The following is a 57,671-nucleotide window of genomic DNA, read 5'->3' on the forward strand; positions in this document are numbered from 1 at the left end:
CGGTTGCATCTTTGAGTGCCACAATGCTTTTAAGTTCCGCCAAACGTGCAACCGTTTCTGGATGCAGGTCAACCGCCGTGCGGCCGGGTACGTTGTAAAGGATCACAGGGATGTCGGTTTCTTGCGAAATCGCTTTGTAGTGCTGGAACAAACCTTCTTGTGTCGGCTTGTTGTAGTAAGGCGTCACGCTGAGGTAACCAGCGATACCTGTGTTGTTCAGCAGACGGCTGAACGTCACGGATTCATGAGTCGCATTGGCGCCGGTACCGGCGATCACAGGAATACGGCCGTCCGAAAATTCAAGCGTCTTTTCAACGACTTTGACATGCTCTTCGATAGTGAGTGTGGATGACTCACCGGTTGTTCCTACCGAAACAATGGCGTCAGTACCGGCTTCGATGTGGTAGTCTACCAGCTTCTTCAGGCTAAGATAGTCAACCTCACCGTCATGGTTGAAAGGTGTAATTAACGCGACGATACTTCCTGAAAACATGTCTATCTCCCTAGATTGATAACTTTTGCATGGTACTGCATGGGGCTTGAAAAACACAAGGGGGGAAATTCGCTTAAACAGCCCTTATGAGTGAATATTTATCAGATGTTAGACGTTAGGCCTACTCTGCCTTTTCTCACTGGGTTATACACCCCTGTCAAATCCCCTTGTCAACAATACGTGATTTTGTGAAAACACAGGCATAAAAAGACGTTTTCTCGCGCTTTCTCTATACTTCAACTGTGTTAACATGCCGAAAAACACTAAGCGAAGCGACTCTATGACTCAACATTTGGTGATCACCGCCGTGGGTACTGACCGGCCAGGGATTTGCAATCAGGTTGTCAAACTGGTGACGCAAGCAGGCTGTAATATCATCGACAGCCGTATTGCGCTATTTGGAAATGAATTCACGCTGATCATGCTGGTCTCTGGCAATGCCAACAGCATCACCCGCGTGGAAACGCTGCTGCCACTCTTGGGGCAAGAGCAAGATCTGATCACCATGATGAAGCGCACGTCCCCACACGCTCAACAAGCCAACGCCTATACCGTGGAAGTGTATGTCGAATCGGATGACAAACCGGGCCTGACCGAAAAGTTCACCCAGTTCTTTGCCGCTCGCAACATCGGCATGGCCTCCCTCAGCGCGCAAACCATCGACAAGCAAAAACTGGAGCGGGAAACCAACCAGTTCCAAATCGCGATCACCGCACACGTCGATGGCGATTACAATCTGATGCAGCTGCAAGAAGAGTTTGATGCGATGTGTCAGGAGCACGACGTACATGGGTCGCTTAACTTCATTAAAAACAGTCAATAAAACAGAAAGGAAGGACCATGAATACACTCAAGGCAGGTTCGCCAGCTCCGGCATTTTCTCTTCTCGATCAAGACGGCAAGACCGTGTCTCTGTCTGATTTCGCCGGCAAAAAAATCCTGTTTTACTTTTACCCCAAAGCGATGACGCCGGGCTGCACTGTGCAAGCCCAAGGCATGCGCGACGTGAAAGGTGAATTGGATGCGCACAACGTGGTGGTCTTGGGCGTGAGCATCGACCCGGTCAAACGTTTGGGCAAATTCATTGAACGGGACAACCTGAACTTTACCCTGCTGTCAGACGAAGACCACGCGGTCGCTGAACAGTTTGGTGTGTGGGGCGAGAAAAAGTTCATGGGTAAAGTGTACGATGGCCTGCACCGCATCAGTTTCCTGATTAACGAAAACGGGGTGATTGAACACGTCTTCGATAAATTCAAAACCAAAGATCACCACGAAGTGGTGCTGGATTACCTCAACAGCAAGTGATCATGGCCGCGAGAATCGGCGAGATGGCTGGCCTGATTCATTTGCATTCCATGATTAATTTGCATAAATAGTCAAAAAGGCCAGTCGCAATGACTGGCCTTTTTTGTTACAAGCTCACCGAATTAGACCACGAATTTGTTGAGAATCGCATCTTGCTCACGCACGTTTTCTGTTTGAACTTGCATCGCAATGTTGGCTTCTTCCGCAGATTCTGACACCTGAGTCGACAGATCTTTGATCTTCACCGTGTTGTTGTTGATCTCTTCTGCCACCAAGCTTTGCTCTTCCGCCGCCGAGGCAATCTGCATATTCATATCACTGATTTGTTGAATTGCATTGCGGATCCGTTGCAGCGCGGCATCCGCCAGTTGCGATTTCTCAACCGCATCTTCGGCAGTCGATTTACTTTCGTTCATCGCGACCGACACCGAGCTTGCGCCCGCTTGCAGTTGCTCAATCATGTTACGAATTTCGGTGGTCGATTGTTGCGTGCGCTGGGCCAGCGTGCGCACTTCATCGGCTACCACAGCAAAGCCACGACCCGATTCGCCCGCACGTGCCGCTTCAATCGCCGCATTCAGTGCCAGCAAGTTGGTTTGGTCGGCGATGTCGTTGATCACTTTCAAAATGGTTTCGATGTTGGCGGTGGCCAATTCCAAGCCACGCACTTCTTCGACGGCCATTTCGATGTGTGCCGACAAACGGTCAATCGACGCCGTGGTGTCACTCACCACGCGTGACCCTTCGACGGTGGCATCATCTGCCTCTTTAGCCGCCGACGCCGCGCCTTGGGCATTGTTCGCTACTTCTGTCGCCGTCACCGACATTTCGTGCATCGCCGTTGCCAGTTGTTCCAGCTCTTGCAACTGCGCGCGCATCGCTTCGGCAGAGCCGTGCACGGTGCCCATGGTTTGCTCAGCGCCACGCATGATCTCTTCACCGATGGCTTTCGACTGTTTGATCTGATGCTGCAAGGTTTCCGTGAAACTGTTAAACCCTTTTGCCAATTCAGCAAACTCTTTGTCGGTATTGGTGTTGAGTCGCTTGGTCAAATCGCCCTGACCAGACGCCACATCTTGAATCGCTTCATTCAGCGCGCCCAGTGGGCGCATCAGCACTTTGATCAGCACGCTCAAGCCAATCACACTCAGTACCAACCCAATCACGGTGTAGAGAATCGAGCTGTTGCGCAAGTCAGACACCGCAGCAAACGCAATCGACTCATCGATGATGGCGCCGATGTACCAGTTCTCACTCGGCACTAGCGTAAAGTTGACCATAAACGGACTGCCATCGATGTCGATGCGCTGTGTGCCCTCTTTGAGTTGTACTTGGGGCAGATAGGTCGCGAGCTTCTGACCGTTGTTTTTGGTATCTGGGTGCGCGATGGTGGTGCCATCGGCAGTCACGATAAACAGATAACCAGCATCAAACAGGTTGATGGAGTTCACCAACTCCGCCAATTTGGTCAGCTCCAAGTCGTAGAACATCGCCGCTTTGAATTGGCCATTTTCATACACGGGCGTACCAATCGAAATGATGGTTTTCTTGGTTGAAACGTCCACGTACGGGTCGGTCACAGTCAGCTTGCCGACGCGTTTCGCATCCACAAACCAAGGTCGTTTACGCGGGTCGTAATCGGCGCCCGGCTCCCAACCGTCATCATTTTCGACCACGGTGCCATTTGAGTCATACCCTAACCCCACCGCAAGGAAACTGCTTTTGAGCTTGGGTTTCTCAAGCACGTTTTTCACGTAGGTGCGGTTTTCCGGATCCAGCTCCAGCACCTCAGTCATCGACTGAGCCAGTGCTTTCTTACTGGTCATTTCGGATGTGATGGTATTTTTCACCCCGGCCACCATCTCTTTCAGACTACTGTTGACCAGAGATTCCACTTCCGAGCGCACGGTGCTCAGTTGTTGAATAGATAATAGTAAAATCACAATTAGTAGTAGCGCAGATGATGCAGCCACAATCTTTTGGCTAAATCTCATAATTTCCCTCGACTCGCAAACTCTCAGCACATTTGATTTTTTTATACTTATTCCTTGTTGTATCGACTAGCCAGATTGGAACTTGAGAGGTCTTAGCCCCTAAACTACATTTTAATCAATAATTTTGAACTCGCTTCATAAATGCACAAAAAAAAGCCCCATCACAACGTGACAGGGCAATTCGATTCAATTTTTGTGCGCTCACGCGCTGGTTTGTGGCGGCTCTTCGTCAATGCTCGGTAGTGCTTTCCACACGGCTTTGACCAAAGTGGCCAACGGAATGGCAAAGAACACGCCCCAAAATCCCCACAGGCCACCAAACACCAGCACCGCCACGATGATCGCCACGGGGTGAAGGTTCACCGCTTCCGAGAACAGCACCGGCACCAACACGTTACCATCTAGTGCCTGAATGATGCCGTACGCAATCAGCAAGTAGTAAAACTCGGGCGTCACGCCCCATTGGAACAGCGCCACAATGGCCACAGGCACCGTCACCACGGCCGCCCCAATGTATGGAATCAAGACAGAGAAGCCGACCGCAACAGCCAGCAGCACCGAGTAACGTAACTCCAGCACAGCGAAAGTGACGTAACTCACGCCCCCGACAATTAAAATCTCCAACACTTTGCCGCGAATGTAATTCGAGATTTGCTGATTCATTTCATGCCACACTTCGGTCGCCAGTTTGCGATTGCGTGGCAATACACCGCGTACAATGCGCAGCATCTCCTGCTTATCTTTAAGCAAGAAGAACACCAGCAGCGGCACCAGAATCAGATACACCGCTAAGGTCGCAATGCTCACCAGTGAGGCCAACGACCCTTTCACCACCGATTCCCCCATACTCAGCGCCTTGTTCTTGGCATTGTTCATGATGGGTTCCACGATTTCGAGGCTTGCCAATTCCGGGTAGCGATCGGGCAAGGTTGCGATGAATTTTTGCAATCCGGTGTACATGTTGGGAATGTCGTTAATCAAGTTGACGATTTGCTGCCAAATGGTCGGCACCAACCCAAACACCGCAAACAGCATCACGCCGATAAACGCCACAATGACCAAAATCACCGCGAAGGTCCGAGAAATTTTCCAACGGCACAGTTGCACCACTGGCCATTCCAGCAGGTATGCCAACACAATGGCCACCAGCAACGGGGCAATTAGGTGACCGAAAAAGTAGATGGTAATGAAACCAAAAAACAGAATAGCGACAAGGCTGACTGCATGGGGATCGGAGAAACGTCGTTTATACCAACGACTCACCATTTCAAACATGGGGCGATGTCTCCTTTAAGACATGAAGAGAGAAATGATCATTGAACGTCTTACACTGAAAGGCAAACTGCTTTCGCAGCAAATAAGACTCGATATCGCGCATGGCACTGGGATCGACAATCAAAATGGTCATGGATTCGCCATTCTGCAACCGCTCGGTGTGACGTTTCGCAAGTAATAACGCCATCGGGCAACGCTGCTGACGCAAATCGAGAATATTCGGTTCCATTCTGCGGCTCAATCCTTAATATAGGTGGAACATTGTATCGCCTTTTCCGCTGGGTGCCAGTATTTGGCTTCGGCTAAAAATCGTTACAATTCATTGCTTACTTATACCTGGGCGTCTGTTCGGTGATCGGGAAACCAATCCAGTCAGGTAATGTCTTATACCTTAACAGTCGAACGGATGCGTTGACCAATCAAAGTTGATGGCCTCGCCAATCACGCTCGATTACAAGGTAAAGTAGAAGATGATTTTGGAGTCTCACCTCAAACCATGATAATTAAACGTACTCGTTCATTCGTGAGCCTTTGTTTGGCTGCGGTACTTGCGACCCCGCCCTTGGCTTACGCCGACAACAGCATCGAGTTGCCCAGCATTGGTACCGTCGCAGGTTCCACACTGACCATCGATCAGGAACTCATCTATGGCGATGCGTACATGCGCATGCTGCGCAACAGTCGCCCTGTTATCAATGACCCGGTACTCAACGAATACATCGATTCTTTGGGGCATCGTTTGGTGGCTTATGCCGACGATGTCAAAACCCCGTTTACCTTCTTTATGATTCGCGACCGCGACATCAACGCCTTTGCCTTCTTTGGCGGATATGTCGCGCTGCACTCCGGGCTGTTTTTGCATGCGCAATCGGAAAGTGAACTGGCCTCGGTTCTGGCGCACGAAATCGCGCACGTGACCCAGCGCCACCTCGCGCGCAGTATGGAAGATCAAGCGCGTCGCTCACCAGCGACGATCGCAGCGCTGGCCGGGTCACTGTTGCTGGCTATTGCCGCCCCGGAAGCGGGGATTGCCGCCATTACCGCCACCACCGCGGGGAACATTCAAAGCCAAATCAACTACACGCGTGCCAATGAAAAAGAAGCCGACCGATTTGGGATTGCCACGCTGGCCAAAGCGGGATTTGACGTCAACGCCATGCCGCGCTTTTTTGGCCGCTTGGCCGATGAATACCGTTACGCCAGTAAGCCGCCACCGATGTTGCTGACGCACCCATTGCCCGAAGATCGCATCACCGACAGTCGCCAGCGCGCGCAGCAGTACACGCCCGTTCGTTTGCAACCGTCGCTCAACTACCATTTGGCACGCGCACGCATCGTGGCGCGTTATGCGGGCATCGACAGCGATGCAGCGCTTGACTGGTTCAACCGCACGCAGAAAAAAGCCGAACCGTCACTGCATCCAGCGTTTGAATATGGCAAAGCCTTGGTCTACATCGACAGCAAACAGTACGATAAAGCTGAGCCACTGTTGAATGCGCTGCTCAAAAGCGATCCGGTCAACGGCTTCTATCTCGATGCGGTGTCTGACCTTTATTTGGCCACCGACCGTCCACAAAAAGCGCAAGCGCTGTTGAGCGCAGCGCTGAAACAGAAACCCAATAACGCGGTACTGACCATCAACTACGCCAACGCGATGATGAAGGAAGAAAAGTACAGCGACGCGATTCGTATTCTGCAACGCTACACCCACGATAACCCCAACGACACCAACGGCTGGCAGCTCTTATCTGAAGCCAACATTCGTTTGGGGAACAGCGCGGAAGATTTGGCGGCGCGCGCCGAAATTTTTGCGCTACGGGCCAACTGGAACAAAGCCATTCAGTTTTACACCCAAGCCAGCGAGTTAGCTAAACTGGGCAGTTTAGAACAGGCACGTTATGACGCTCGCATCGACCAATTGATGGTGCAGCGTGAACGTTTCCTATCACTCCAATAACAAAATAATGATGAAGGAAGAATTATGTCAGTCGTGATTTATCACAACCCTCGATGCTCAAAAAGCCGCGAAACGCTGGCCTTACTGGAAGAGAAAAACATTCAACCACAGGTCGTCAAATACCTTGAAGAGCCGCTGAGCGTGGCGCAACTGAAAGAACTCTATGCACAGTTGGGTCTAACGCAAGTGCGCGACATGATGCGCACCAAAGAAGACATCTACAAAACGCTCAACCTGGCGGATATCAGCCTGTCTGACGATGCGCTGTTTGAAGCCATGGTGGCCAATCCAAAACTGATTGAACGCCCTATCGTTGTGGCAAACGGCAAAGCGCGTCACGGCCGTCCACCGGAGCAAGTGCTGGATATTCTATGAGTTGTCGTTTGGTGGTGCTGTATTACAGTCGCCATGGTGGCACCCAAGCCTTGGCGCGTCAAATTGCGCGCGGCATTGAGTCGGTACCGGGTTGCGAAGCGTTGCTGCGCACCGTGCCGGAATTGACCGAACAGGCAGGATTGGCCGACGACCCCCTGCTGACGCTGACAGAACTGCGTCAGTGTGATGGGTTAGCAATGGGCAGTCCGGTGTGGTTTGGCAATATGGCCGCGCCGTTGAAACACTTTTGGGATCAAACCACGCCGTTGTGGCTCAGTGGCGATCTGATCGATAAACCCGCATGTGTATTTACCACCTCATCCACACTGCACGGCGGTCAGGAAACCACACAGCAAACCATGATGATGCCGCTGTTACACCACGGCATGCTGGTGCTGGGGATCCCCTACTCGGAACCGGCGTTACACACCACCACCTCAGGCGGCACGCCGTATGGGGCCAGTCATGTGTCTGGACACAACGATCGCATCACCGGTGACGAAAGCACACTGGCACAAAGTTTAGGAAAACGACTTGCCCGCGTGGCAAGCCAATTGAAGGAAAAATCATGAGCGTCGATATGTCGCCGCGCACCACGCTGTTTCGTTGGCTTGCGCTGGGCGGGAACTTGTCTCTCTTGGGCTGGATTGCCCTGTGGCAACTGGAACTGTCACCCCATCCACACATTAACCCACTCACGTTGACCATTGCGTGGCTCATTCCGCTGCTGCTCCCGCTGCCGGGAATTTTAGCTGGCAAACCGTATACGCATGCATGGGCCAATTTCATTTTGATGTTCTATTTTCTTCACGCCTTGACCCTCTTGTACATTGATGATGGTGAGCGCGTGTTGGCCGCGGTTGAGCTATTGCTGACACTGGCGGCATTTATGGGCAACATTCTTTATGCTCGTCATCGCGGGAAAGAGCTGGGATTGAAACTGACCAAGTTGTCGGAAGTGGAAAAGCAGGAACGCGCTCGGTTTGACAACAAGTTGTAACCGCGTTTTCTCGCCACTCACTCGTACAAAAAAAGCGCCATAACGGCGCTTTTTTCATGTTGCAGGGTTTATGTTGCAAGAATCGATTTACCCTTGCCACTGAAAGTAGAGCGTGTTGATCGCGGGTTCAGCAGGCATCACCGGCTGCGCATCAACGCTTGGCTCGGTAGCCAACACCGGTTGCACATCAATCGCCGACGTCGATGACGCGGCATCCGCTTGTGCAGGAACAGCGGCAGCCCCTTCGCTATCAATGGCATTCGTTTCGACACCATCTGTCTCTACACCGTCCGTTTCAACGCCATCCACGCCAACAGCATGCGTTTCCGCCGCGGGCATCAGCGATGGTTCTCGTTGTAACTGCGGCGCTGGCGCTTCGCGAGTCACCACGCGGCCCATGCGCAGCACTTCTTGCTGAAACTGGCTTTCGCTCGCCAGCAAGTGCACTTTGAAAATCACTTCATTGCCTTGAATTTTAAGAATATCCAACGATGCAACCGAGCTTAACCGTTTGAGGCGATCTTCCAGCGTAAAGAATGACACCGCGCCGTTGACCGGCGTAAACGACGCCAGCACCGCTTCCGAGGATTCGCTGTTGACCATCACCGCGCCTTTCTGCGCGTAGTAATCACTCAGTTCATCCACCATGTCTGCAGCCGCATTTTGCCCCGACGCCTTACCGCTCATCGGCGTTTTAGGCGCCGAAATCATGTTGCCAGCATTTTGATCGTACAGTGTCCAGCGCAGATTCGAGCCTTGCGCACGCACCACTAACACCGCATCGGTTGGGTAACGTTGGCTGGCCAAACTGATCGGCTGCGCAAAGCCGCCCCACAGATCGGAAATTTGCACCCCAGTGATGTCATCAAAATCACCGACAGGCACAATAAGCGGCAGACCACGTAATTGAGCGCTGGCTTTGAGCTGGCGCAGTAGGGGCGTATTGGCGTGCTCCCACGTGATGCTGCGATCATAATTGGACTCTTCCACCAGCCAAACCAACAGGTTGGCGCGGTTTTCAGGCCAAAATGGCAACTGTGCCTGAGTCAGCAGCGAACGGATATGTTGGCCACTAAATCCCATTCGCAGGGTTTTCGCATCGCCTTGCTGCGCATAGCTGATCTGATTCAAGTACTGCGAATTCTGACGCAGCGCTTTTTGAATGACCTCGTTGTTGACCGACTCTCTATCGCCGGTCGCTCGCACAATCACTTGTTGCATCCCCGCAATGCGGGCCGCGGCGTCAGCATTGTCCTGCTGCTCATCGATCACGACTTCTGTTTGGTACAAATTGACTTTCGTCAGCGCAAGCGCCGGCAGACTCATCAGCCCGGCCATCAACAATGCTAAATAACGCATAGTGTTCCTAGGTCCTCAATTGTGAAGGTTGATGATAAGCAACTATCCGATTTCGGGCAAGAAAACGCCGCCAGTATCGCGTCAAAAAATCCCCAATTCGTGGCTGGCTATTTCGTCCCTGTAAACTAAAAATAATCCATTTTTTGATCCAGTTTAAATGGCAAACGTTTGCAAAAGTGATAGAATCCCGCGAATTTTGTTCAGTATCAGGGAAAATACAATGAAAAATGCCATTCAAGGCGCACAGATGCTTTTCGTCGCATTTGGTGCTCTGGTTCTTGTACCGTTGTTAACCGGTCTTGATCCCAACGTCGCACTTTTCGGTGCTGGTGCCGGCACCCTCCTCTTCCAAATCATCACCCGTCGCTCCGTTCCAATCTTTCTTGCTTCTTCTTTCGCTTTCATCGCTCCCATTATGTACGGTATCCAAGCTTGGGGTATTCCGGCAACCATGGGTGGTTTGATGGCAGCCGGTGCGGTTTACATCCTTATGGGTGCGGTGATTAAAGTGCGCGGTGTGGAAATCATCCACAAACTGCTGCCGCCTGTGGTGGTAGGGCCGGTGATCATGGTGATCGGCTTGGGCCTTGCGCCAGCCGCAGTCAACATGGCACTGGGTAAAACCGGTGACGGTTCGGTGCAACTGGTCGCGGGCGATGCGGCCCTGTGGATTTCATGCGTTTCACTGCTGGTCACCATCGTGATGAGTGTGTTCTCCAAAGGCTTCTTTAAGCTGGTTCCCATTTGTGGTGGGATTGCATCGGGCTACGCTTTGTCGCTTTACTTTGGTGTGGTGAGCTTTGCGCCAGTACAACAAGCGGCATGGTTTGCACTGCCAAACTTTACTTTCCCAGAATTCAACATCAACGCCATTCTGTTCATGATTCCGGTTGCCATTGCACCCGCTGTTGAACACGTGGGCGATATGCTGGCGATCTCGAATGTGACCGGCAAAGACTACATCAAAAAACCAGGCCTGCACCGCACCATCACCGGTGACGGGGTTGCCACCATGGCGGCAACATTCCTTGGCGCGCCACCAAACACCACCTACAGTGAAGTGACCGGTGCCGTCATGCTGACCAAAGCATTCAACCCAGCAATCATGACATGGGCGGCAGTGACTGCCATTGTGCTGGCACTGGTGGGTAAACTGGGCGCGCTGCTACAAACCATTCCTGTGCCTGTCATGGGCGGCATCATGATTCTGCTGTTTGGTTCGATTGCAACCGTGGGCCTTAACACACTGATCAAAAACAACGTCGACCTACACAAATCACGTAACCTCGTGATCGTGGCAGTGACGCTGGTATTTGGTATCGGCGGCATGGCTTTCGGTATTGGCGAATTCAGCCTGCAAGGCGTGAGCCTATGCGGTATTGTCGCGATTATTCTTAACCTGGTCTTGCCAAATGATTTGGGCGAAAACCACATCGTGGATAACGCGCAGATGGAAGAAGGCAAACACTGATTCGTTCGCGAATAACGGATTCGTTCTTGAAGATCAAAACGGCCTCTGATGAGGCCGTTTTTTTATGTGGGGTGTTTGCGCCTGCGCGTTAGGCGTCTTGGCACAAATCGACAAACTGCGCGCGCGTGAGCATGGCTAAATCCTTGGGTGCCAGCTCGATTTCCAGCCCGCGTTTACCGGCGCTCACACACAGCGTTGGCAGTTCCAACGCACTAAGGTGAATGAAGGTTGGCAGCGCTTTTTTCTGCCCCAGTGGGCTGATGCCACCCACCACATACCCCGTGGTTTTCTGCGCGATCTCAGGGTTTGCCATGTCTGCCTTTTTGGCATGCGCCGCTTTGGCTGCCAGTTTCAAATTCAATTTGTGATCCACCGGAATCACCGCGACCGCCAGATTCTTCTCTTCTCCATTGAGGCAAAACAGCAAGGTTTTGAATACGGTTTTCGGATCTTGGCCGAGTGCCTGAGCGGCTTCTAAGCCGTAGCTGCTGTGGCTCGGATCGTGTTCGTATTGATGGATGGTGTGGGAAACTTTCTTTTTCTTCGCAAGGTTAATCGCTGGAGTCATGGTGAATCGGTCCTTTATACCAATCAGGATAAACCCGGGCGGGCTTATAGTGATTCGTACCATTGAGATAAAAAAAACAGGCGATGCGCCATCGCGCATCGCCTGATAGTTAAAGGGATTCAACCTATTGAGTCAATCCTTTCCTGTCCTCATTCCTGATAAACGATTTCACCCGATGGCGCGAAACGGTTCACATCCACCGGACTGTTCGCTTCCAGATAATCTTTCAGCACTTCAGCGTCGACAAAACCGGTGTTGACGTAACCTGCGTGATCAGAAATCTTCGGATAACCGTCACCGCCCGCCGCGTTAAAGCTTGGCACGGTAAAGCGGTAATTCTCATCCAGACGCAGCTGTTTACCTCCAATGAAGACGTTCGACACTTTGCCGTTGGCGACCGTCATGGTAATCCCCGCAAATTGCGCGTAAGCACCGGAATCAATCGGCTTGGTTGCCACCACGTTGAGGTAATCCAACACTTCCTGACCATTCATGTCGACGTAGCTCACGATGTTGCCAAATGGCTGCACTTGCAGCACATCTTTATAGGTCACATCACCGGCAGGAATGGAGTCACGCACGCCGCCTGAGTTCATCACACCAAAGTCGGCTTTCGCGCGCTGCATGTGCGCGGTCGCAATCAAACGACCCAGATTGGTTTGTTGGTAGCGCACCACATCGCGGTCACCTTCCAATTTACCGTTGGTTTCGGCGATCTTAACGTTCAGCTGCGCTGCACCTTTTTCCTGATACGGACGCAGGAAATCGAGCATCGCTGGGTCTTCTTTAATTTCGGTGGTGGCAAACACACGTTGGCTTTCGCCGTTCACCTTCACTTTTTTCTTCAAGTTCACCGGAATGAGGTTGTAGCTGACCATGTTCAGCTCACCGTTACGGAATTCGTAATCCGCACGACCGACATATTTCCCCCATTCGTACGCTTGAACGATGTACGTTCCATTTTGAATGTCCGGTTTGCACTCATCGCCCGGTACAAAGTTTTTCTTCACCAGATTCGGGCCTTCCATACAAACCGGCTCTTGGGAGTGACCACCGACGATCATGTCGAGTTCACCTTTCGGCAGGAAGCGCGCCAGTGCCACATCGCCCGGCGCGTTAATGCCGTGCTGACCATTCTGGTAGTGGCCCATGTGTGTCACAGCGATGATCAGATCCGGGTGTTCGGTTTTTTTCAGTTCTTGGATCACCTGTTTCGCTTCCGCTTTGGGATCGCGAAAATCAATGCCACCGATGTATTCCGGATTACCAATCTTGGCGGTGTCTTCTGTGGTTAGGCCGATCACCGCAATCTTAATGCCCTGCTTGTCGAAGATGTGGTACGGCTGGAACAGACGTTTGCCAGTCGCTTTGTCATAAATGTTGGCCGACAGCATCGGGAAGTTGGCCCACTCTTCCTGTTGGAACAGCACTTCGAGCGGGTTATCGAATTCGTGGTTGCCAATGGCCATCGCATCATAACCAATGTGGCTCATGCCTTTGAAATCCGGTTCAGCATTCTGCAAATCAGATTCTGGTACCCCGGTGTTGATGTCACCGCCAGACAACAACAGCACGCTGCCGCCCTGCGCTTCTACATCCGCACGGATCTGGTCAATCAGCGTTTTGCGCGCGGCCATGCCGTATTCACCATAGTTATTCTGCCAAAAACGGCCGTGATGGTCGTTGGTGTGCAAAATGGTCAACTTGTAGGTGGTGTCTTGTTGCCATTCGTGTGCGGGTTGCGAAGCACAGCCAGCCAGCGACGCAATAATTGCGGCGCTTAACACGGATTTGAGGAGTAAGCCTTGTTTCATTGTCGTACCTTTCAACTGATGGGGGTCCACTACTTTTCTTTTCAAAGTGTAGTCAGTCAATGCGCTCTTCTTTGAGAGTGATCGCGCCAACTGACTGATAAAACATGAACTAATTTAAAATAAGCCAAATGATGTAACAGCTTTGTTGCATCACTCTGTGAAATTCATCACTAAAAATAGCCACAGGGCGTGGCGAAGCGTATCGAGAAATGGCAAATGGTGTTGTGAAGCGCCGAGACTATTTCACCCGTTATCCGCACGCCATCTGCAAAAATGCGTGCGCAAGCGTTTACGTCACCGCCGAAGCACAGCGACAAAAAAGCCGCCCGAAGGCGGCTTCTGCAATCGATTAGCGAATGTCGATCGGCGCGAAGCTTTTCACCAAATCGTCCAGCGCTTTCATTTGCGCCAAGAACGGCTCCAGCTTGTCGAGCGGCAGTGCCGATGGGCCATCGCATCGCGCTTGATCTGGATTCGGGTGCGCTTCAATGAACAAGCCCGCGATGCCCGTTGCCAGACCCGCTTTCGCCAGTTCCACAGTTTGCTCACGACGACCGCCCGAGGCAGCGCCCGATGGGTCACGCATTTGCAGGGAGTGCGTCACGTCAAAAATGATAGGGCTGCCGTTCGACGCTTTCTTCATCACGCCAAATCCCAGCATATCAACAACCAAGTTGTCGTAACCATGGCATGAGCCGCGCTCACACAGGATCACTTTCTCATTGCCACACTCTGCGAATTTTTCCACGATGTTGCCCACTTGACCTGGGCTCATGAATTGCGGTTTTTTCACGTTGATCACCGCGCCTGTCTTCGCCATGGCTTCAACAAGGTCGGTTTGACGCGCCAAAAACGCGGGCAACTGAATTACATCCACCACATCCGCAACCGGCTGTGCTTGTGCTTCGGTGTGCACGTCAGTGATGATTTTCACGCCGAACGTGTCTTTCAGTTCTTGGAAGATTTTCATGCCCTCTTCCAAACCAGGACCACGGTACGAGTGCACTGAGCTGCGGTTCGCTTTATCAAACGAAGCTTTGAATACGTAAGGGATGCCTAATTTGTCAGTCACTTTGACGTAGTGCTCACAGATTTGCATCGCCATATCGCGCGACTCCAGAACGTTCATGCCTGCAAACAGGGTAAACGGCTTGTCGTTGGCAACCGGAATATCACCGACGTGAACAATTTTCTGTTCCATTCTCTTTTCTCTTCGTTGTGATTAATGCAGCGTCACGTGGTTGTGACTGAGTGCATTGAGTTGAGTTTTCAATAATTCTGCGGCCGGATCGTCCGGGCACTGCTCAATAAAATATTGATAATCCGTCAGCGCCACCTGATGGCAATCCAACTGTTGATAGATAAAGCCGCGATCGCGAATTTCATACGGATCATCAGGCACAAACGTCAGTGCCAGATCAGTGCATCTCAGCGCTAGAGTATAGCGCTCTTCACGCAGCAGAGCACTTTTCAGCAAGGCCAACCAACGCCCAATGATGGTTGGGTGATCGGCAGGCTTCAAATGGTCGGCTTTGAGTTTGGTCAACGGGCCTTTGTGGCCAATCAGCCACGCTTGCAAGGTATGACGCGACACATATTCACCGGAAAACGGGTTCAGGTACAAAGGCGCTTCTCCCGGCCAGCGCAGTTCTAACAAGAACTGCGTCGGAAAGGTGATGCCTTGCAGCGGAAAGCCCAATTGGCGACCAAAAAACAGCAGCAACGCGCCCAAACTGACAGGAATACCTTTGCGGCGTTCCAGCACTTTATCGATGAACGCGTTGTGGGAATCGTAGTAGGCCTCGTGGTCACCACAAAATCCCCACTCAAAATAGAATAAGCGTAGAAACGATTCAAAACGCTGCTTTTCATCGCGTTCATGGACCAGACTTTGCTCAGCGTCGTCCAGTAATCGTTTCAATTCGATGCGCGCCCAGTCGACCTGGGTGTCCGGATTGATGGCTTTATTCAGCGCAAGGGCACCTTCCACCAGCTCCATCGCATCGAAATCTTCATCAAACAAATCCAGCATCACACTACTCTATCTGTGAATCTAATACGGACAGCAACAGCCAGTGCGGCTTAGCCAAAGAACATCGGGATTTTGGTTACGGCAATTTTGCCGGCAATCGCCAGCCAGCCCAGCGCGCCAAAAAACGCGAATGTGCGCAGCAGCTTGTTGCGACCCAATTTCAGGGCAAAGAAACCCAGTGCGATGTAAGCCAGCACGCTGGTCAGTTTGTCGGTCATCCAAGGCGCGGCTGCGGTAAATGGCACAAATCCGGTGACAAAAATCAGGCCGATCCCGGAGAGCAGCAGGCAGGTGTCCACAATATGAGGAAACACTTTGAGGAATTTATGTTGGCGCAGTTCTGAATCCATCATCATCAGTACGTAACGTACCGAGAGCAGCAGCGCGCTCAGCCCGATGGTCAGCAAGTGAAAATGTTTTAATCCTTCGTACATTGTCTTCCTCGTTCGTCGTTATATTGGCCCAGCGTCACGCGATCATGACCGGCATAATCCTGCTCGGTGATCACGTGCTGATAGCCCAGCGCTTGCATGATGGTTCTCACGCTCGCACCCTGATCGTAACCGTGTTCAAACGCCAACCAGCCGCCGCTTTGCAGATAATCACGGCCAGCGTCGCTGATATATTTGATGTCGGCTAACCCGTTATCGGCGGCAACCAGCGCACTTTTCGGTTCAAAGCGCACATCGCCCTGAGCCAAATGCGGATCGTTTTCTTCGATGTATGGCGGGTTGGAGACTATCAAAGCAAACTTTGTACCGTGTGATAAGGGTTCAAACCAACTGCCCTGCAAAAACGTGACATTGGTTAAGTGCAAACGGTTTGCATTGTCGCTGGCCAATTGCTGCGCTTCGTCACGCAGGTCGATCCCAACCACGCGACGTTGTGGCAGTTCAGAGGCAAGCGCCAAGGCAATCGCACCTGTGCCCGTCCCCAAATCGAGAATATCACCATCCAGCGTCTGCGCTTTCTCCAGCGCCACTTCCACCAAGCGTTCCGTGTCGGGACGCGGAATTAAGGTGGATGGCGAGACTTTCAGCGGCAGCGACCAGAATTCACGCTCCCCGATGATGTACGCAACCGGCTCGCCAGTCAGGCGACGGGCAAGCAATGCATCAAATGCTGCGTGCGTGGTGTCATCGAGAATTTTATCGGGCCAAGTCAGCAAGTAGGAGCGCGGTTTATCCAGTGCATGGCAAAGCAGCACGGCGGCATCGAGTGACGGCGAATCACTGCCGCTGTGCGTTAATTGCAAAGTCGCCGCCTTGAGGGCGGCTTCTATGGTCAGTGGCGAAGTCATTGACATCAAATCAGTTGAGCTCAGCAAGCGCGGCCAGCTGATCCGCTTGGTGCTCTTGAATCACGGGATCCACCAGCGATTGCAGATCGCCTTCCATCACTTCACTCAAACGGTAAACCGTCAGGTTAATGCGGTGATCAGACACGCGGCCTTGCGGGTAGTTGTAAGTCCGAATGCGGTCACTGCGATCGCCCGAACCCAGCAGGTTACGACGCGTGTCGGAGATTGCCGCCGCACGTTTTTCTTCTTCCGCTTTGGCAATGCGCGCGGCCAGTACCGACATCGCTTTGGCTTTGTTTTTGTGTTGTGAACGCTCGTCCTGACACTCCACCACAATGCCAGTTGGCAAGTGGGTAATACGAATTGCAGAATCGGTGGTGTTGACGTGCTGACCACCCGCACCAGACGAGCGGAAGGTATCAATTTTCAGATCCGCAGTGCGGATTTCTGGAATTTCGGCTTCTGGCACTTCAGCCATGACCGCCACGGTACACGCAGAGGTGTGCACACGGCCTTGCGATTCGGTCGCAGGAACACGTTGCACGCGGTGGCCGCCGGATTCAAATTTCAGAACACCGTACGCGCCATCGCCGCTCACTTTGGCAATCATTTCTTTGTAGCCGCCATGCTCTGCTTCGTTGGATGACATCACTTCGATGCGCCAACCGCGTTTTTCAGCAAAACGGCTGTACATGCGGAACAGGTCGCCGGCAAAAATGCCCGCTTCATCACCGCCCGCACCAGCGCGGATTTCCAAGAAACAGTTGCGGTCATCGTTGGGATCTTTAGGCAGCAGCAAAATTTGCAGCTCGTCGCTCAGGCGCTCAATCTCGGCTTTCGCGACCTTGATTTCGTCTTGCGCCATTTCACGCATCTCTGCGTCGTCTTCTTTGGCCATCTCTTCCGCCGCGCTCAGATCGTCCTGCGCTTGCTGATAAGCCTGAAAACAGTGAGTGATCTCCTCAAGCTGTGAGTACTCTTTTGACAGAGCACGGAACTTGTCCTGATCTCCGATAACTGCGGGGTCGCCCAGCAGGTGTTGAACCTCTTCATAACGCTCAACCAGGGATTCAAGCTTTACTAAAATCGACGCTTTCATAGTTTCTTCTTTAAACGAATAAGGAGTAAGTGTTTATTGTGGGTCATCAAGACCCAGACTTTGTCTGATAATGGCCAGTTTGGCTGGCTCTCCCTGCTCCGCGGCGGTTTGCAACGCACGCGTCGGGGTGTGGATCAGTTTGTTGGTGAGTTTGTTGCTCAGTTCAATCAGCAGTTTTTCCGGATCGCCGCCAGCCGCCAACGCTTGCAAGCTTTTGCTCAGCAAATCCTCACGAATGTCATTGGCCGCTTTGCGGTAGTCGCGAATACTGTCGACCGCTTGTAGCGAGCGCATCCAAGTCATGAACGCGGCACTTTCTTCGCTGACAATCGCTTCGGCCTGAATCGCTTCGACCTTACGCTGCTCAATATTACTATCGACGATAGACTGCAAATCATCCACTGAATAGAGGTACGCGTCGTTCAAATCGCCAACTTGTGATTCAATGTCGCGCGGCACCGCGATATCCACCAGCAACATCGGCTGATAACGACGCGCTTTCAGAGCGGTTTCGACCATGCCTTTACCAATGATTGGCAGCGGACTGGCGGTTGAACTGATGACGATATCGGCATGCGCCAGATAATCGGGAATTTCATTCAGTGCAATCACTTCGGCGTTGAACTGCTCGGCCAAATTCATGGCACGCTCACGTGTGCGGTTGGCCACGATCATGCGTTTACAGTTGTGGCTGGCCAAGTGCTTGGCCACCAACTCGATGGTTTCACCGGCCCCAACCAAGAGCACCGTCGCATCCGAAAGTGATTCAAAAATGTGTTTTGCCAGTGTGCAAGCGGCATACGCCACCGACACTGCACTGCCGCCGATTTCGGTTTCAGTACGAACCCGTTTGGCCACAGAAAACGCTTTTTGGAATAACTTTTCCATCGACGAATCGACTGAACGACTTTCGCGAGAATCGGCGTAGGCCTGTTTGACCTGTCCCAGAATTTGCGGCTCCCCCAACACCAGAGAATCCAAGCCACATGAAACGCGCATCAAGTGGCGAATCGCCGCCTGCTCTTCATGCACATAAAGGCTCGGTTTGAGATCTTCAGCATTCACCTGATGGAACTGCGACAACCATTCGATCACCTTGTTCTTGCACGATGACTTCACATCACAGTAAATCTCGGTGCGGTTACACGTCGACAGGATCACGCTCCCGTTGACAAATGAACTGTCCGATAGCTGCGCCAAGGCGTCAGACAACTTGTCTGGACCAAACGCAACTTTTTCTCGCAATTCAACCGAAGCCGTATTGTGATTGATTCCAATAGCAAGCAAGGACATCTATCGAGGGTTCTCTGGTAAGAAATGGGCTAGGCGCAGAATTTTACTTGATGACCCTGTTTATTGAAAGGGTCAACGGGATTTGTTTTCCCGAGTTCGTGATATCAATGATATAGTGAAAGCCGTTTGACCGTTTTGACTGGATAAATAACGAGCACTTTTTATGACTCATAAGCCACGTATTTACCTGATCGTGATGCTGCTGATGACCCTATTTGGCTGTAGCAGCGTGCCGGAACCCATTACCGATGTGCAATGGCAATCCCATCAAGCTCGACTGACGAGCATCGCGCAATTTAAACTGGCCGGAAAAATCGGTTACATCTCACCTGAGCAGCGCCAATCTCTCAACTTTCAATGGCAAAAATCCAACCAAAATAGTCAGTTACGCCTGACTAACTTTCTCGGCCAGACGGTGCTCAACCTGACCATGACCGCGCAAGGCGCGCGCGTGGAAACGTATGATAACCAAGTTTATACCGCCCCCAACGCACAGCTTTTGGTACGCCAACTGACCGGGCTCGATATCCCGGTGGATCTGCTGCAAGACTGGATCCTCGGCCTGCCGTCCCAAGCCGATGCGTACGCGCTGAACGAGAACAACACCCTCGCGACCTTAGACAAGCGCGCGGGCAGCACCAACTGGCATGTGGATTACGGCCGCTATCGTGAATACCCATGGCAACAAACCCAACTGCCATTGCCGGATAAGCTCAAACTGACTCAAAACCAAACCTCGATTAACCTCGTGATTTCCAATTGGACACTGACGCCATGATTCCAGGCCCGATACTGAATACGCCGACCACTTGGCCTTCTCCGGCCAAACTCAATCTGTTTCTGTACATCACTGGTCGCCGCGCCGATGGCTACCATGAACTGCAAACCCTGTTTCAGTTCCTTGACCACAGCGACACACTCACCATCACCGCCCACACCAACAGCGAGATTGTGCTGACGCCGCAATTGCCGGGCGTGGCCACCGAAGACAATTTGATCTGGAAAGCGGCCACCGCGCTGCAACGCGCCAGCGGTTGTTCGCTTGGTGCCAAGATTGAACTCAACAAAGTGCTGCCGATGGGCGGCGGGATTGGCGGCGGATCATCCAATGCGGCCACCGTACTGGTAGCGCTCAATCACCTGTGGCAAACCCATCTCAGTGATGATGAACTGGCCCAAATTGGACTCGCGCTTGGCGCCGACGTGCCGGTGTTTGTGCGTGGATTTGCCGCATTTGCCGAAGGCGTGGGTGAACGCCTGTCGCACGTCGACGTGGATGAAAAATGGTATTTGGTGGTACGCCCGAACGTGGCGATTGCGACCAAAGATATCTTCACCCATCCGCAACTGACAAGAAGCACAGCGAAGCGAGATCTGGCAACGCTTCTTGACACTTGTTACGAAAACGATTGCGAAAAAATTGTCCGAATGCTTTACCCAGAGGTTGATAAGCAACTTTCTTGGCTGCTACAATACGCGCCGTCAAGATTGACCGGGACGGGATCTTGCGTTTTTGCTGAATTTTTGAGCAAGAAAGAAGCGGAAGCTGTCCTTGCCGAACTCCCTGACAACGTCTCTGCGTTTGTCGCCCATGGGCGCAATGTTTCACCGCTCAAAGAGACGCTGGCTGATTACCAATCGGCCCACACCCAATCTATTTAAAAACTGGACGCAACCCTGAGGTTTCCACCGTGCCTGATATGAAGCTATTTGCTGGTAACGCCACACCCGAACTAGCCCAACGTATTGCTGAACGTCTCTACATTTCTCTTGGTGATGCGACTGTTTCCCGTTTCTCTGACGGCGAAGTCGCAGTACAAATCAATGAAAATGTTCGTGGTAGCGATGTATTCATTATTCAATCAACTTGTGCACCAACCAACGACAACCTGATGGAGTTGGTGGTTATGATTGATGCGATGCGCCGTGCTTCAGCAGGCCGTATTACTGCTGTTATCCCTTACTTTGGTTATGCTCGTCAAGATCGCCGTGTGCGCTCGTCCCGTGTGCCAATCACTGCAAAAGTTGTTGCAGATTTCCTTTCAAACGTCGGCGTTGACCGCGTTCTCACTATCGACCTGCACGCAGAGCAAATTCAAGGCTTCTTCGACGTACCAGTAGATAACATTTTCGGTACGCCAGTTCTACTGGAAGACATGAAAGCACGTAATCTGGAAGATCCAGTGGTGGTTTCTCCGGATCTGGGTGGTGTTGTTCGTGCACGCGCAACTGCAAAAGCGCTGGGCGATATCGACATTGCTATCGTCGACAAACGTCGTCCCCGTGCAAACGTGTCTGAAGTGATGAACCTGATCGGTGACGTCGAAGGCCGCGACTGCGTGATCGTCGACGACATGATCGACACCGGTGGTACACTGTGTAAAGCCGCAGAAGCGCTGAAAGAACGTGGCGCAAAACGCGTTTTTGCTTACGCGACTCACGCGGTATTCTCTGGTAACGCAGCGAAAAACATCAAGAGCTCTGTGCTAGACCAAGTGATTGTCACTGACTCAATCACCTTGTCTAAAGAGATGGCAGCGACTGGCAAAGTTTCTCAACTGACGTTGTCGACCATGCTGGCTGAAGCGATTCGTCGTATCAGCAACGAAGAATCTATCTCTGCAATGTTCAACTAATTCGTTTGTTCAGAGACCGCTTCTGATTGGGCGCTTCATCTTCGGATGAGGCGCTTTTTATTTCTCAGCGCACGAGAAAAGCAGAGTCTCGCCCCGCGCGTCTTTTCTGTGCTATCATACCGCGCTTTTTCGTTTCCGAAGGGATCCTAGCCTTGAGTCAACCCATTAAATTACTTGTCGGTCTGGCCAACCCGGGCCCGGAATACGCCAAAACACGACACAATGCTGGTGCATGGGTCGTAGAAGAACTGGCTCGCATCCACAACGTGGTGCTGAAAAATGAGCCAAAGTTCTTTGGTTTAACCGGTCGTATCATGGTCAACGGCGACGATCTGCGTTTGCTGATCCCCACCACGTTTATGAATTTATCCGGTAAAGCCGTTGGCGCATTGGCCAAGTTTTACCAGATCAATCCCGAAGAGATCATGATCGCTCACGATGAGCTGGATCTCCCTCCGGGGGTGGCTAAGTTTAAAAAAGGTGGCGGTCACGGGGGTCACAATGGCCTCAAAGACACCATCAGCAAACTGGGCAACAACAAAGAATTTTACCGTCTGCGGATTGGCATCGGCCATCCGGGACACAAAGATAAAGTAGCAGGCTATGTGTTAGGCAAAGCTCCCGCCAAAGAGCAGGAGTGTCTGGATGCCGTGGTAGATGAATCCGTTCGCTGCCTCGACATCTTATTTAAAGATGGCCTCACCAAAGCGCAAAACCGCTTACACACGTTCAAAGCTGAATAAGGTTACAGTCATGGGTTTTAAATGTGGCATCGTTGGTCTTCCAAACGTTGGCAAATCAACACTTTTTAATGCACTCACTAAAGCAGGTATCGAAGCGGCAAACTTCCCGTTTTGTACTATCGAACCAAACACTGGTGTCGTACCAGTGCCGGATCTGCGTTTGGACGCACTGGCAAACATCGTCAATCCTGAGCGCGTTCTGCCAACCACGATGGAATTCGTGGATATCGCAGGCTTGGTTGCTGGCGCATCAAAAGGTGAAGGCCTAGGCAACAAATTCCTGGCGAACATTCGTGAAACCGATGCAATTGGTCACGTCGTGCGTTGTTTTGAAAACGAAAACATCGTGCACGTTGCCGGTAAAGTCTCCCCGATTGAAGACATCGAAGTGATCAACCTGGAGCTGGCTCTGGCTGACCTTGATAGCTGTGAACGCGCCATTCAACGCCAAGCAAAACGCGCAAAAGGCGGCGATAAAGACGCAAAATTTGAACTGACCGTGCTAGAAAAATTGCTGCCCGTACTCACGGAAGGTGGTTCTGCACGTACTGTGAATTTGTCGAAAGAAGAACTGGCAGCAGTTGGCTACCTGAACTTCCTGACGCTCAAACCAACCATGTACATTGCAAACGTGGCCGAAGATGGTTTTGACGACAACCCATACCTCGATGCAGTACGCGAGTTCGCAGCAAAAGAGAACAACGTGGTTGTTCCTGTGTGCGCCGCGATTGAATCTGAACTGTCTGAACTTGAAGAAGACGAGCGCGATGAGTTCTTGGCCGATCTGGGCATCGAAGAACCGGGCCTGAACCGCGTGATCCGTTCTGGCTACGATCTGCTGAGCCTGCACACTTACTTCACCGCAGGTGTTAAAGAAGTACGTGCATGGACCATTCCAATAGGTGCAACCGCGCCGCAATCGGCTGGTAAAATCCACACCGACTTCGAACGCGGCTTCATCCGTGCCGAAGTGATCGGTTACGACGATTTCATTCAGTACAACGGTGAAAGTGGCGCGAAAGAAGCTGGTAAATGGCGTCTTGAAGGCAAAGATTACATCGTAAAAGATGGCGATGTGATTCACTTCCGTTTCAACGTTTAAGTCTGTTCTGATTCGATTGTTCAAAAGCCAACCTCAGGGTTGGCTTTTGTTGTTTTCAAATGCGAGAAATTTGCATAATCAACACCGGATAAAGGTAATGAATCTGTTGTTTTGGTAGCGGTTTTGGATCACAAACACGCCTCTTTGTTTAAAAAAAAGTCGAACGGTCAGTTTCGGGGAATTTATTCAAAAAAACTGTTGACGCTCCTAAGCCATATCCGCATAATGCGCACCGTTCTCGGCGATAAGGCAACTTTGAAGCGAGCAACAAAAATTGTTGGCTACGTAGCTCAGCTGGTTAGAGCACATCACTCATAATGATGGGGTCACAGGTTCGAATCCCGTCGTAGCCACCATTTCCTAAGTACTTTTACATGGCAACATGACAGAGTCTTTAGGAAACAACGCGGAAGTGGCGAAATTGGTAGACGCACCAGATTTAGGTTCTGGCGCCGCAAGGTGTGAGAGTTCAAGTCTCTCCTTCCGCACCATATTTAGATAACGAAAGTTATCGCTGTAGGTCTATCGCCAAGCGGTAAGGCAGCGGCTTTTGATGCCGCCATTCCCTGGTTCGAATCCAGGTAGACCTGCCATATTACACCTTGTCTGAGGTTATCAGACACATACTGAATTTGCGGTGGTGGCGGAATTGGTAGACGCGCTAGCTTCAGGTGCTAGTGTCCGTTAGGACGTGAGGGTTCAAGTCCCTCCCTCCGCACCAAATTCAGTAGATTTGTAGGTCTATCGCCAAGCGGTAAGGCAGCGGCTTTTGATGCCGCCATTCCCTGGTTCGAATCCAGGTAGACCTGCCATAATTCTTTAAGTTTCAATATGATGTAAAAACTATTGGAACTGCAGACGAGATTGTATTATAGTTTCTCGCTCTGAAAAGATGGCTACGTAGCTCAGCTGGTTAGAGCACATCACTCATAATGATGGGGTCACAGGTTCGAATCCCGTCGTAGCCACCACTTATTTCAAGTTAACAAGTGATGTTGTGACTTTGAATACCGGGACGCGGAAGTGGCGAAATTGGTAGACGCACCAGATTTAGGTTCTGGCGCCGTAAGGTGTGAGAGTTCAAGTCTCTCCTTCCGCACCATCATCCCGATATTCTAAATACTATTTCTGCGGAAGTGGCGAAATTGGTAGACGCACCAGATTTAGGTTCTGGCGCCGCAAGGTGTAAGAGTTCAAGTCTCTTCTTCCGCACCATATTTAGATAACGAAAGTTATCGCTGTAGGTCTATCGCCAAGCGGTAAGGCAGCGGCTTTTGATGCCGCCATTCCCTGGTTCGAATCCAGGTAGACCTGCCATATTACACCTTGTCTGAGGTTATCAGACACATACTGAATTTGCGGTGGTGGCGGAATTGGTAGACGCGCTAGCTTCAGGTGCTAGTGTCCGTTAGGACGTGAGGGTTCAAGTCCCTCCCTCCGCACCAAATTCAGTAGATTTGTAGGTCTATCGCCAAGCGGTAAGGCAGCGGCTTTTGATGCCGCCATTCCCTGGTTCGAATCCAGGTAGACCTGCCATTACAACGATGATTCGATATACCAAATCGGGTTATCTATAAAATATGATGCGGAAGTGGCGAAATTGGTAGACGCACCAGATTTAGGTTCTGGCGCCGCAAGGTGTGAGAGTTCAAGTCTCTCCTTCCGCACCATCTATTCCCTCGTTGAATCAACGAAAGAATAGAAATGGCTACGTAGCTCAGCTGGTTAGAGCACATCACTCATAATGATGGGGTCACAGGTTCGAATCCCGTCGTAGCCACCATTTCCTAAGTACTTTTGCATGTCAACATGACAGAGTCTTTAGGAAACAACGCGGAAGTGGCGAAATTGGTAGACGCACCAGATTTAGGTTCTGGCGCCGCAAGGTGTGAGAGTTCAAGTCTCTCCTTCCGCACCATATTTGATGATGAGCTAAGTTTTCTTAGCATAATCAAAAAGCTGTATGACAATGTTGCCTGTTGTGGTTATAATCCAGCACGACTTGTCAGTAAAGATAGCTGAAAAGACAAATAACTGAATTTGCGGTGGTGGCGGAATTGGTAGACGCGCTAGCTTCAGGTGCTAGTGTCCGTTAGGACGTGAGGGTTCAAGTCCCTCCCTCCGCACCAAATTCAGTATCTTGTAGGTCTATCGCCAAGCGGTAAGGCAGCGGCTTTTGATGCCGCCATTCCCTGGTTCGAATCCAGGTAGACCTGCCATTACAACGATGATTCGATATACCAAGTCGGGTTATCCACAAAACATGCGGAAGTGGCGAAATTGGTAGACGCACCAGATTTAGGTTCTGGCGCCGCAAGGTGTAAGAGTTCAAGTCTCTTCTTCCGCACCATATAGACAAACCCAGCTTCGGCTGGGTTTTGTTTTATCTGGCTATTGCGTTTCTGACGCAAATCGCCAGTTCCCTCTGTTGTTTTGCCCCTTCTTGACCTTGATTTATAAAACAGACGGTTACGATCCAACGCATAAAAAAATCCAGCCGAAGCTGGATTTTTGCACGTCATGCTGATTTGTATTCGCTTAACCAAGCAGAGCGAGTGCCGCCTGAGGCGCCTGTTTCGCTTGTGCCAAGACAGAGCTAGAAGCTTGACCCAAGATCTGAGACTTGGTCAGTGCCGTTGTTTCTTTCGCAAAGTCGGTATCTTTGATACGGCTCTTCGACGCATTCACGTTTTCGTTGATGTTGTCTAAGTTGTTGACCGCGTGGTTGAAACGGTTTTGGAATGCACCCAATTCCGCACGGTGGCTATCAACGAACTTCAGCGCGGCATCGACCACAGCAACAGATTGTTGCGCGCCACCCACAGAAGTGACGTCAATGGTATCGACCGTTACGCCTTTGCCTTCCTGAATGCCCAGCTCACCGGCCAAGCTACCGCCAAACGACACCTCACCATCGACTTTGTTGTTGTCGGTGAACAGTTGCAGTTTGCCTTCTTGATCCACAGAGGCTTTGATCATATCGGTTTGACCATTGATGTAAGTGGCCAGCTCTTCGATATCATCGCCTGCTTTCGCATTGATTTGAATCGTTTTTTCGCCATCAAGCTTGTCATTGAGCGTAATGGTCAGATCGTTTGCGCCAGATTGAACGCTCCAATCTTTATCTTTCCCATTTTCCGCTTTGTAGCTAGTGCCGCCCATCATGCGGTTGTCGCTGCGCATGTTGTTGAGGCTCAGCATCACCGCTTCACCGTTGTCCGCACCGATCTGGAACGATTTGGTTGCGAACGTACCGTTCAACAGCTTATTGCCACCAAATGACGTGGTTTCTGCGATACGATTCAATTCATCGTTCAATGCAGTCACTTCTTCCTGAATCGCAACACGTTCCGCTTTTGAGTTCGAACCGTTAGACGATTGCAGTGACAAGTCACGCATACGTTGCAGAATGTTGGTGGTTTCATTCATTGCACCTTCCGCAGTTTGAGCGATAGAGATACCGTCATTTGCGTTGCGTACAGCGACATCCAGACCACGGCTTTGCACGTTCAGTCGGTTGGAGATTTGCAGACCCGCTGCATCATCTTTTGCACTGTTGATACGAAAACCTGAGGACAAGCGTTCCATCGACGATTGTTGCGCGCCGGTAGCACTATTCAGGTAACGTTGGGCTGTCATTGCTGACACGTTGGTATTTACATTAACCGCCATAATGGTGTCTCCTATTTGATTTTCAGACGTAGCGGAACTTCACGAACGGCTTCCGACGTCTCGGAAAACCAAGTAGTTCTCTCAAAGTTATCTCTATTAGCGACTTGCTGAGCTATTCCTTTAGAGAAAAAATGGTTTTCTGTAGAAAAAGACGCCATTGAGGCGAAGTTTGAGATTGAAGGCGCAAAACATCATGAAATACGAAAAAAGCGCTAAAGAATTCACCACTCCGGACGAGTGCAATCGACTGCGTATCAATCCCCCCGACGACCATCGTCGATCAGAGAGAAAGAAAAGATGAAAATGCCACAGGAAACGAACCCGAGAATCGGAAAGGAGATGGGTTAAGGAAAGCTTTAATGCATACGTTACTCTTGTCTTAGAATGGATTGAATATCGCGCAGTTTCTTGGAAAGTCACACAACACTCAAGTTTATCGTTCTCTGAACTTTCGTTGGAATTTTGTGTAAGTGAAATCAACATTGATTTATATGAGACTCAGTTAAAATTAGATTACTGATCAATAACCCAAATAGATCTAAGTACAAACAGCAACACACAACCCGTTAGCGATAACATCCAAAAAAGACATTAATTTAAATTAGAAACATTTAAATTAAACTCTGTTTATATACTGATATAACATTTTCAAATATATTACTTTGATAAAATACGAACAATAAAAACCCTAGATATGTCGAATTAAATACCATCCTAAATTGCGCATGCCAAATAAAGTAATTTTTCCTTACATAAAAACCATTGATACACATCAAAAAAACATAGTGAACCGAAAGCTAGTATGCTATTTCTTATCATCAATATATCTTTAGAAAGCAATGAAACACATTCGTTTTAAACCTTCAATACTACTTGCAATTGCAGCAGTTACCGTCAGTGGTTGCAGCTCTGCGCCAATGAGAATTACAAATCTAGAAACACAAGTCCCAGATGGCTATGAAGCTCTGCCTATCGCCAAAAAATCATCCTATCATTTCACGCTTTTAGACATCATACCAATAGGCCACACAAGTAGAGAAAGAAAAGCTAGAGCGGCACTGCTAAAAGAAACCGGTGCAGATGACATTATTAATCCAGAAATATCATCTGGTTTTTTTTGGACACCTATTGGCCCCTTTGAACGCATAACTTTACAAGGCACACCGATTAGAAAAAAATCAAACGCCCCAGCATTGCTAACCGTTAATTAGTCAACATATAGGGAGTGCATTAATATGCATATCTGCGATATGAACATTTACACTCCAGATTGAAACGTTTTACTTTTATTTATTACACTTAACTTAGCGTGTCTCAACAAAGAATAATTTATTATTTACTAGGTGATTGCATTTAATTAATATTCATTATCAACTCATATATACCGGATTTCTTTATGTTATATACAATCCGGTATATTCACGTCTACGTTATATCAGCGTAAGGACTACAATCGATGAGAACCAATCAGCACACAAAATTAATCAAATATTATCGATACAAAAAATGATGTTATTGATGTGAGAGATATAGGAGATGAATGGGAAATGGCAGGCAAAAGAAAAGCCCCTTTCCTTTGAGAGAACCGGGGCTAGGTAGTAGCCATCGCCAATGTGGAGATCACGAGAAATGAACACAAGTGGCTGACCATATGAGCATGACCATTCAGAATCAAAAAGCAGGGTTAGTTTGAGAGAGCTTTTTGATCATCAACAATCATACTTTGCCAAGGTACCTTCACTATATACTCACGTCTGAGCTGATTAATGAAGGACCCCAGGACTACTGCAATAGTGAAATTGCAGAGTTTGGCAACTGTTTTGCTTGGGCAAGAATCGATGTCCCTGCCTGTTGCAGAATTTGTGACTTCGTCAACTGTGTGGTTTCTTTCGCAAAGTCTGTATCTTTGATACGGCTCTTCGATGATTCCACGTTTTCTTGGATGTTCGCCAAGTTGCTGATGCTGTGGCTCAAACGGTTTTGTTTCGCACCCAGATCTGCACGTTGTGAATCCACGTATTTCAATGCAGCGTCGATGATGCCGACCGCATTTTGTGAACCACCCACGGTATTGACATCAATATCTTGAACGGTGGTGTATTGACCGTTGTCCGTATTGAGGCCCAGTTGAGATGCCAACCCGCCGGAGATGCTGAAATCTTCTGCCAGCTCAGGTTGTGCAATGAAAATCTGTAGCTTGCCATCTTGATCCACAGACGCTTTAAAGATGTCTGTTTGACCATTGATGTACGTCGCCAACTCTTCGATGTCGTCGCCAGTTTTCGCGTTGATATTCAGCGTGACTGGCTCGCCATCTTTGCCGGTGAATTCAAACTTCAGGTCGCGCGCATTGTCTGGCACACCCCAGTTTTTATCTTTACCTTGCTCAGACACGAAAGACATGCCGCCCATGCGATGGTCATCCGCACGAATGCTGGTCAGGCCCATGATGATCGCTTCACCTGAACTCGCACCGATTTGGAATGACGCTTCACCGAATGAGCCGTTCAGTAGCTTACGACCACCAAATGATGTGGTTTCAGCGATACGGTTCAGTTCATCTTGCAGCGCGGTCACTTCTTCGTTCAGGGCTTTACGCTCTGATGCTGAGTTGGTGCCGTTCGCTGATTGCAGTGACAAGTCACGCATACGTTGCAGAATGCTGGTCGACTCGTTCATCGCCCCTTCCGCAGTCTGCGCAATCGAAATACCATCGTTGGCGTTTCGCATGGCCACATCCAGGCCGCGAGATTGCGCGGTCAGACGGTTTGAGATCTGAAGGCCTGCCGCATCATCTTTCGCACTGTTAATGCGGTTACCTGAAGACAGACGTTCCATCGAGGTGTTTAGCTCGTTAGATGCCTTGTTCAGATAACGTTGAGCGGTCATTGCCGACACGTTGGTATTTACGTTAATGGTCATAGTTTGCTCTCCTATCGAGTTCGCAAGCTTTTTGCGAAGCGGTCAGCTTTACTCTCTCTTGGAAGCACTGACCGTGAATAACTTGCTAAACACGCCACCTGGCGTCTTTAAAACTGGGTTGTATCAACTCTGATATTATCAATTCAATTAGTGTGCCAACTTTATAAAAACCGCTTCTAAAAATTTTATATGCTAATTTTCAATCAGTTAGCTTATTCAACATTTCTCCTGAACCGCTTCATCATCAGAGAAAATATCAGCGGCAATCGGCATTTGCCGCGCTTTTGCCGCTTCGTCGAAGGTCATCGGCGGTTAAAATGCCGCCATCATTCGACGAAAAACCGTCCAACCAAAACTCCCTTCGCACTTATGGCATGGCACATAAGGCGTTGAAGGTTAGATGTAGTTGAACAGGGTTAAATCTTTGGTTTTACCAAATGCTTGCTGGGATGCCTGCAGCGCACGCGAGTTCTCATTGAACTCAATCACCGCTTCGGCATAATCCAGATCTTCAAACTGGCTTTTCGATTTGGCCAGGCTGATTTTGAAATCTGCATGTTGCTCTTCTTGAATATCGAGCGTACTCAAACGCGCACCGATATCCGTACGCGCTTTGTTCATATGAATAAAGGCGGTATGGAATTCTTGCGTCATCTGTTGCAACTTCGCCGTTGCCGAAGCATCCGAAACAGAAGCCTTGGAAAAATTGATCGCGTCTTTAAAGGTATCGAACACGCTGAACGACTGACGTGGCGTCAGTGAAATCGCATCGCCCGCGGTCAATTGCCCTTTAACATGAATGGTCAAATCTTCATATTGAATGCCGGTTTTCGGATTGAATTCATCCGTGTCCACCACGCGCCCATTGCGCTCCAATTGATAGCCAAACTTACCGTTGGTCATGTCGACAAAGGTGACTTTGTACTCACCATCATCGTCAGGATTGCTGTTATTGGCTTTCTCAAGTAGCAGCTCTGAACCTTCACGCAACTGGTAATTCGGTTCGTAGTCGCCAAATGGGTTTTCGATTTCCATAAACAGTTTGCTGCCCGGCGTGTTGAACGGCATTTCCAAACTGTTGGAGATTTTCATCTTGCGTTGGTAATCATCACCGCCGTACGAGACATTGCCCGCGTTATCACGAAAGAACGGCTGTGTGGTCGGTTTGGTGCCGGCAAAAATATAGTTGCCCGACTCATCTTGCACATTAGCCAGGTTGAGAAAGTTATTGGCAATCTCTTCTAGTTCACGCGCGCGAGCGGCGCGATCTTCTGGCGACAATGAACCGTTGATCATTTCCATGACGTTGCGTTTGGCTTTGTCGGTAAAATCTTCGGCGCTCGACACAATCACTTCTTGGTGTTCCAGACGGTTACGCACCAGCACGATGGCATCCATATATTGACGCAGTTGCTCTTGCTGCTGAGACACATTTTGAATGTAATGCGTCGCCAACGGGTTATCCGCCGCCGACAATAATTTCTTACCTGACGCCAATTGCGCCTGGTTGTGGTGAATTTTCGATTCCTGACGGCGCAAATCATTTTGCACAGCCTGATAGTTATGGAAGCTAGAAATACGATTAAACATTTATCGGCCTCCCCTATCGCAATGCCAGAATGGTATTAAAGGTATCGTTCGCCGCTTGAATGATGCGCGACGAAGCCATGTACGCTTGCTGGAATTTCATCATATTCGCCGCTTCTTCATCGAGGTTCACCCCAGACACCGACGCGATACGAGATTCAGCCGACTCTTTCTCCAAACGCGCCACATCCGTCAAACGCGATGCGGTGGAGAGCTTCAAACCAAAGTCCGTGTTCAAGTTGTGATACAGCTCGATGATGGTCGATTTCTTGTCATCGACCGTCTTATTGCTTTGTACATTGATCATTTTGCGCAAGTTGCCGTTGTCACCGTCAGAGGGGACAAGGTTTGCCGTGAACTTATCATCGGCAATCGCACCACGCGACAAGGTAAAAATGGTCGATTTGCCGTCGCTGTCCTGCTTAGGAATTTCTAGCGTCAGCTCTTCTTGATTGTCCTCAAACGCGTAAGGTTGCGTGAGCAGCACTTTGCCGCTTTTATCTTGCACGCGAACCTGCATGTTGCCGGTTGGATTGCCGTCGCTGTCTTTCACCGGCACCACGTAGGCTTCAAACTCTTTCACATCGCCCGCTTGGTCGATGTGGAATGTGGCACTGCCTTGGGCAAATGCAGTGGATGCTTCGTAACTCTGGGCGGCAATTTTTGACGCATCATCAATCGCCATGCGCATGTTGGCCGCTCCATCACGCGTTGGGCGAATGATCACGCGCTCACCAGATCGCGGCTCGTTATTGATTTGGATGCGCATGCCATCGATGTCGATGTGACCACGCACCACCGACACTTTGCTTTGCTCGCCGTTCGGCATGGTCATGATGTAGTCGTCGCCATTATAGGTCAGTGAATACTCACCCCCTTTCAGCTGGCTGACGTCTTGAATATAAACCGCCAAATCCGCGTCAGAATTGCTTGCCGTCACCACGCGAGAGCGTGCCACACGCTCTGAGTTCACGTCGGTAAAAATATCCGCACCAATGTCCCCGCGCAGATCAAGCCCTTGGTGTTGCAACCGGTTGACTTCATACGAGAACGAGGTGGCCAAGCGGCCGATTTCGTCCAGCAATCCGGGAATGTGTTTGTCACGCATGTCCATCAAGGCACCAATTTTGCCGCCAATATCGCGCGCGGTAATCGGTTTTAATGCTTTGCCTTCCACCATCGCCAGACGGCGTTGATGCACATCTGGATAACCGTCGATCATTTTCAGTTGGCTGGCTTCAGTGCCAGACACCAAGGTGTGACCGTTTCCGATGTGAATGTTGAAGCCTTCGGCGTTTTTACGCGGCGTGACCGTCACTTTGGTGTATTGAGACAGCTCAGCCACCAGCTTTTCGTGCTGGTCCATTAAATCGTTGTGTGGGCCTGGGGTGCGCATCATCAAGCGCTGCAAGTCACGAATTTCAACCGCCAATTGGTTGATGCGTTCAATGCCGACATCGAGACCTTTGTTGGTCACATCAAACTGACGGCGCACGGTTTCGTGAAAATCGTTCATGTTCTGGCTAATCAGCCCCGCTTTTTCCAACACGACTTTACGCGCACCGACATCATTGGGCGTGTCGGCCAGCGTTTTCACTGAATCGAACCATTCATTGAGGTTCTCTGGAATCTTTTTCGAGGCCACCGACGACAGCAGTTTTGACAGCATGTCGAGGTTTTCTTCGTTATCGCGCTTGAACGAATAATCGGTGGTGGCAAGGTTCAGCTCTTTAACGGCAAACTGGTCCCACGAGCGGCGAACATTTTCCACATGTACGCCCATGCCGTAGGTTTCGCCACCGTATTGGCGAGGCATATTGGTCCCTTGGATCACAGACTGACGGCTGTAACCCTCTGTATTAACATTAGAAATGTTATGACCAGTGGTGTTGAGTTGTCTCTGAGCCGTCAATACGCTTTGCGCACCAACATTCAGAAGATCAGACGCCATAATGCCCCCAAAAACCGAGTAAATCGCCGATAAAACCGGCCCCTAGGTTCAATAAAGCAATATGTGTGCCAAATAAGAATTTACGTTGTAAGGTGAGGAAAATTAAGGAAGTTCGTGCTGAAAGGAAAACCAATCAGCCGACCACAAGGGTCGACTGAGGCAAGGGATTACAGTTCGTCCATCTGTTCGATTTGGGCTTTCACCCGTAGGACTTTGTCGGCGTATTGTGGGTCGGTCGCATAACCGGCCTGATGAATGCCGCGAATGAAATCTTCATCACTGCCGTTATGACGCAGTGCAGTGGTATAACGCGGATTGCTCGACAGGAAGCGCACATAGTCGTTAAAGCTGTCCTGATAATTGGTGTAAGAGCGGAACGCTGCTTTTTCCATGACCGGTGTCTGATCTTGGTATTCCAGCGTTTGCGTCGCCACTTTTGCGCCATGCCAGCTGCGATCGGCCTTGATGTTAAACAGGTTATTGCTGCTGCCGCGCGCGTTTTTCACCACTTTCTGTCCCCAGCCGGTTTCCAGTGCCGCTTGCGCAAGCAACAAGGTGGAGTCGACACCCAGCGCTTTTGCCGCTTTATCGGCAAACGGTTTGAGTGAGGCGACAAAAGAGCGTGGCGATTCAAACGAGCCGCTTGCCACTGGCGCCTCAACGGCATTTGCAGCATTGACCATTGGCGTTGCCGCATCCGTTGCCGGTTGATTTGCCGCGACGTCACGAGAACGTTCCACACGGCGCATCGCTTCTTGGAAGTTATCTTCACCCGTCGTGTTGGACTGCTCTGCTGCTGACAGCTGCGCCACAATCATATCGGCCAAACCGAGGGAGCCCGACGCACTGAGTTGACTGGTCATTTGCTCATCAAGCATCTGACGATAGAAATCTTCATTTTGGCTATTGAACATGTCGGACTTAAAGCTCGCGTTCGCATCACGCATCGATTTCAACATCATGGTGGTGAAGATCGACTCAAACTGACGCGCTGCCGCCGTCAAAGCTTCTTTTTCTGACTTTTCATCCCCAGTGACCGCCTGCTTACGCAGCGAATCAAGGCTGGCAATGTCGTGAATAAAGCCAATATCGTTGGGATTATTAACCATGCCGCACTCCTTAGATGATGATCAGTTGGCCTTCGATGGCGCCCGCTTGCTTCAGTGCTTGCAAAATTGCCATCAGGTCCGATGGGGCGGCGCCCACTTCATTAACTGCGCGAACCAGATCATCAAGCGTGACCCCCGGTTCCAGTTTGAACATCTTGCCTTTCTTCTCCGTCACTTCAATGCTGGAGTCTGGCACGATGGCAGTCTGACCGCCCGAAAACGCGTTCGGTTGGCTGACATTTAGGTTTTCTTTGATGGCCACCGTCATGCCGCCATGCGTGACCGCCGCGGGTTTCAGGCGCACATGTTGGCCAACCACAATGGTACCGGTGCGTGAATTGACGATGATTTTGGCTGCGCCATCAGCGGGGTCAAATTCGAGGTTTTCAATCGCCGACAGGAATGCCACACGTTGGCCAACATCACGCGGCGCACGCACGCGCACAGACGTCGCATCGACTGCAGAGGCCATTTGTGGCCCCAAGAATTGGTTGACCGCATCGGCCATGCGCTGCGCGGTGGTGAAATCTGATTCCAGCAAGTTGAACGTGATGAAATCGCCACGACCAAACGGCGTTGGCACTTCACGTTCCACAATTGCCCCGGCAGAGATCATCCCCACCGTTGGGTTGTTGCCGACAATTTTAGAGCCATCTGCACCGCTGGCACTAAAGCCGCTCACCACGAGGTTGCCCTGCGCCACAGCGTACACTTGACCATCCAGACCTTTTAAGAATGTTTGCATCAGCGTGCCGCCGCGCAGGCTCTTGGCAGAACCAATTGATGATACCGTGACATCCACTGTTTGGCCTTGCTTGGAGAAAGCGGGCAAGTCGGCGGTGACGATCACCGCGGCAACGTTTTTCGTTTTGGGTTTGGTGCCCTGCGGCAATTGAATGCCGAAGCTTTGCAGCATGGCATTAAAACTCTGGTCGGTGAACGGTGTGGATTCGCCTGTTCCCGGCAAACCGGTGACCAAACCGTAACCCACAAGTTGGTTACTACGCACACCTGCTACCTGAGAAACATCTTTGATGCGCGCGGCCTGAGCGGAGACTGCGACGAACATCATCAATAACAAAGTGAGTCTTTTCATGTGGATTACCTATCTAAAAAACGAAGGGGCCAATCAGGCCCCTTCGATACTTATGCTGTCAATATTTCGACCATCGGGTGCGAGCTATAAAGACACATTAAAAAATCGTGCCAAGAATCCAGGTTCTTGCATATCTTGGTTGGTTCCGGTGCCAGAATATTGAATTCGAGCGTTGGAAATGCGGTTGGATGCAATGGTGTTATCGAAGTCGATGTCATCCGGACGAATGGTGCCGCTTAAGCGAATGTACTCATCACCGGTGTTCAAACTCAGCCATTTTTCCCCACGAATCACTAAGTTACCGTTGGACAGGATGTCAATCACTTCCACCGTAATCGACCCCGACAGGCTGTTGCTCTGGTTAGCCTGCGCGCTGCCGGAAAACTTGTTGTCGTTTTTCAGTGCGTAAGAAAAATTATATTCGCCTAAATTGAGTTCTTGGCCGCCGACACTCAGCGGGTCCATGGAGGCGTCATTTTTCTTTTTCAGATCCGCATCGGCACTTTTAGCCGCTTTGGTACTTTCATTGAGCGTCACGGTAATGATGTCGCCAATGCCACGGGGTTTTGAATCATCATACAAACTGTTCGCACGAGACAGGTTAAACAACGAACCGGTTTCTGCCGCGTAGTGCTCTGGCTTATCTTTCGGATAAATCGGCGCCCAAGCGGGATCGCCAGCCACCGGGTCGGTGCGGTTACGCAGGGTATCCACCAGACCCGTGCTGCTGTCTGACGATTTATCACCTTCGACCGCATCCACAACCGTGGTGCCTTGCGTCACATCGGCCGTTTCAATCGGCTCCGGCAACAAGCTGCACCCCGACAGGAGTGAAATGAGCATCAAGCTGAGTATACGTTTCATCGCGGCATTCTCTTGCTAATTAAGGCTTAAAGCTGTTGGTTCACAAAGCTCATCATTTTATCGACGGCCGAGATCACTTTAGAGTTCATCTCGTACACGCGCTGCGCTTCAATCATGTTGACCAACTCTTCGGTCACGTTCACGTTGGAGCTTTCCAGCATCGATTGACGCACGTTGCCTAAACCGTCTAATCCCGGCACGCCTTCTTGTGGGTCGCCACTGGCGCCAGTCGGCAAGTAAAGGTTTTGACCAATCGGTTCTAGGCCGCCTGGGTTAATGAAATCGACCGTGGTGATTTGCCCCAGAACTTGGTTATCTTGCTGGCCGCGTACGCGCACGGAAACTTCACCATCGTTGCCGACCGTAATGGAGATCGCATCATCTGGGATCACAATCTCAGGTTGTAACGGGTAGCCCGAGCCGGAGGTCACAATCACGCCTTCATCGTTCAAGGTGAACTGACCGTTGCGGCTGTAGCCGATGTTGCCGTCTGGCATCAGGATCTGGAAGAATCCATCCCCTTCAATCATCATGTCCAGGCTGTTGGTGGTGGTTTGCGCGTTGCCGTGCGTGTGCACTTTTTGCGTCGCCACGACTTTCGAACCGGCACCAAGCATCAAGCCACTTGGCAATTCAGTGTTCTGCGACGACTGACCGCCAGGCTGGTTAATGTTCTGGTAGAACAAATCTTCAAACACCGCACGGCTTTTCTTAAAGCCGACGGTGGAGGCGTTGGCCAGGTTGTTCGAGATCGTCGCAATGTTGGTTTGCTGCGCGTCTAGGCCAGTTTTACTTACCCATAATGCTGGTTGCATCGTTATCTCCTAGTCGGTTAGCTCATACGAAGCAGAGAATCGGACGACTTGTCCATGTCTTCTGCGGTGCTCATCATTTTGACTTGCATCTCAAACTGACGTTGCAGGTCAATCAGGCTGGTCATTTCGCCAACGGCGTTAACGTTGCTGCCTTCTACTGCGCCGGTGAGAATCTTCACATTGGCGTTTGCATCGTATGCTGCGTTTGGATCTTTCGAACGGAACAGACCGTTCACATCTTTAAACAACGATTGGTTATCCAGACGAACCAGCTTAATGCGGTCCACCACTTCCATGGCATCGGCAGGCGCCCCCTGAGGACGAACCGAGATGGTGCCATCGTTGCCGATTTCTACTTTGGCCAGCGGCACCGGCAAGGTGATTGGCGCGCCAGTTTCACCCAGTACCGGATGACCATTGCCGTTCAACAGCAGGCCATTGGCATCAATATTGAGGTTGCCGTTACGGGTCAGCCCTTCTTTGCCGGTTTTATCCATCACGGCAATCCAGCCATCACCTTGAACGGTCACGTCCAAATCACGGCCCGTGGTGATCACACTGCCCTGCTGAAAATTGTGTCCAGGACGTTCGGTCATGCTGAACACACGGCTTGGCAGGCCATCACCGTACGCTTGCATCGAGCGCGCCTGTTCCAAGTCGGCACGAAAACCCGTGGTGCTGACGTTGGCCAGGTTGTTTGCTCGTAGCTGCATCGCTTGCATATTTTGTTTTGCGCCACTCATGGCAAGAAACAATGCACGGTCCATAATTTGCTCCAGAAATCGTTGTTAAGAGCAATAAAGCAATTGGCGTGCCAATATTAAAATATGTTTTTAATCAAAGAGTTTGATAAGGATAGAGCGAGGAAGAGGGTATTTTTGCCGCGGCAAGGTGGCAAACTGGCAATCCCATCAAACCGACGTTGCCGCCGGTTTGACAGACCAGATGTTCGAATTATCGAATCTGTAGGATGTTTTGTTGCAGTTGGTTGTGAACTTCAAGCGCACGTGAGTTGGCTTGGAAGTTACGCTGCGCGGAGATGAGATCCACCAGCTCTTGCGTCATGTCGATGTTTGACTGTTCCAGCGTACCGTTGTTGATGGTACCGAAAGACCCTTTGTTTGATTCACCCCAGATCTTGTCACCCGAGAACTGAGTTGAATCCCACTGTGTACCGCCTTTCTTATCCAGACCTTGCTCGTTTGGCACACGCACCAGCGCCACACGACCCAGCGTGATGTTCTCGCCGTTCGAGTAAGTGCCAAGCACGCTACCGTTTTCGTCAAAATCGATTTTCGTCAGGAAGCCTGTTGTAGCACCGTCTTCATCAAACTTCGTCAATTCAAATGGCGCTGCAAACTGAGTGGCCGCATCCAGACCGAACGACAGCACCTGATTCACATCAGCGCCGTTTAAGTTCACCGGATTCGTACCGCCGCCCAGAGGTTCAGAAACGATAGGCTGCCCGTTGTTCAGGCTTGCCAACGTACCGTCATTGTTGAATTTCATGGTGTGACCCACTTGGCCTGATGCAGTTGTCGCGTCACCACCGGTAATGTTCAGGGGTTTCTCGCCTTCTTTATCAGTCACGGTGTAGTAGGTTTGCCATGTGTTTGGCTGAGTCTGATCTTTCAAGTAGTACGTCGTCAGTTTGTACGCCTGCCCCATCGAGTCATAAATGGTCGATGATGTTGAGCGGTTGTACGTGTCTGGATCCGTAAAATCAAACAACGTTGGATCTTTCAGATCGCCATTGGCAGGTAGGTTTACACCCACTTCAATGTTTGACGTCTGTTTTGGCTTACCAAACTCAGCTGGAATGTTCAGTGGTGCTGGCTCATAAGAAAGCACATCACCAGTATCTGGGTTGACCTGGTAGCCCAACAAGTATTCGTCGTTTGAGGTCACCATGTAGTTGTTTTTGTCGAGGTGGAACGCACCGTTACGTGTCAGCTCATTTTGTTGAGGGACTAAACGATCTTTCGCCACGGCAAAGAAACCAGTGCCTGAAATACGCAGATCCATTGGGTTGTTGGTATAAATACTTGAACCTTCGTGGAATTGTTGCGCCACTTTGTTCGCCTGAACACCGCCACCCGGGGTGGTTTTTGCGTTCGTAAACAAAGAGTTCGAATACACATCACCAAATTCAGCACGCGATTCTTTAAAACCAAACGTGTTGGCGTTCGCAATGTTGTTACTGGTGGTGTTCAAATCTAATTGAGCTGCGGACAAACCGCTAAGAGATACATATGACATTCCAAATTCTCCTATCTAGCTAGCATGATTATGCTTTGCCAACTTCTAGTACTTCAGCAAGTCGAACTGGCGATTCAAAACCAGCCAGATTGAGCAGTACGTTACCATCACCTTTACCCAGAAGAACGCTGTTGACGTTTGCATAGGTCGATACCGCAAAGTCTTTACTTTCTCCATCCAGCAAACCCGAAGCTCTCACTTTGTATTTGCCGCCCGGCAATGGATTACCGTTTTGATCGTTGCCGTCCCATTCGACACGGCTATCACCGCTTGGCTTGGCACCAACCTCAAAGGTTCGAACCAATTGGCCCGCTTCGTTTTCGATACGGACAAACAAGTTGTCGACCGATTGAGGAAGCTTCACCATCGCCGCCAATCCGGCGTCATCCTTTTTCACACCCGCAGAACCTGGTACCAATACATCACGACCGACCAGTGATGATGCCTGCAGTGCTTGATTCGATGTCATGGACGAGTTGAGATTCTCAAACTGAGAATTCATCTTGCCAATGCCATCTACCGTCGCAAATGACGCCATTTGCGCGATCATCTGGTCATTGCTAACCGGCTTGAAAGGATCTTGTTGAGCAAGTTGCTTCGTGAGCAACGACAGGAAATCTTCTTGTTTCAGATCCTGCTTACCCGTTGTCTCGGTTGGCTTATTCTTCTCTTGAAGAGCTTTCAGCTGATCAACATAGGACAAGCCGCTTTGACCAACGTTATTAATTCCGGCCATTCGCTACCTCCTTATCCTTACTGACCCATCTGCAGCGTACGCAGCAGCATTTGTTTACTCGCATCCGCCACCTGGACGTTCGTCTGGTATGAACGAGATGCCGAGATCATATTGGCCATTTCTTCCATCACGTTGACGTTTGGCTTGTAGATATAGCCTTCGTCATTCGCAAGGGGGTGATCTGGGTTAAATTCCGCATTAAGCGGTTTATCGCTTTCTACAATCCCCAATACTTTCACCGGCACATTCGGGTCGCGGTTATAACGTGCCTTACTTAACTCTGCGCCGAACACGGCATGACGCGCTTTGTAAGTATCTTTCGCAGAGCTGCTGACACTGTCGGCGTTGGCCAGGTTACTTGAGGTCGTATTTAGACGAACAGATTCAGCACTCATGGCAGAACCAGTCACATTGAATACATTAAATAAGCTCATCTAATTATTCCCCTTTAATCGCTTTCGTTAAGTTCTTGAATTTACTTCCGAGGAAGTCGAGTGACGCTTGGTGACGCAGTTGGTTTTGCATAAACAAGTTACGCTCCAAATCCACGTCAACCGTGTTGCCGTCACCGGTATCAGGTTGCGTAGGGACGCGGTAAAGCATTTCCCCTGTCACCGTCGTTGAGGCAGGAATATGCCGACCGTCCGTCCGGCTAAGACCAATGCTTGCCCCCGAACTTGCCGCCTGCAATGCCTTCTGGAAATCCATTCCTTTCGCTTTGAACCCAGGCGTGTTCGCTTGTGCAATGTTGCTCGCAATGACTTCAGCATTGCGTTCGCGAACACCCACCGTGTACTGGTGTATGCCGAGTGCGTTGTCAAAAGAAATAGCCATGTTTTGCCTCTTCGATAAGAACTGACCGTTACTAATGATTTAAAAGCAATTAGCGTACCAACTTTTTCATTCATCCGCTGATTACGCGTCATCACGAGTCAGCTTGCAAAGAACAAGCCGAATCACTGAGTTTGGAATGTCTCACTTCAGGTATAGCGTATCGAGGCTGGCAAAGAAAGGTGGGAACACTGGCGCGCAGGCGGCAAGTAAGGAAAAACATCCGTCAGGCAGCCCCGGCAAAGCGGCAAAAACAAAAAGCCCGGCATTGCCGGGCCTTGAAGCGAGTCTCGCTTATTTCAACTTGTAGATGATGCCAGGGTTGCAGCGCACCATTTCAAACCGGTCGGTTAACCCCGTCAATGATTCCGATGCGCCCAGCAGCAAGTAACCACCGGGGTTTAAACTGTTCGCCATCTGGTTCAAGACTTTAGACTTCATCTCTGGCGAGAAGTAAATCAACACGTTACGACAAAAGATGATGTCAAACTTACCCAGCAGCGCATAACTTTCCATCAAGTTCTGCGGACGAAAGTTCACCAAACGCTTCACGTTGTCTTTGACTTTCATGCGGCCATCGCCGGCATCTTCAAAGAAAATGCGGCGACGTTCTGGAGATAACCCACGGCCAAGCGCGAGGTTGTCATACACACCGGCACGACACATGTCGAGCATGCTGGCAGAAATATCGGTTGCCGTAATCGCCACGCTAGGCAGTAATCCCGGGCGGCGCTGCTGCACTTCCAAAATGGTCATGGCCATCGAGTAAGGTTCTTGGCCCGATGAACTTGCCGCCGACCAAATTTTCAGCGGGCGTTTGTTCTTCGCCAATTCCGGCAATAAGCGGTCAGCCAGCACAGCAAAAGGATACGTATCTCGGAACCACAACGTCTCGTTGGTCGTCATGGCGTCCACGGCTGCCACACGCAATTCGCGATTTCTGCCAGTCACGACGTCACGCAACAAGTCAGAGAGCGACGCCAACTTGTATTTGGTCACGAGCGGACTGAGGCGACTTCTCACCAAGTATTGTTTGCTGTCGCCCAGTACGATGCCGCACTGAGACTCCAGAAACCGGCAGAAGTCACGATATTCTTGATCGCTTATAGTAATCGCAGTCATTCAGTTCTCTTTATTCTACTAGCGCAGCTTTCACCGCATTACCAAGCTCGTCGGGGTTAAATTTCGCGATAAAGGAGTTGGCTCCCACTCGCTCAACCATGGCTTGGTTAAACACGCCACTCAACGAAGAGTGAAGAATGACGTACAAATCTTTCAAGGCACTGTTGCGGCGAATCTCCGCCGTCAAAGTGTAACCATCCATCTCTGGCATTTCGATATCTGAAATCACCAGCGAGATCTGGTCATAAATGCTGCCTTCTTTGGCCATGCTAAGCAATTTTTCATACGCATCTTTGCCGTCTTTGGTCAGCACGACTTCAAAACCAATCGACTCAATCGCACGCTGAACCTGCTTACGTGCCACACTCGAGTCGTCCGCAATCAAGATACGACGAACAATTTGCTTTTCCTGCTCGGCATGGGCAATTTCCTGGCCAATGCTCGCATCCATCGACTCATCAACAGGTGCAATCTCGGCCAGAATTTTCTCGACGTCGAGAATCTCAACCAATTCATTATCAATGTTGGTGACTGCCGTCAGGTAGTTGGCTTTGCCAGCCCCTTCCGGCGGCGGCAAAATGGCTTCCCAACGCATGTTGATAATGCGTTCAACCGAACTCACCAGAAACGCTTGAATCGTACGGTTAAATTCTGCGATCACCACAAAACTTTTCTCGACATCCGTCGTGGGACGTCCCCCGATTGCCAAACTCAGATCAATCACCGACACCGTCTGTCCACGGATATGAGCAACCCCTTTTACAAGACGATGCAAATTCGGCATGGCGGTAAGCTTCGGGCACTGGAGAACTTCTTTCACCTTAAATACGTTAATACCATAACGTTGGCGTCCATTAAGACGGAAGGTTAACAATTCCAGTCGGTTTTGACCGACGAGTTGCGTACGCTGATTCACAGAATCAAGAATACCCGTCATAAGCTTATCTCCATCTCAAACTTTTAAACGAAAAAAGTGATAGTCTACTCAAGGCTATGAAGAAACCAGAGAAACGAACAATGCTTTCGAATACCCGTGTATGTCCACATACCAAATGTAAGTGTAGAGCTTTCTACCGCTTTTTTTATAACTCTATCGGCTTTTTATTGTTTTTCTTTAGCCTTTCTGTGCACTCTGCAACGCCAGAGCAGATCGTAAAGATTCAAGAGGCAGCACAAAGCCATGTGCTGAGCACAGTCGATAAACCAGTCGGCGGTGAATTAGTGGTCAATGCGGCAAATATCGACGAGCGAATTTTTGCCACTGACTGCCCCGAACCCTTGAGTACTTCGTCGTCCTCAAGCAACGGTTCTGCCAGTGCCATCACCGTGTTGGTCGAGTGTTCAGCCGACAACTGGAAAGTCTATGTGCCAGTTCGTCTGACCCTGACCGTCCCCATGGTGACTGCGTTAACACCCATCACGCGCGGTCAAATTATCACGGCGAATGATGTGACTATCAGTATGGTAGATCTGCTGCGCTTCAGACGGCAAGGTTTTTCCTCGCAAGATCTAGTGGTCGGAGCAAAAACGAAAAAAAACCTCAAGTTAGGTGATGTTATCGAACAAAACGACGTTTGTGTTGTTTGTCGCAATGAGAGTGTGATGATTCGCGCAATCAGCGCAGGAATGAGCATCACCACGAAAGGCACCGCCTTGTCTGATGGTACACTGGGCGACCAGATAAAAGTGAAAAATGATAAATCTAACCGTATAATAGATGGAAAAGTCAGCGGAATCGGTGAAGTCACGGTGCAATTTTAATGGTTCCATCGCCGCAGGTTGAGGGTTTCAACTTCCCGTTGATTGGTTTTCTCACGACTGCGCGTAGGAATTATTTACGCATTGGTGAAATAAAACGCTAAAGTTCGTCGTTGTTCAGTCGATATTGACGATACAAGTTCAAAGTTTTTAAAAGGCTCAATTATGGCAGGCATTGATAACATTCGTTCAGGCAACTCGTTAGCGACGACTAACCGCGCGCCTGCACGTTCAGAATCGAATGCATCTTCATCATCGACATCCGGCGCAGTGAGACAAAGCGCAGGGCCGCAACACGATGCGGTATCGCTCAGCTCACAAGGGCGAGCCATTGGTGAAATGCACACAGAAATGGCAAGCAAACCCAGCTTCGATAGCGCAAAAGTCGCGGCGATCAAAGAAGCGATCGCGAACGGCTCCTATGTTGTGGATCCAGACAAACTGGCCGACAACATGATCAAGTTTGAAAAAGAACTGGGCGGATTTTAATTCCCCGGTTTGAGCATAAGGCGATTGAGTAATGGCAGCACTGAAAGACTTAGTCGAGTTCCAGCTAAAAAATGCACAAGATTTATCGGCGTTGCTGGAGCAGGAAAAAATTGCGATCACCAGCCGCATTTCGGCGGAGATCGAAGCGCTTGCCAAACAAAAAATCACACTGGTGAATCAACTGCAGCAAACGGATCAACGTATTTCTAATCACCCTCATGTCTCGAGCCTGTCTGAGGATGAACATTTAGATACCATCGTCAAACAAATCCGTTCTATCGTGTTTGATTGCCAGCAAGCCAATGCCGTCAATGGGGAAGCCTTGGCGCGCGCGCAATTAAGTTTCAACAAGCTCAATAACCTGATGCAGCAAAGCCACGGCAAAGTGGGCATGACCTATAACGCCACCGGCCAAACGCATACCGTGTCTACACTCGGCACCAATATCAAAGCCTAAGTATCAAAATCGAAGTGACTCCATGAACATAAAAAAAGCGGCAATGATTGCCGCTTTTTTGCTATCTGGAGAGAGAAGAGTTTAGAACAAGGTTTGCTGACGCTTTTCGGGAACCTGCTGCACTTCACCGTAGTCGCGCAAACGGTCCATTTTACGAATGTCCAGACGCAGCTCGGTCACATAGCTGTCACCCACTTTGTAGCTGCGCACCACTTCCGCACCGCGAATCACCCCATCCACCGCACCAGAGGTGAGCTCAGTCCCCAAACGTTGATCTTGCAGCTCCGCACGGCCGCTCACACGCATGCCATACACTTGCTCAGCAAGCTCACGATACGCATCGATTTTCGACGCACGCATCGCACGCACTTGCTTCTCTTCGTCATCACGTCCTTTCTGCTCGCTGATGCTCGCATAGCCCACCGCCGTCAACCAGTCATCGGGGCGCATCGTTTGTAACGGCTGACAACCCGACATCACCAGGGCGGCCACAAGCAGGAATAACCACTGTTTCATCATCGACTCCTATGGACGCAAAATTACGGTGTAGGGCTGAGTGATGGTGGGGTCTGAACGAATCAGCACACCATCTTGCGTGCGAATACTGTTGAGCGTATCCAAATCACGGCCAATGCGATCCGCCGGCAAGAACCCTTGCGCGGTCGCAACCACCACACGCGACTGCATGCCAACCACACGAGCATTGACTAACACCCCGCCTTCTTGACGCAACATGGTACCTGTCAGCACGTATTGAATCTCTTGTTGCTGGGCAAGATCTTTCCAATCACGACTGAAAGCAAAATCACCTTGCTGAGTCACTTGAATTGACCCAGTGGTTTTGTAGTCCACCACCTTAAAACCACGGCGTTGGAACTGATAAATAAAGCCTTCTGAAACCGAATTGCCCAGCCAGTTGGTGGTATCCATATTTTGCAGATCCACAAACGAGGTCACCGCGATCGGCGTACGCGCCGTGACACTGGTGTTGGACTGAACCAAATCTTCGGTCAGGCTGTCGACAAAGAAATCCAACGTGTGACGCGGACTCTCCATCAACATAAACTGTGAACCATTGTATGGCTCTTTACCGTTATAAATCGGGGCATAGGCACATGCAGTTAAAAACACCGCGGGCACTAAAGAAAGCCATTTTTTCATTCTCTTCATCTCCAGATATACTAAGGCAATTCGCTCAATCTCACTCTCTCGGATGAAACTGGAACATTCTTTGCTTTTCTAAACCTGCGACAACTCAGAAATGCAAATGCCTACATCAGCTAAGATTTTAAAAGCAAAATTTATACCTAACTGGTAAATCATGATGAAAAAAAATATTTCTTCTTTAGTTTCAATGCTTTTCTTAAGCCTTTGGATGCCGACCGCTCAAGCAGCGTGGTATGAAGTCACCGGGACTGCCACCATTGTGTCATCGGAAGAAGCGGCGCGCCTGCATGCATTGGAAGATGCCATCTATAAGGCGGTAAATTTTGCCGGAGCAGATATCGGCAGCATCAGTAACCTCATGCCCCTGCTGGAAACAGACCGCAAAGAGTACCTGTTTACCAACCACGAAGTGCGCTACATCCTGATTGAAGATCGAAAGGTCAGAGGCAATGTCATGCAGGTTCGCGCGCGGATCGACCTCTACCCATCGGCAACAGCTTGCCACATTGATCAGTACAAAAAGACTTTTTTGGTCGGCAACATCGATGTGGCATCGCCGCAGCAAGCGGTGATGGGTCAGATTTATGACGTCGGCGATGACTTCGCCCATGTGATTGATCGTCAAATCGCGCAGGAATCTCACAGTTTCGTCTCCGTTGGCACCACCAATTACGACATTGATGCTCGCAACCCTGAGCGGATCAAAATGATCGCGCAAGATTCTGGCGCGCAGTACATCATCGGCGGCGTGATCACCGATCTCACCGCGACCATCGAACAAAAACTACTAAAAGACGATGTGATCAACCGTCAGTTTGCGTTGGAAATGCGCGTATTCGACGGCAAGACCGGCAATGAAGTGTTCAAACACAACTATCGTGAAGTGGCAAGCTGGCCATTTGCCAAAACCAGCCAAGTGGATACCCGCAGCGCACGTTTCTGGGCCTCCACCTATGGCCAGATGCTGCTGCGCGTGAGTCGCAACGTGATGCTCGATTTAGAAGCTGAAATTTCATGCAAGATCACGCTGCCGGAAGTGGTGGCCAAGTTTGGCAACACCATCACCATGGATCTGGGGCGCATTCACGGCGTGAAAACGGGCGACAAACTGCAACTTTGGCACACAGGCGCCTTTATCGATCAACGCGGCTTGCCACGCAATAAAGTCAGCCAAAGTGACATCACGCTCACCGTGACCCGCGTGTACGAGAGCGATGCCGAGCTAACCGTTGACCAACCAGAACTGGCTTCAAGCATTCAAATTGGCGACGTAATGCACAAACAGCTCTAGTGAGGGCTGCAAGCGATTAACTTATTCAAAGAATTAGGTAAGATAAGCATCTCAGCTCCCGTGGCACAGCTGGATAGCGCGGCCCCCTCCTAAGGGGCAGGTCTCAGGTTCGAATCCTGTCGGGAGCGCCAAATATTAAGCCCTGATGAATCTACGTTCATCAGGGCTTTTTTATCACCCAGCATCGCGTTACCAAATCAGCACGGTGTGCCGCCCGTCAACGGGTTCTCACCTGCAATTTAAAGCCACCCGTTGCATCACCTTCATTCGCTTCTCGAGCCTTTCCCGGCTTAAGTTTCGCACAAATCTGACATGCTTCTGATGTTGGCTTCCATGAATCCTCTAATCTGTGGCTACTATTCTTACGATTTTCTTCTACTATTACTATTAACAAAATTATCTATAGCCACATGTATGACAAAGAGTAACCTGGAAACCAATACTGGTCACCGCTTTATCTCGAAAGCCAAAACGGCCTATAAGATCCATATTCATACACCCGATGACAAAGTGCTGCATCGGTCGGTCGGCTACATCCGTATCGGTGAGCGCAAAGGGTTAAAGAAAGCCATTAAACTGCGCAATGAACTGGGACGGGAAATGTGGGGACGCCACTGGCGACGGATTTTAAAAGATCCGTACCTGATGACACGTTTGCCACACAGCTTAGAGCCGAAGATCATCTACAAACCCAGACCCACGCTGGACAACCCCGATTGCCGGGACGCCTGCTACATTGCCGCTTGGCGTAATTACGATGAGAAAGGACATTGCACCTTTAAAAGTGTGGTGTGTTCCATCAACAAACACGGCAAACTCGCGGCATACTCCAAAACCAAAAAGGCTCTGTTGGATGCGCACAAAGATTGCCTGGATATTCTGATTTACATGGGCCGACTCAACAGCATCGATTTGAAATAACCCTCTCCACATCAAATGTAAATAGCGCCAAGTATCAAACACAAAAAAGCCCACCATTTGGTGGGCTTTGTCATGAGGTTGTCATTACTCTTCGACTTGGTACTCAAACGAAGGGATCACAATCTCAACACGGCGGTTTTGTTCACGGCCAGCCGCTGTCGCATTAGATGCGATTGGGTTGCTTTCCCCTTCGCCTTTGGCGGTAATACGCGCAGCATCAATGCCTTGTTCTTGCAGCGCATCCGACACGCCTTGCGCACGCTTCTCAGACAGTTTCTGGTTGTACGCTTCCGCACCAGTCGAATCGGTGTGACCCGTGATTTCAACATTCGCTTGCGGATGCTCATTCAAAAACGCGACCAGATCGCCTAGCTGAGCTTTGCCTTCCTCACTCATTTTCGCGCTGTTGTGAGCAAAGCTCTTGCTGTCGAGTTTTTGGAACGCCACCGTTTTGGTCACCATTTTCGGCGCCGCAGCGACGGGTTCCTGCACTGGCGCTTGTTCCACAACCGGTTGTGGCTCAGCCACAGGTTGCTCTTCCGCCATCACAGGGGCCGGTTGGTTATCGTTGCCGCCAAAACGGTACACCAAACCCAACGTGGTGGTGTGCGCTTTGGCACGAACCACATCATTGTTCATATCGCTCAGGTATTGGTACTCAACACGCACACCCAGATTGCGGGTCGCTGCGTATTCCACGCCTGCCGCACCAAGGTATGAGTAATCCGATGCATCACCGTAACGAACACGCGCAGCACCCACTTTCCCGTAAAGGTCCCACTGTTCAGTCAATGCATAGCTGAGCTTCGGAGCCAATGTATACGCCTGAATCGTGTCACGGTCCAAACCCGCACCATTGAACTTGCCTAGGTAATCGTAGCCCCCTTCCAGAGCCAACCAATCGTTGAAATTGTAGCCCAACAGCGCACCCGCGGTTGTGCCGTCTAAATCGCACGACTCGGTGTTGTTACAGGCATCATCCAGCCAGGTTTTCCCCACTTTTGCACCAACGTACACATCGGCCATTGCTACAGACGAGGCAACCAGCAACGATGCTGAAACCATAGCGGCTAACTTTTTCATAAAACTTCCTTCCGATCATTATTGTGATTGTATGGTGTGTGAACAACGCAACGCCTTATGGCGTCTGGTGTCCACGTGCCCGATATGAATTCAGGCCACCATGGATAACTATAATGAATGAAGCAAAAAGTTTCACATCTACACTGTTAATCTTTTGTCACGTAACTGCGAAATTTCGTCAAAACACTGGCTACAATTCGTTGATATATGAGTCATTTGGATAAAAAAAAGCCGCAACATTCACGTTGCGGCTTTTCTGTTCAGTTCGAAACGATTATTGCGCGTTTGCTTCGCGCGCTTCGATAAACGCTAGTGCCATCTGAATACGCGCAATCACACGATCTTTGCCAATCAGGTTCATCACGGCATCAACCGATGGTGATTGACCACCGCCAGTCACAGCAACGCGCAGTGGCATACCGATTTTGCCCATGCCGATTTCAAGCTCAGCACACACGTCTGCAATCACTTGATGCAGCGCTTCAGTGTTCCACTCTGTCAGAGCTTCGATTTTGCTCAGAGCCAACGCCAATGGCTCTTTGGCCACACCGCGTAGGTGTTTCTTCGCCGCATCTGCATCGAACTCAGTAAAGTCTTCGTAGAAGTAGCGAGACTGTTGCGCCAGTTCAACCAGCGTATGACAACGCTCACCCACCAGCTTCACGATGTCAGCCAGCGCTGGGCCATTCGCTTTGTTGATGCCTTGATGGTCAAAATGCCATTCCAGGTGTTTCGCAACGTACTCAGGTTCAGACGTTTTGATGTAGTGGTTGTTCAGCCACAACAGTTTGTCGGTGTTGAATGCAGACGCTGATTTTGAAATCGCGTTCAGGCTGAACAGTTCAATCATCTCTTCGCGAGAGAAGATTTCCTGATCGCCATGACCCCAACCCAGACGAACCAAGTAGTTGATCAGCGCTTCTGGCAGGTAACCTTCATCGCGGTATTGCATAACGGACACGGCGCCGTGGCGTTTAGACAGTTTCGCACCATCGTCACCTAGAATCATAGCGCAGTGTGCGAACGTTGGAATGGTTGCGCCCATCGCTTTGTAGATGTTGATTTGGCGTGGCGTGTTGTTGATGTGGTCTTCACCACGGATCACGTGAGTGATGCCCATATCCACGTCATCCACCACCACACAGAAGTTGTAGGTTGGTGAACCGTCGGTACGACGAATGATCAGATCATCCATTTGGTCGTTGCGGATCTCGATGCGGCCACGAATTTGGTCATCAAAAACCACGCTGCCTTCTTTTGGATTGCGGAAACGGATACAGCAAGGGTCACCCTCTTTTGCCGCTTCGTTGACCGCTTTAATTTTTGGATGATCCGCATCGTAGCGAGGCATCTCTTTGTTCGCTTCCTGCTCAGCACGAATTTCGTCTAGCAGGTCTTTTGGTGCGTAACATTTGTAGGCTTTGTCTTCCGCCAGCAACTGTTCCACCACTTCGTTATAACGATCAAAACGTTTTGTTTGGTAGTAAGGACCTTCATCCCAGTCCAGACCCAGCCAAGTCATCCCTTCCAGGATGGCATCCACTGCAGCCTGAGTTGAACGCTCTAGGTCAGTGTCTTCGATACGTAGTACAAATTCACCGCCCTGGCTTTTCGCATACAGCCATGAGTACAGTGCGGTACGAGCGCCGCCTACGTGAAGATAGCCAGTTGGGCTAGGAGCAAAACGAGTTTTAACCGTCATTATGATTTACCTTTATCAGAAACGTCTGCCGAGAGTTCAGCATGAGCGAAATTTTGGGCAGTATTCTAGCACCCACTTCTCCCATATCACAACGTTGATTCCACATATTCCCCCCACCTTTTCCGGCAAGGCATAGCAAGAAATTCTGTAATCGCCGCAGAAGGCTTGACCTTGCCGCAAGGGGAAGGTTTATCCTTGCGAACATAACGTCTTGGAGGAAAGATACATGAGCCACTTTGCTTTACCTTTGTCCGGGTTACATTGCATGGGCTGCGCGCGTAAACTCGAGCGCCAACTCAACGCGGACTTTACGGTTGAGATTCAAGACCTGTCCCCCACTTTTATCGAATTTGACGTAGATGCGCCACTCGATAGCGTGCTCGATAGTGTTGAATCCTTAGGTTATGAAGCCGGTCAATTGCTGCAATTTGATTTGCAAGGGCTGAGCTGCGGCGGTTGCGTCAACAAACTGACCCAACATCTGGCACAGTCGGCGCAGATTGCGCGTCTGTCCGTCAGCAAAACCACGCTGTCGCTACGCACCTCACTCAGTGCCGATGCCATCATCGCGCAAGTGGTCGAAGTCGGTTATCAGGCCACGCTGCACAGCGATGCCCCGCTTCAGAGCGAGGTTGAAATGCCAGACGCCGCTAAGCCATTCGCCGACGAAGCACCTGCACCGACCATTCCAGCACCGAGCATTGCGTCATCAACCATTCCTTCATCGACCACAGAAACCGCTGCGCCAGCGGTCGATGAGGCTCAAGTGAGTACGCACTTACTGATCAAAGGCATGACCTGCGCCAGCTGTGTCTCTTCGGTCGAAAAAGCGCTCCGCTCTGTGGCGGGCGTGCGCAAAGCCCAAGTCAATTTGGCCGAACAAAGTGCATGGGTCATGGCTGACCATGCCGTAAATGCCGAGCTGGTCAAGGCGGTCAAACACGCTGGGTATCAGGCCGAGCCGGTCGATGACCCAGCCGAGCAGCAACAAAAACAACAAGCGCAGCTCGAACAGGTGCAAAAAGAGCACAAACGCAGCGCCCTCATGGGCCTGATTCTGGGTGTCCCATTGATGGCTTGGGGTGTGTTTGGCGGCAACATGATGATTCGTGCCACCAGCGATCAAATCGCTTGGGGCGCCATCGGTGTGCTGTGTCTGATCTTACTCGCCACCGCAGGGCGCAGCTTCTTTGCCAACGCTTGGCAAGCGCTCACTCACGGCCGCGCCACCATGGATACCTTGGTGGCCCTTGGCACCGGTGCCGCGTGGTTCTATTCCATGCTGGTGGTGGTGTTCCCCGCTTGGTTCCCAGACGCAGCGCGTCATGTTTACTTCGAAGCGTCTGCGATGATCATCGGTTTGATTTCGCTTGGCCATTACATTGAAGCCAAAGCCAAAGCGCGAACCACACAATCGCTGCAAGCGTTGATCAACCTGCAACCCCAACACGCCACACAGGTTACTGACGATGGCGATCAAATCATCGCGGTGGCGCAAATCACGCAGGGGATGCGGTTAAGAGTCAAACCCGGCGAGAAATCGCCCGTCGATGGCAACGTACTGCAGGGTGAGTCGTACGTCGATGAATCGATGCTGACCGGCGAACCGATTCCGGTACACAAAGCGCCCGGCGATTCCGTGTCGGCGGGCACCATCAACCAAGATGGCAGCCTATTGATTGAAGCAACCGGCATTGGCTCTCAAACCATGTTGGCGCGTATTATTCAAATGGTGCGTCAAGCGCAAAGCAGCAAACCGGCGATTGCCAAAATGGCCGACCAAATTTCCGCCGTTTTCGTGCCCACCGTGGTTGCAATCGCCATCATTGCTGCCGCCGTATGGTTCTGGGTTGGCCCGGATCCGAAAGCAAGCTATATGCTGGTCATTGCCACCACCGTGTTGATCATCGCCTGCCCTTGTGCGCTGGGTTTAGCAACGCCATTATCCGTCACCGTCGGGGTGGGCAAAGCCGCAGAAATGGGCATTTTGATTCGTGATGCGAACGTGCTGCAAACCGCGAGCAAAATTGACACCGTTGTGTTTGATAAAACCGGCACCCTGACCGAAGGCAAGCCCGTCGTGCAGCAAGTGGTCACCTATGGCATTGATGAAGCGGAACTACTGAGCCTGACTGTGGCGCTGGAGCAACACTCCGAGCACCCACTGGCCAAAGCCATCATTCAGCATGCCCGTGAATTGTCGATCGCACCAGTTGCGGTCACCCAGTTCGAAAACCTGCGCGGCAAAGGGCTGCAAGCGCACTATTTAGAGCATGTCATTCAAATTGGTTCGCTGGATCACATCACGCATCTTGGCATTAATCTGCAAGGGGCGGAAACCGACATGCAACGCTTTGCCGCGCAAGCATGGACACCGGTTGCTGTCGCCCGTGATGGACGCCTGATCGGCTTGATTGGCATTGCCGATCCCGTAAAAGAGAGCGCCATTCAAGCCGTACAGGCATTGAATGACTCGGGGATTCGCACCGTGATGCTCACCGGCGACCACCAAAGCGTCGCCGATGCAATCGCCAAACAGTTGGGCATTCAACAGGTCATCGCGCAAGTGCTGCCCGATGAAAAAGCGCAACATATTGACACCTTGCAAAGCCAAGGGCGCCGCGTGGCGATGATCGGTGATGGCATCAACGATGCACCCGCGCTGGCACAAGCCGACATTGGCATTGCCATGGGCAGCGGCAGTGATGTGGCGATTGAAAGCGCGCAGATGACGCTACTCAACTCTTCGCCGCTTGCCGTCGTCAGCGCGATTGAGTTGTCGAAAGCAACCGTGAAAAACATGAAACAGAATCTGTTGGGTGCCTTTATTTACAATACGTTAGGCATTCCAATTGCCGCTGGCGTGCTCTACCCAGCGTTTGGATTCTTACTCAGTCCGGTGGTTGCGGGAGCGGCGATGGCGCTGTCATCGATTACCGTGGTCAGCAATGCCAACCGACTGCGTTTGGTGAAAACACGTTTTCACTCCTAAAGTTGACCGAACACGCCAATGTATTAGATGACCGATGTATTGCATGACCAATATATTGGATGAGCGATACGTTGGCGTTGCTTCACCTATTCCGCGAAATGAAGAGGCTTATTATGAAGACATCATCTCTCAGCCTAGTGCTGCTTGCCCTTATGTCAGGGCAAGCACTGGCGACCGATGTGATTAACCACAAATCCCCCTATTGCGGTTGCTGCGGCGAATGGGGTAAACACATGCAAGCGCAAGGGTTTACCATAAAAGAAGTGCTGCATGACGACATGAACAGCATCAAGCAGAAGCTGGGCATCACCCCGGAATTGGCCTCGTGTCATACCGCTGAAATCAACGGTTATGTGTTTGAAGGCCACATTCCGGCCGACGATATTAAAGCGTTTCTCGCCAATCCACCGAAAAACGCCATTGGCTTAGCGGTCCCCGGCATGCCGATGGGTTCGCCGGGCATGGAATATGGCGATCAAAAAGATGCGTATGTGGTGTATGCGTTGAATGACAAAGGTCAGGTCTTTCAGTACCGTCAGCACCCTGGCAATCAGTAATCGTTTTGCCGTGCCAATGAAAAAGGCCTCCCAATGGGAGGCCTTTGCATATTCAATACCGAATTAGTTCAGTGTGGTCACGCGGCTTGCACGTTCACCGCTTGCCGACAGAGAACGAATCCAAACCGTGCCCGTCACTTCTGGCGCGTTCGCAGCATCGTAGTTCAGCCACTGCTCACCATCCAGCGAGTACTGCAGGGTCACACCAGGGAATTGAACGTTCATCGCTAAATGTCCGTTCTCGATGGTGGCACCCGGTACTGGTAGACGGTAATCAATGCCGGCTTTTTCCATCTTCGCCAGTTCACGTTGGCCCAGAACGTTCGCAAAACGGTTCCAGTCCGCGTTCAACGCACTCTGATTCACCAATTGTGTCTCTTGAGAGTATTCCACGCCCACTTTGTAGTCGTTCTCCCATGAAGCGCGGTGCCATGCACGCTCTGCGGCAGCAAGAACGCGTGGGAACACCATGTACTCATATTGCTCGTCAGTACGGACCACTTCAGACCACAGTTGCGCTGACAGGCCCAAGAACGGTTTGCCGTTGAATTCACCTTTGCCGGTGAAGCCGTTGCCATCACGGTCAACCGAAGTTTCTGCGTTCTGAGGCAAGTTTTCTGGCGCAAAACCAAACATCTTACGGGTATCCGTTGCACGTGTTGCCCAGTAGTAACCGCTCTCTTTCGGATCCACTTCGTATGGCATGTCCATGTAGACGTAGTCTGGGTTAGAGACAATCACATCGTAGCCTTTCTGCGCAAATTCATACGCAGAGGAAGTGCCGCCCCAGTACAGAACATCCCAGAAGTTCACGCGCGTCGATTCAGTTGCGAATGACTGCGCACTGTCGCTGTACTTCAAGCCATCTTGCCATGCTTGGAAGTGCGGAATGCCATGGTTCTTCACTTGCTTCGACACTTGCTCTGCAAAGTGGCTTGGTAGGTGAGCAAAGTCGCTCACTTCACCGCTGGCAATCAGCGCCTGACACTGCGGTGATTTCGCAAATGGCTTGTCTTGTTGTGACAGGTCAATCGAACCTTTCCAGCTCACCGGTTCCGCAGTGTTGATGTCTTGGTAACCCGCAGCCAGCTTGATGTTTTTCGCTTCATCACCACCAAAATGCCACGTGGTCAACGGTGTGCCCGCTTCTTTGTGCATGGCCGCCACTTCAGCGATCACTTTGTCTACAAAGCGCTCAGAAGAGTCCAGACATGGGTTGATGAAGCTTTGACGGTTGTAGAACTGCACCGTGGTGACGTTCGACGTGTCGTTTGGATCCATCAGGCGGTATTCATTCGCCGCCACTTCGTTACCTTCATTCATCAGACGTTGGTAACGCGCTTCCATCGAGACCACCGCCGCGCGTGCGTGCGCTGGCATGTCAATTTCTGGAATCACTTCAATATGACGCGCTTTCGCGTATTTCAAAATTTCCACGTAATCCGCTTTGCTGAAGTAACCCGAACCGAAGTTATTGGTGTCTGGACCCGAACCCAGTTGTGGCAGCAAACAGGTGGTTTCCGTCAGATCCAGACAACGCTGTGAACCGATGTCGGTCAGCTCTGGTAGACCCGGAATTTCAAGACGCCAACCTTCATCATCCGTCAGGTGAAGATGCAGTTTGTTCATCTTGTACGCGGCCATTTGATCCAGTGTTGCCAGAATCGCTTGCTTGGAATGGAAGTTACGTGCCACGTCGACCATGATGCCACGGTAGTCAAAGCGCGGTGCATCTTCCACCGTCACGAGCGGCAGGTGATCCGCGTTGGCGATATCCACCAAACCCAGAACCGATTGCATCGCGTAGAACGCGCCCGCTTCATCGAAGGCACGAATGGTGATGCCATTGGCTGTCACTTGCAGCGTGTAAGCGCCCGATTTCGCCATGTCGCCACTAAACGCAGTCGGTTCAATGCGAACGTCTGTCGCCAGCGAACCGTTGAGATTCACGCCCAGCAGGCTTGCGCGCTCGGCCAGTGCCGCATTTTGTGCCGAATCCAGCACTTGGCTGTTCCAAGCAATGCCTTGCGCAATTGACACCACGCCCGTTTGCGCCGTGATGTGTGTTGGTGTTGGGATCAACGCAGACGACACGTCTTGTAGCGTCACATCTTGGTTTTTCGCAAAACGAGTCGCTGCAGTTGCGAAAATATTGTTGTCGTCCGGCGTACGTTTCAAGTTGTCGCCTTCAAGGCCACGAACAAACTGAGCCACGTCTTCGGTATCAAGGGATACAATACGCTTCGGTTCAGCGTTCGGCGCCGTCACAAACGCGCCCGGAATGAAGTCGGTTTCAAACAGTTGCCAGAATTCGCCAATCAGCGGAACCACCACGGTTTCGTTTGCTGCGAAGCCGTCAAATTTGTCAGTCGGTTCAAGTTTGTGTAGGTCACCCGTCAGGCGAGTGATTTTGAACTGATCATTACCCACATCCAGAATCATGCGAATGCTGTGGAAGTAGATCGCCCAAT

At 50.6% G+C, this 57,671-nt stretch carries 53 protein-coding genes and 18 tRNA genes (2 of these 71 running past the window's edge); 38 read left to right on the plus strand and 33 right to left on the minus strand.

Annotated elements, in window-relative coordinates:
- Positions 1–493, minus strand: partial view of a 4-hydroxy-tetrahydrodipicolinate synthase gene (dapA, locus tag VFA_RS03250; RefSeq protein WP_004724721.1) — the 5' portion only. Its footprint begins 386 nt before the window's first position; 493 of the gene's 879 nt are visible here — the first part of the coding sequence; the start codon lies at positions 491–493; its stop codon lies off the left edge, out of view.
- A gap of 280 nt (positions 494–773) precedes the next feature.
- Here dapA and VFA_RS03255 point away from each other — a divergent pair, with 280 nt between their 5' ends.
- Both VFA_RS03255 and bcp read left to right on the plus strand, forming a co-directional pair.
- On the plus strand, positions 774–1,316 hold the full coding sequence (locus tag VFA_RS03255) for a glycine cleavage system transcriptional repressor (RefSeq protein WP_004724723.1): 543 nt from the start codon (positions 774–776) through the stop codon (positions 1,314–1,316).
- Positions 1,317–1,333: 17 nt separating this feature from the next.
- A complete protein-coding gene (gene bcp / locus VFA_RS03260; RefSeq protein ID WP_004724724.1) occupies positions 1,334–1,801 on the plus strand; it encodes a thioredoxin-dependent thiol peroxidase in 468 nt (155 codons plus the stop codon).
- A 122-nt stretch (positions 1,802–1,923) separates the two neighbouring features.
- Here bcp and VFA_RS03265 read toward each other — a convergent pair whose 3' ends face one another.
- From VFA_RS03265 to VFA_RS03275, 3 genes are all read right to left on the minus strand, one after another.
- A complete protein-coding gene (locus VFA_RS03265) occupies positions 1,924–3,795 on the minus strand; it encodes a methyl-accepting chemotaxis protein (RefSeq protein WP_038150811.1) in 1,872 nt (623 codons plus the stop codon).
- A 201-nt stretch (positions 3,796–3,996) separates the two neighbouring features.
- Positions 3,997–5,070, minus strand: coding sequence for an AI-2E family transporter (locus VFA_RS03270; RefSeq protein ID WP_004724728.1), 1,074 nt, complete (start codon positions 5,068–5,070; stop codon positions 3,997–3,999).
- Entirely contained in the window at positions 5,063–5,299 is a 237-nt protein-coding gene (locus tag VFA_RS03275) for a sulfurtransferase TusA family protein (RefSeq protein WP_004724730.1), read from the minus strand. The genes VFA_RS03270 and VFA_RS03275 overlap by 8 nt, the downstream gene beginning before the upstream one ends.
- Positions 5,300–5,566: 267 nt before the next feature.
- Here VFA_RS03275 and bepA point away from each other — a divergent pair, with 267 nt between their 5' ends.
- The 4 genes from bepA to VFA_RS03295 are packed head-to-tail and all read left to right on the plus strand — an operon-like array spanning position 5,567 to position 8,402.
- Positions 5,567–7,027: a beta-barrel assembly-enhancing protease gene (bepA, locus tag VFA_RS03280; protein ID WP_038150813.1), complete on the plus strand. Its 1,461-nt coding sequence runs from the start codon at positions 5,567–5,569 to the stop codon at positions 7,025–7,027.
- A 24-nt stretch (positions 7,028–7,051) separates the two neighbouring features.
- Positions 7,052–7,402, plus strand: coding sequence for an arsenate reductase (glutaredoxin) (gene arsC / locus VFA_RS03285; RefSeq protein ID WP_004724734.1), 351 nt, complete (start codon positions 7,052–7,054; stop codon positions 7,400–7,402).
- Positions 7,399–7,974, plus strand: a complete 576-nt coding sequence (gene wrbA, locus VFA_RS03290; protein ID WP_004724737.1) for an NAD(P)H:quinone oxidoreductase — start codon at positions 7,399–7,401, stop codon at positions 7,972–7,974. The genes arsC and wrbA overlap by 4 nt, the downstream gene beginning before the upstream one ends.
- Positions 7,975–7,982: 8 nt before the next feature.
- Complete coding sequence (locus VFA_RS03295) at positions 7,983–8,402, plus strand: DUF2069 domain-containing protein (RefSeq protein WP_172475429.1); 420 nt, start codon at positions 7,983–7,985, stop codon at positions 8,400–8,402.
- 87 nt (positions 8,403–8,489) lie between these two features.
- Here the strand turns inward: VFA_RS03295 and VFA_RS03300 are convergent, their stop codons facing one another.
- Entirely contained in the window at positions 8,490–9,761 is a 1,272-nt protein-coding gene (locus tag VFA_RS03300; protein ID WP_004724741.1) for a DUF2066 domain-containing protein, read from the minus strand.
- Positions 9,762–9,981: 220 nt separating this feature from the next.
- Here VFA_RS03300 and VFA_RS03305 point away from each other — a divergent pair, with 220 nt between their 5' ends.
- Positions 9,982–11,232, plus strand: coding sequence for a uracil-xanthine permease family protein (locus tag VFA_RS03305; RefSeq protein WP_004724744.1), 1,251 nt, complete (start codon positions 9,982–9,984; stop codon positions 11,230–11,232).
- Positions 11,233–11,320: 88 nt separating this feature from the next.
- On the opposite strand, the gene ybaK is transcribed toward VFA_RS03305, so the two are convergent.
- From ybaK to hemA, 8 genes are all read right to left on the minus strand, one after another.
- The gene (ybaK, locus tag VFA_RS03310; RefSeq protein ID WP_004724746.1) at positions 11,321–11,800 is read right to left on the minus strand and encodes a Cys-tRNA(Pro) deacylase; all 480 of its coding nucleotides are present in this window, start codon (positions 11,798–11,800) and stop codon (positions 11,321–11,323) included.
- 149 nt (positions 11,801–11,949) lie between these two features.
- Positions 11,950–13,614, minus strand: a complete 1,665-nt coding sequence (ushA, locus tag VFA_RS03315; RefSeq protein ID WP_004724748.1) for a bifunctional UDP-sugar hydrolase/5'-nucleotidase UshA — start codon at positions 13,612–13,614, stop codon at positions 11,950–11,952.
- A 349-nt stretch (positions 13,615–13,963) separates the two neighbouring features.
- Complete coding sequence (gene kdsA, locus VFA_RS03320) at positions 13,964–14,815, minus strand: 3-deoxy-8-phosphooctulonate synthase (RefSeq protein ID WP_004724752.1); 852 nt, start codon at positions 14,813–14,815, stop codon at positions 13,964–13,966.
- 21 nt (positions 14,816–14,836) lie between these two features.
- A complete protein-coding gene (locus tag VFA_RS03325; RefSeq protein ID WP_004724754.1) occupies positions 14,837–15,646 on the minus strand; it encodes a SirB1 family protein in 810 nt (269 codons plus the stop codon).
- A gap of 50 nt (positions 15,647–15,696) precedes the next feature.
- The gene (locus VFA_RS03330) at positions 15,697–16,080 is read right to left on the minus strand and encodes a SirB2 family protein (protein WP_004724756.1); all 384 of its coding nucleotides are present in this window, start codon (positions 16,078–16,080) and stop codon (positions 15,697–15,699) included.
- Entirely contained in the window at positions 16,065–16,946 is an 882-nt protein-coding gene (gene prmC, locus VFA_RS03335; protein WP_038150816.1) for a peptide chain release factor N(5)-glutamine methyltransferase, read from the minus strand. The genes VFA_RS03330 and prmC overlap by 16 nt, the downstream gene beginning before the upstream one ends.
- Before the next feature lie 10 nt (positions 16,947–16,956).
- Positions 16,957–18,045, minus strand: coding sequence for a peptide chain release factor 1 (gene prfA / locus VFA_RS03340; protein ID WP_004724760.1), 1,089 nt, complete (start codon positions 18,043–18,045; stop codon positions 16,957–16,959).
- 33 nt (positions 18,046–18,078) lie between these two features.
- On the minus strand, positions 18,079–19,338 hold the full coding sequence (gene hemA / locus VFA_RS03345) for a glutamyl-tRNA reductase (RefSeq protein ID WP_004724762.1): 1,260 nt from the start codon (positions 19,336–19,338) through the stop codon (positions 18,079–18,081).
- 163 nt (positions 19,339–19,501) lie between these two features.
- Between hemA and lolB the strand changes: the two genes are divergently transcribed.
- The 22 genes from lolB (at position 19,502) to VFA_RS03455 (ending at position 26,169) form a co-directional block, all read left to right on the plus strand.
- Entirely contained in the window at positions 19,502–20,116 is a 615-nt protein-coding gene (lolB, locus tag VFA_RS03350; RefSeq protein ID WP_004724764.1) for a lipoprotein insertase outer membrane protein LolB, read from the plus strand.
- Complete coding sequence (gene ispE / locus VFA_RS03355; protein ID WP_004724765.1) at positions 20,113–21,000, plus strand: 4-(cytidine 5'-diphospho)-2-C-methyl-D-erythritol kinase; 888 nt, start codon at positions 20,113–20,115, stop codon at positions 20,998–21,000. The genes lolB and ispE overlap by 4 nt, the downstream gene beginning before the upstream one ends.
- 29 nt (positions 21,001–21,029) lie before the next feature.
- The gene (locus VFA_RS03360) at positions 21,030–21,974 is read left to right on the plus strand and encodes a ribose-phosphate pyrophosphokinase (protein ID WP_004724767.1); all 945 of its coding nucleotides are present in this window, start codon (positions 21,030–21,032) and stop codon (positions 21,972–21,974) included.
- Between the two features lie 152 nt (positions 21,975–22,126).
- Positions 22,127–22,717: an aminoacyl-tRNA hydrolase gene (gene pth, locus VFA_RS03365; RefSeq protein WP_004724770.1), complete on the plus strand. Its 591-nt coding sequence runs from the start codon at positions 22,127–22,129 to the stop codon at positions 22,715–22,717.
- A 10-nt stretch (positions 22,718–22,727) separates the two neighbouring features.
- Positions 22,728–23,819: a redox-regulated ATPase YchF gene (ychF, locus tag VFA_RS03370; protein WP_004724772.1), complete on the plus strand. Its 1,092-nt coding sequence runs from the start codon at positions 22,728–22,730 to the stop codon at positions 23,817–23,819.
- 279 nt (positions 23,820–24,098) lie between these two features.
- A tRNA-Met gene (locus VFA_RS03375) sits at positions 24,099–24,175 on the plus strand.
- Positions 24,176–24,225: 50 nt separating this feature from the next.
- Positions 24,226–24,310 (plus strand) — tRNA-Leu (locus VFA_RS03380).
- A gap of 27 nt (positions 24,311–24,337) precedes the next feature.
- Positions 24,338–24,412: transfer RNA gene (locus tag VFA_RS03385), tRNA-Gln, on the plus strand.
- 41 nt (positions 24,413–24,453) lie between these two features.
- Positions 24,454–24,540, plus strand: a tRNA-Leu gene (locus VFA_RS03390).
- 16 nt (positions 24,541–24,556) lie between these two features.
- Positions 24,557–24,631, plus strand: a tRNA-Gln gene (locus VFA_RS03395).
- A gap of 82 nt (positions 24,632–24,713) precedes the next feature.
- Positions 24,714–24,790 (plus strand) — tRNA-Met (locus tag VFA_RS03400).
- 46 nt (positions 24,791–24,836) lie between these two features.
- Positions 24,837–24,921 (plus strand) — tRNA-Leu (locus tag VFA_RS03405).
- A gap of 28 nt (positions 24,922–24,949) precedes the next feature.
- Positions 24,950–25,034: transfer RNA gene (locus VFA_RS03410), tRNA-Leu, on the plus strand.
- A gap of 27 nt (positions 25,035–25,061) precedes the next feature.
- Positions 25,062–25,136 (plus strand) — tRNA-Gln (locus VFA_RS03415).
- Between the two features lie 41 nt (positions 25,137–25,177).
- Positions 25,178–25,264 (plus strand) — tRNA-Leu (locus tag VFA_RS03420).
- 16 nt (positions 25,265–25,280) lie between these two features.
- Positions 25,281–25,355: transfer RNA gene (locus VFA_RS03425), tRNA-Gln, on the plus strand.
- 49 nt (positions 25,356–25,404) lie between these two features.
- Positions 25,405–25,489: transfer RNA gene (locus VFA_RS03430), tRNA-Leu, on the plus strand.
- A gap of 36 nt (positions 25,490–25,525) precedes the next feature.
- Positions 25,526–25,602: transfer RNA gene (locus tag VFA_RS03435), tRNA-Met, on the plus strand.
- Between the two features lie 50 nt (positions 25,603–25,652).
- A tRNA-Leu gene (locus VFA_RS03440) sits at positions 25,653–25,737 on the plus strand.
- A 124-nt stretch (positions 25,738–25,861) separates the two neighbouring features.
- Positions 25,862–25,948 (plus strand) — tRNA-Leu (locus VFA_RS03445).
- A 15-nt stretch (positions 25,949–25,963) separates the two neighbouring features.
- A tRNA-Gln gene (locus VFA_RS03450) sits at positions 25,964–26,038 on the plus strand.
- 46 nt (positions 26,039–26,084) lie between these two features.
- A tRNA-Leu gene (locus VFA_RS03455) sits at positions 26,085–26,169 on the plus strand.
- Between the two features lie 188 nt (positions 26,170–26,357).
- Here VFA_RS03455 and VFA_RS03460 read toward each other — a convergent pair.
- Positions 26,358–27,491, minus strand: a complete 1,134-nt coding sequence (locus tag VFA_RS03460) for a flagellin (RefSeq protein WP_004724775.1) — start codon at positions 27,489–27,491, stop codon at positions 26,358–26,360.
- 839 nt (positions 27,492–28,330) lie between these two features.
- Here VFA_RS03460 and VFA_RS23750 point away from each other — a divergent pair.
- Positions 28,331–28,702, plus strand: coding sequence for a hypothetical protein (locus VFA_RS23750; RefSeq protein ID WP_140209445.1), 372 nt, complete (start codon positions 28,331–28,333; stop codon positions 28,700–28,702).
- A 571-nt stretch (positions 28,703–29,273) separates the two neighbouring features.
- Here the strand turns inward: VFA_RS23750 and VFA_RS03465 are convergent.
- The 14 genes from VFA_RS03465 to VFA_RS03530 form a co-directional block, all read right to left on the minus strand.
- On the minus strand, positions 29,274–30,413 hold the full coding sequence (locus tag VFA_RS03465) for a flagellin (protein ID WP_004724776.1): 1,140 nt from the start codon (positions 30,411–30,413) through the stop codon (positions 29,274–29,276).
- 396 nt (positions 30,414–30,809) lie between these two features.
- On the minus strand, positions 30,810–32,003 hold the full coding sequence (gene flgL, locus VFA_RS03470; protein WP_004724779.1) for a flagellar hook-associated protein FlgL: 1,194 nt from the start codon (positions 32,001–32,003) through the stop codon (positions 30,810–30,812).
- A gap of 13 nt (positions 32,004–32,016) precedes the next feature.
- Positions 32,017–33,951 carry a flagellar hook-associated protein FlgK gene (gene flgK / locus VFA_RS03475; RefSeq protein ID WP_038150818.1) on the minus strand — a complete coding sequence of 645 codons (1,935 nt, stop codon included), beginning with the start codon at positions 33,949–33,951 and terminating at the stop codon, positions 32,017–32,019.
- A 167-nt stretch (positions 33,952–34,118) separates the two neighbouring features.
- Positions 34,119–35,060 carry a flagellar assembly peptidoglycan hydrolase FlgJ gene (gene flgJ / locus VFA_RS03480; RefSeq protein ID WP_004724783.1) on the minus strand — a complete coding sequence of 314 codons (942 nt, stop codon included), beginning with the start codon at positions 35,058–35,060 and terminating at the stop codon, positions 34,119–34,121.
- Between the two features lie 10 nt (positions 35,061–35,070).
- Positions 35,071–36,156: a flagellar basal body P-ring protein FlgI gene (locus tag VFA_RS03485; protein WP_004724785.1), complete on the minus strand. Its 1,086-nt coding sequence runs from the start codon at positions 36,154–36,156 to the stop codon at positions 35,071–35,073.
- A gap of 84 nt (positions 36,157–36,240) precedes the next feature.
- Positions 36,241–37,020, minus strand: coding sequence for a flagellar basal body L-ring protein FlgH (gene flgH, locus VFA_RS03490; protein ID WP_004724787.1), 780 nt, complete (start codon positions 37,018–37,020; stop codon positions 36,241–36,243).
- A 26-nt stretch (positions 37,021–37,046) separates the two neighbouring features.
- Complete coding sequence (flgG, locus tag VFA_RS03495) at positions 37,047–37,835, minus strand: flagellar basal-body rod protein FlgG (protein WP_004724789.1); 789 nt, start codon at positions 37,833–37,835, stop codon at positions 37,047–37,049.
- Between the two features lie 17 nt (positions 37,836–37,852).
- Positions 37,853–38,602, minus strand: coding sequence for a flagellar basal-body rod protein FlgF (flgF, locus tag VFA_RS03500; protein WP_004724791.1), 750 nt, complete (start codon positions 38,600–38,602; stop codon positions 37,853–37,855).
- A gap of 187 nt (positions 38,603–38,789) precedes the next feature.
- Positions 38,790–40,094: a flagellar hook protein FlgE gene (gene flgE, locus VFA_RS03505; protein WP_004724793.1), complete on the minus strand. Its 1,305-nt coding sequence runs from the start codon at positions 40,092–40,094 to the stop codon at positions 38,790–38,792.
- Positions 40,095–40,122: 28 nt separating this feature from the next.
- Complete coding sequence (gene flgD, locus VFA_RS03510) at positions 40,123–40,830, minus strand: flagellar hook assembly protein FlgD (protein ID WP_004724795.1); 708 nt, start codon at positions 40,828–40,830, stop codon at positions 40,123–40,125.
- A gap of 17 nt (positions 40,831–40,847) precedes the next feature.
- A complete protein-coding gene (gene flgC / locus VFA_RS03515) occupies positions 40,848–41,264 on the minus strand; it encodes a flagellar basal body rod protein FlgC (protein WP_004724796.1) in 417 nt (138 codons plus the stop codon).
- Positions 41,265–41,268: 4 nt separating this feature from the next.
- A complete protein-coding gene (gene flgB, locus VFA_RS03520) occupies positions 41,269–41,664 on the minus strand; it encodes a flagellar basal body rod protein FlgB (RefSeq protein WP_038150821.1) in 396 nt (131 codons plus the stop codon).
- Between the two features lie 291 nt (positions 41,665–41,955).
- On the minus strand, positions 41,956–42,783 hold the full coding sequence (locus VFA_RS03525; RefSeq protein WP_004724800.1) for a protein-glutamate O-methyltransferase: 828 nt from the start codon (positions 42,781–42,783) through the stop codon (positions 41,956–41,958).
- A 10-nt stretch (positions 42,784–42,793) separates the two neighbouring features.
- A complete protein-coding gene (locus tag VFA_RS03530; RefSeq protein WP_038150823.1) occupies positions 42,794–43,720 on the minus strand; it encodes a chemotaxis protein CheV in 927 nt (308 codons plus the stop codon).
- A gap of 56 nt (positions 43,721–43,776) precedes the next feature.
- Between VFA_RS03530 and flgA the strand changes: the two genes are divergently transcribed.
- The 3 genes from flgA (at position 43,777) to VFA_RS03545 (ending at position 45,487) form a co-directional block, all read left to right on the plus strand.
- Complete coding sequence (flgA, locus tag VFA_RS03535; protein ID WP_167498028.1) at positions 43,777–44,544, plus strand: flagellar basal body P-ring formation chaperone FlgA; 768 nt, start codon at positions 43,777–43,779, stop codon at positions 44,542–44,544.
- A gap of 162 nt (positions 44,545–44,706) precedes the next feature.
- Positions 44,707–45,030, plus strand: coding sequence for a flagellar biosynthesis anti-sigma factor FlgM (gene flgM, locus VFA_RS03540; protein ID WP_004724805.1), 324 nt, complete (start codon positions 44,707–44,709; stop codon positions 45,028–45,030).
- Positions 45,031–45,061: 31 nt separating this feature from the next.
- Positions 45,062–45,487, plus strand: coding sequence for a flagella synthesis protein FlgN (locus tag VFA_RS03545; RefSeq protein ID WP_004724807.1), 426 nt, complete (start codon positions 45,062–45,064; stop codon positions 45,485–45,487).
- Between the two features lie 81 nt (positions 45,488–45,568).
- Here VFA_RS03545 and flgP read toward each other — a convergent pair whose 3' ends face one another.
- Together flgP and VFA_RS03555 are read right to left on the minus strand one after the other, a co-directional pair.
- The gene (gene flgP / locus VFA_RS03550) at positions 45,569–46,006 is read right to left on the minus strand and encodes a flagellar assembly lipoprotein FlgP (protein WP_370447163.1); all 438 of its coding nucleotides are present in this window, start codon (positions 46,004–46,006) and stop codon (positions 45,569–45,571) included.
- Between the two features lie 6 nt (positions 46,007–46,012).
- Positions 46,013–46,648 carry a FlgO family outer membrane protein gene (locus VFA_RS03555; protein WP_014204584.1) on the minus strand — a complete coding sequence of 212 codons (636 nt, stop codon included), beginning with the start codon at positions 46,646–46,648 and terminating at the stop codon, positions 46,013–46,015.
- Positions 46,649–46,811: 163 nt separating this feature from the next.
- On the opposite strand from VFA_RS03555, the gene VFA_RS03560 reads away from it, so the two are divergent.
- The 3 genes from VFA_RS03560 to VFA_RS03570 all read left to right on the plus strand — a co-directional run bounded on the left by VFA_RS03560 (position 46,812) and on the right by VFA_RS03570 (position 48,866).
- Positions 46,812–47,945 carry a flagellar assembly protein FlgT gene (locus tag VFA_RS03560; protein ID WP_038150825.1) on the plus strand — a complete coding sequence of 378 codons (1,134 nt, stop codon included), beginning with the start codon at positions 46,812–46,814 and terminating at the stop codon, positions 47,943–47,945.
- A gap of 54 nt (positions 47,946–47,999) precedes the next feature.
- Positions 48,000–48,076: transfer RNA gene (locus tag VFA_RS03565), tRNA-Arg, on the plus strand.
- 283 nt (positions 48,077–48,359) lie between these two features.
- A complete protein-coding gene (locus tag VFA_RS03570; protein ID WP_004724816.1) occupies positions 48,360–48,866 on the plus strand; it encodes a Fe3+-citrate ABC transporter substrate-binding protein in 507 nt (168 codons plus the stop codon).
- Between the two features lie 84 nt (positions 48,867–48,950).
- Here the strand turns inward: VFA_RS03570 and VFA_RS03575 are convergent, their stop codons facing one another.
- Together VFA_RS03575 and gltX are read right to left on the minus strand one after the other, a co-directional pair.
- Positions 48,951–49,949 carry an OmpA family protein gene (locus VFA_RS03575; RefSeq protein WP_004724817.1) on the minus strand — a complete coding sequence of 333 codons (999 nt, stop codon included), beginning with the start codon at positions 49,947–49,949 and terminating at the stop codon, positions 48,951–48,953.
- A 274-nt stretch (positions 49,950–50,223) separates the two neighbouring features.
- Entirely contained in the window at positions 50,224–51,651 is a 1,428-nt protein-coding gene (gene gltX, locus VFA_RS03580) for a glutamate--tRNA ligase (protein WP_004724820.1), read from the minus strand.
- Between the two features lie 226 nt (positions 51,652–51,877).
- On the opposite strand from gltX, the gene VFA_RS03590 reads away from it, so the two are divergent.
- Positions 51,878–54,643 (plus strand): heavy metal translocating P-type ATPase, encoded by a 2,766-nt coding sequence (locus VFA_RS03590; protein ID WP_038150831.1) that lies wholly within the window; start codon positions 51,878–51,880, stop codon positions 54,641–54,643.
- A gap of 113 nt (positions 54,644–54,756) precedes the next feature.
- Positions 54,757–55,200: a DUF411 domain-containing protein gene (locus VFA_RS03595; RefSeq protein ID WP_038150833.1), complete on the plus strand. Its 444-nt coding sequence runs from the start codon at positions 54,757–54,759 to the stop codon at positions 55,198–55,200.
- Positions 55,201–55,263: 63 nt separating this feature from the next.
- On the opposite strand, the gene VFA_RS03600 is transcribed toward VFA_RS03595, so the two are convergent.
- Positions 55,264–57,671: the 3' portion of a beta-N-acetylhexosaminidase gene (locus VFA_RS03600; protein ID WP_004724824.1), read on the minus strand. It continues 244 nt past the right edge of the window; the window shows 2,408 of its 2,652 coding nt (coding positions 245–2,652); its start codon lies beyond the right edge, outside the window; it ends in the stop codon at positions 55,264–55,266.

Source organism: Vibrio furnissii CIP 102972 (assembly GCF_000176175.1).
Classification (GTDB): domain Bacteria; phylum Pseudomonadota; class Gammaproteobacteria; order Enterobacterales; family Vibrionaceae; genus Vibrio; species Vibrio furnissii.

Coding starts and splice junctions, on each gene's coding strand:
- VFA_RS03255 (WP_004724723.1), top strand. CDS start 774: ATGACTCAACATTTGGTGATCACCGCCGTGGGTACTGACCGGCCAGGG.
- bcp (WP_004724724.1), top strand. CDS start 1,334: ATGAATACACTCAAGGCAGGTTCGCCAGCTCCGGCATTTTCTCTTCTC.
- VFA_RS03265 (WP_038150811.1), bottom strand. CDS start 3,795: ATGAGATTTAGCCAAAAGATTGTGGCTGCATCATCTGCGCTACTACTA.
- VFA_RS03270 (WP_004724728.1), bottom strand. CDS start 5,070: ATGTTTGAAATGGTGAGTCGTTGGTATAAACGACGTTTCTCCGATCCC.
- VFA_RS03275 (WP_004724730.1), bottom strand. CDS start 5,299: ATGGAACCGAATATTCTCGATTTGCGTCAGCAGCGTTGCCCGATGGCG.
- bepA (WP_038150813.1), top strand. CDS start 5,567: ATGATAATTAAACGTACTCGTTCATTCGTGAGCCTTTGTTTGGCTGCG.
- arsC (WP_004724734.1), top strand. CDS start 7,052: ATGTCAGTCGTGATTTATCACAACCCTCGATGCTCAAAAAGCCGCGAA.
- wrbA (WP_004724737.1), top strand. CDS start 7,399: ATGAGTTGTCGTTTGGTGGTGCTGTATTACAGTCGCCATGGTGGCACC.
- VFA_RS03295 (WP_172475429.1), top strand. CDS start 7,983: ATGTCGCCGCGCACCACGCTGTTTCGTTGGCTTGCGCTGGGCGGGAAC.
- VFA_RS03300 (WP_004724741.1), bottom strand. CDS start 9,761: ATGCGTTATTTAGCATTGTTGATGGCCGGGCTGATGAGTCTGCCGGCG.
- VFA_RS03305 (WP_004724744.1), top strand. CDS start 9,982: ATGAAAAATGCCATTCAAGGCGCACAGATGCTTTTCGTCGCATTTGGT.
- ybaK (WP_004724746.1), bottom strand. CDS start 11,800: ATGACTCCAGCGATTAACCTTGCGAAGAAAAAGAAAGTTTCCCACACC.
- ushA (WP_004724748.1), bottom strand. CDS start 13,614: ATGAAACAAGGCTTACTCCTCAAATCCGTGTTAAGCGCCGCAATTATT.
- kdsA (WP_004724752.1), bottom strand. CDS start 14,815: ATGGAACAGAAAATTGTTCACGTCGGTGATATTCCGGTTGCCAACGAC.
- VFA_RS03325 (WP_004724754.1), bottom strand. CDS start 15,646: ATGCTGGATTTGTTTGATGAAGATTTCGATGCGATGGAGCTGGTGGAA.
- VFA_RS03330 (WP_004724756.1), bottom strand. CDS start 16,080: ATGTACGAAGGATTAAAACATTTTCACTTGCTGACCATCGGGCTGAGC.
- prmC (WP_038150816.1), bottom strand. CDS start 16,946: ATGACTTCGCCACTGACCATAGAAGCCGCCCTCAAGGCGGCGACTTTG.
- prfA (WP_004724760.1), bottom strand. CDS start 18,045: ATGAAAGCGTCGATTTTAGTAAAGCTTGAATCCCTGGTTGAGCGTTAT.
- hemA (WP_004724762.1), bottom strand. CDS start 19,338: ATGTCCTTGCTTGCTATTGGAATCAATCACAATACGGCTTCGGTTGAA.
- lolB (WP_004724764.1), top strand. CDS start 19,502: ATGACTCATAAGCCACGTATTTACCTGATCGTGATGCTGCTGATGACC.
- ispE (WP_004724765.1), top strand. CDS start 20,113: ATGATTCCAGGCCCGATACTGAATACGCCGACCACTTGGCCTTCTCCG.
- ychF (WP_004724772.1), top strand. CDS start 22,728: ATGGGTTTTAAATGTGGCATCGTTGGTCTTCCAAACGTTGGCAAATCA.
- VFA_RS03460 (WP_004724775.1), bottom strand. CDS start 27,491: ATGGCGGTTAATGTAAATACCAACGTGTCAGCAATGACAGCCCAACGT.
- VFA_RS23750 (WP_140209445.1), top strand. CDS start 28,331: ATGAAACACATTCGTTTTAAACCTTCAATACTACTTGCAATTGCAGCA.
- VFA_RS03465 (WP_004724776.1), bottom strand. CDS start 30,413: ATGACCATTAACGTAAATACCAACGTGTCGGCAATGACCGCTCAACGT.
- flgL (WP_004724779.1), bottom strand. CDS start 32,003: ATGTTTAATCGTATTTCTAGCTTCCATAACTATCAGGCTGTGCAAAAT.
- flgK (WP_038150818.1), bottom strand. CDS start 33,951: ATGGCGTCTGATCTTCTGAATGTTGGTGCGCAAAGCGTATTGACGGCT.
- flgJ (WP_004724783.1), bottom strand. CDS start 35,060: ATGGTTAATAATCCCAACGATATTGGCTTTATTCACGACATTGCCAGC.
- VFA_RS03485 (WP_004724785.1), bottom strand. CDS start 36,156: ATGAAAAGACTCACTTTGTTATTGATGATGTTCGTCGCAGTCTCCGCT.
- flgH (WP_004724787.1), bottom strand. CDS start 37,020: ATGAAACGTATACTCAGCTTGATGCTCATTTCACTCCTGTCGGGGTGC.
- flgG (WP_004724789.1), bottom strand. CDS start 37,835: ATGCAACCAGCATTATGGGTAAGTAAAACTGGCCTAGACGCGCAGCAA.
- flgF (WP_004724791.1), bottom strand. CDS start 38,602: ATGGACCGTGCATTGTTTCTTGCCATGAGTGGCGCAAAACAAAATATG.
- flgE (WP_004724793.1), bottom strand. CDS start 40,094: ATGTCATATGTATCTCTTAGCGGTTTGTCCGCAGCTCAATTAGATTTG.
- flgD (WP_004724795.1), bottom strand. CDS start 40,830: ATGGCCGGAATTAATAACGTTGGTCAAAGCGGCTTGTCCTATGTTGAT.
- flgC (WP_004724796.1), bottom strand. CDS start 41,264: ATGAGCTTATTTAATGTATTCAATGTGACTGGTTCTGCCATGAGTGCT.
- flgB (WP_038150821.1), bottom strand. CDS start 41,664: ATGGCTATTTCTTTTGACAACGCACTCGGCATACACCAGTACACGGTG.
- VFA_RS03525 (WP_004724800.1), bottom strand. CDS start 42,783: ATGACTGCGATTACTATAAGCGATCAAGAATATCGTGACTTCTGCCGG.
- VFA_RS03530 (WP_038150823.1), bottom strand. CDS start 43,720: ATGACGGGTATTCTTGATTCTGTGAATCAGCGTACGCAACTCGTCGGT.
- flgA (WP_167498028.1), top strand. CDS start 43,777: ATGAAGAAACCAGAGAAACGAACAATGCTTTCGAATACCCGTGTATGT.
- flgM (WP_004724805.1), top strand. CDS start 44,707: ATGGCAGGCATTGATAACATTCGTTCAGGCAACTCGTTAGCGACGACT.
- VFA_RS03545 (WP_004724807.1), top strand. CDS start 45,062: ATGGCAGCACTGAAAGACTTAGTCGAGTTCCAGCTAAAAAATGCACAA.
- flgP (WP_370447163.1), bottom strand. CDS start 46,006: ATGATGAAACAGTGGTTATTCCTGCTTGTGGCCGCCCTGGTGATGTCG.
- VFA_RS03555 (WP_014204584.1), bottom strand. CDS start 46,648: ATGAAAAAATGGCTTTCTTTAGTGCCCGCGGTGTTTTTAACTGCATGT.
- VFA_RS03560 (WP_038150825.1), top strand. CDS start 46,812: ATGAAAAAAAATATTTCTTCTTTAGTTTCAATGCTTTTCTTAAGCCTT.
- VFA_RS03570 (WP_004724816.1), top strand. CDS start 48,360: ATGACAAAGAGTAACCTGGAAACCAATACTGGTCACCGCTTTATCTCG.
- VFA_RS03575 (WP_004724817.1), bottom strand. CDS start 49,949: ATGAAAAAGTTAGCCGCTATGGTTTCAGCATCGTTGCTGGTTGCCTCG.
- gltX (WP_004724820.1), bottom strand. CDS start 51,651: ATGACGGTTAAAACTCGTTTTGCTCCTAGCCCAACTGGCTATCTTCAC.
- VFA_RS03590 (WP_038150831.1), top strand. CDS start 51,878: ATGAGCCACTTTGCTTTACCTTTGTCCGGGTTACATTGCATGGGCTGC.
- VFA_RS03595 (WP_038150833.1), top strand. CDS start 54,757: ATGAAGACATCATCTCTCAGCCTAGTGCTGCTTGCCCTTATGTCAGGG.